Here is a 47,553-nt window from a genome sequence, read left to right on the forward strand (position 1 = left end):
GCCTGGCCCATGGTGTAGAGCACCACGGCGGTCTCGCCGATGGCGCGGCCGATGGCAAGTACGATGCCGGTGGCGATGCGGCCAAAAGCCGAAGGAAGCACGATCTTGGAGACGACCTGCCACTTGGTGGCACCCAGGCCATATGCGCCCCAACGGATATAGCGCGGAACGGCGCGGATTGCCTCCTCGGTGGTACGCATGACAATGGGCAGCATCAGAAGTGCGAGCGCCAGGGCGGCCGAAACCATCGAAAGACCCAGGCCCATGGCCTCGACAAACAAGGCGTAGCCAAAAAGGCCCATAACAATGGAGGGCACCGAGGCCAGGGCATCGGCAGCATAGCGAATGATGTCGACAACCTTGCCCTGCTTGGCATATTCAGCCAGATAGACCGCAGCCAAGACGGCAACCGGCGTGCAGATGAGCATGGCGAGCGCCGTCACGTAGACGGTCGAGACGATAGTGGGCCAAATGCCGCCCTCGGCGTTTACTCCCTGCGGCCAGCCAAAGATAAAGTCGAGCGAGATGTGCGGCAGACCGTTGATAACTACGTAGGCGATGATGGCGACCAGCACCAGCGTGGTGATATAGGCCGCGGCGCGAAACACGCCGAGCATAATCTTGTTGGACAGATCCTTGTTGATGCGGCCCTTCTTACCATGGGAAAGGGCACGCTTGATGCGTTCGCGCGACGAGGTCGTATCGACCGTCGTGTCAACGGAATCGGACATAGCCTACCCCCTCTTCTTCTTGGAAATCAGACGGACGATGCCCACCAATGCGGCGGAAATGATAAACAGGACCACGCCCATGCCAAACAGAGCCGAGCGGTGCAGGCCCGAGGAATAGCTCATGTCGAGCGCGATCTGGCTCGTGAGCGTCGAGATGGGGCTCGAGATGCTGTCCGGGATGACCGGAGCGTTGCCAACGACCATGAGCACGGCCATGGTCTCACCGATGGCACGACCCATGCCCAAGACAATCGCATCGACGATGCCCAACTTGGCTGCAGGCAGCACGACCTTGTAGATGGTCTGCCACTTGGTGGCACCCATGGCATAGGATGCCTCGCGAATGCCCATGGGAATGGAATTGAGGGCATCGATGGTGAGCGTGGTGATGGTGGGAACGATCATGATGGCGAGCACGAGCCACGCTGTCAGCGCACCAAAGCCAAGACCGCCGGTCAGCTGCGCGATAAACGGACGGATGATAACCATGCCAAAGAAACCGTAGATGATGGAGGGGATACCCGCCAGCAGGTCGACGGCGGGGCTGATGAGACTGCGCACGCGCTTGCCGGCGATCTCGACCAGATACACGGCCGTGCCCACACCCAGGGGCACACCCATGGCGAGCGCACCGACCGTCACCAGACCAGAGCCCGCCAGCAGCGACATGATGCCGTAGTGGCCCTCGGAGGGCGCCCACGTAAAGCTAAAGAAGTCCGCCAGACCGATGTCGGTAAAGACGGGCAACGCCGAGTACGTGGTAAAGACAAAAATCAGGATGACGGTAACGACCGCCAAGAACGCGCAAGCAAAGAAGATCCACTGCAGCGCCTTCTCTTTGAGATAGGTGCTGCGCGACACCAACGCCAACTCACGCTTTTTGGGCGCCTGAGCCTCTCGCTCAATCTGGGGGGTTTCCTGTGCTTCCATGCTACTCACTCCCCTTTCCGTCGTTGGTGACGGGAATAAAGCCCGCCTCGCGAATCTGCTTGTCCATCTTCTCCGACGTCACATAGTCAATGTAGTCCTGTGCACGCTGCGAAGGCGTACCCTTCACAAAGAAGTAAAGGTCGCGCGAGATGGGATAGCCGCCACTTGCGACCGTCTTCTCGGATGCCTCGACATGGTTGACCGAAACAGCCTTAACCGAAGTCTTAGCGTTGAGGCTCTCGACAAAACCCAGCGAGATGTAGCCAATGGCACCACGCGAACGGGATACGACATCGCGTACCTGGCCCGTGCCCGAAAGAACGGCAGAGCGACGATCGAACGGCGTGCCGTCCATCACGATGGTACGGAAGGCCTCGCGCGTACCGGACGCCTCATCGCGGTTAATAACCTGAATCTTCAGGTCCTCTCCGCCGACTTCCTTCCAGTTGGTAATCTTACCGGCGTATATGTCGCGAAGCTGCTCGGTCGAGAGGTTGTCGACCGGATTACCGTCGTTCACGATGACTGCGATGCCGTCGTGCGCGATTACAATCGGGGTCAGGCCCAGATCCTGCTCGTCGGCATTGAGGCCACGAGACGAGCTGGCGATGTCAGCCGTGCCGTTGCTGACGGCCTCGATACCGGCAGAAGAGCCAAGGCCAGAGACGAGCACGTCGGTGCCGGTCTCCTCCTTAAAGCCCTCGGCCGCAATCTCGGCAATGGGAAGGCAGGTGGTCGAGCCGGCCACGGTGATAGAAGACGTGGAAGATCCCGAGGAGCAGGCACACAGCGTAAGCGTGAGCACTGCCGCGCTTAGGACCGATGCGATCTTTCTCATAGCATCACGCCGATCGCAGCATGGCGCCCACAGGTGCCGCCCTCGTTGCGGTAGGAATAAAAGCGGTCGTTCTGACGAACGGTGGAGAGCTTGGTGTCCACAATGCCGTTCGCTTCGACGCCGGCGTCCATCAGCGCCTCGCGAATGGCGGCGGAAAGATCGAGCATACGAGAAGCGGCAGCATCGATGCACGCGAACTCGGAGGCAAAGCGGACCATAAGTTCTTGGGACACCTCGTACTCGTCACCCAGGATATGGGGCCCAATATAGGCAGAGATGTCGTCTGGCTTGCAGCCAGCCGCCTCGCAGAGCGCTTGGCACGCCTTGGCGGAAATGCGCGCAATCGTGCCCTTCCAGCCAGAATGCACCACGGCAAAGCCGCCGGGAGCCACCAGCACAACGGGAACACAATCGGCAAAGCAAAGCATCACGGGCACCTCATGCGCCGTGCAGACGAGGGCATCGCAGCCCTCGGCAATCTGCTCGCGAATGTTCTCGAGATCATCGGCGCCGTTCGAGGTCACCGTCACGACATTGTCACCGTGTACCTGATTGGGGACAAGCAGGTTGTGCTCGCACTCGACAATACCCATGGCCTCGAGTACGCGGCGACGATTTTCTTGAACGGCAAAGGGGTCATCGCCAACATGCGAGCCCAGATTGAGTGAGGAGTACGCATCTTCGGAAACACCGCCAGTGCGTTCGGTGAAGGCAAAGCGGACATCGTGCGTCGCGCCCTCTACCAACGTAACTCCATCATGGTCGACACGCGAAACGTTGTCCGCACGTGCTGCCATACTAAAGCCTCCTAATAACACGAGTATCGCGGCCAAGCCGCAGCAGTCCGTGCCATACGGCTGCCATACTTCTACAAAAGGATACCCGCAGCGGTAGGAACCAAACGTAAGGGGAACGTAAAGAGATTGGAGACTTTCGTTTACAAACGAGAAACAAAACGGGGTGCATCCAAATGGACACACCCCGTGCAGGTCGTTGAGAAAAACGAACTAGAAGCTACCACGCTTAAGGAAGTCGGGAAGCTCAAACTGGTCGTTACCAAAATTGGGAAGCTCCGTACCGCCGACATTGCGGGTCGGGGCAGACTGAGCCGAGCTTGCAGCGGGAGCGGTACGCTGAGGCTCGACAACGGAAGCCTTGCTCTGGGACTGCTGGGCAGCGAAGAGCTCGTCCTGACGGTTGACATTAGAGTCGGAGAAGCCCGTAGCGATAACGGTGATGCGCACCTGATCGCCCAGGGACTCGTCGACAACGGTACCAAAGATGATGTTGGCCTCGGGATCGACGGCGTTGGCGACAACGTCGGCAGCGTCGCTGATCTCTTGGATGCCCAGATCCTTGGAGCCGGCGATGGAGAGCAGGACGCGCGTAGCACCATCGATAGAGCTCTCGAGCAGCGGGCTGGAAATAGCCTGCTGGGCGGCGTCGACGGCACGGGTGTCCCCAGAAGAAGTACCGATACCCATCATGGCGGTGCCGGCCTGCTTCATGATGGTCTTAACATCAGCGAAGTCCAGGTTGATGATGCCCGGGACGGTGATGAGGTCGGTGATGCCCTGGGTACCCTGGGAAAGGACGCCATCGGCAATCGCGAAGGCCTCGAGCATGGTGGTCTTCTTCTCGGCGATGTCGAGCAGCTTGTCGTTAGGGATAACGATCATGGTGTCGACGCAATCGGAAAGGGTCTTAATGCCCTCTTCGGCGCTCTTCTTACGCTTGCGGCCCTCGAAGGTGAAGGGCTTGGTCACGACGGCGACGGTCAGCGCACCGACCTCGTTCATCGCGATATCGGCAACGATGGGAGCGGCGCCGGTGCCGGTGCCACCGCCCTCACCGCAGGTGATGAACACCATGTCGGCGCCAGCGAGCGCCTCGGCGATGTCATCGCGGGACTCATCGGCAGCCTTGCGACCAACCTCGGGGTTGGCGCCAGCGCCCAGGCCGCGGGTAAGGTCGGTGCCGATGTGGACCTTGATATCGGCATCAGAGATCGCGAGCGCCTGAGCATCGGTGTTGATGGCAACAAACTCGACGCCACGAATGCCCTCTTCGATCATTCGATTGACCGCGTTGGTACCGCCGCCGCCGACGCCGACCACCTTAATGACGGCAAGGTAGTTGTTGATCTCTGTCTCGTGCATGTCGGTCCTCCGAACAAAGGTTATAGCCATAGCATGGGTTGACCCCTGCGCACATTAACCTTCAGGTTGAAAGTAAATGCAAAGGTAAACCGTATTATGTTTGCACATTATGAACGTATCAGTCAAATAATTGACCGTGAAAACCAAACAAACCAGATAAACGGCGTGGTATGGCCCCTCAACAAAGCCACGCACCGACGCTAAGCGGTCGGTGCGTTTCTAAACGTATAGTTGCCGGGAGACCGAACGTTAATGTAGGTTACGCCCTCTACCTGCGACAGAAGCTTGGTCACGACGCGTTCCTTCTTGGCGATATCATCAGAATCGCCCAGCGAGACCTCAACGCCATTATCAAGATTCGCCGAGATGGCCTCGACCGAAGGTATAGAAATATCCTTGATCTGCGCCAAGAATTCGCCGGAAAAACCACGCACGTAATCCAGGCCCGCTTTAACGGCCTTGGAAGAAACAGCCCGCCCCGAGACCGGCTCGACATCAGCCGAGACATCGGTAAGCAGCACGGCCCCGTAGTGCTTGGCCAGCGCCAACGCAGCATCGATGCCGCTCAACGTGTTGGCGCCCTCACCCGAAGTGACGACATTTCCCTGGTCGTCCACCTCCACAGAGGTCGAAAGCGGTGCGATCCAGGTGTCATCGTCGCCGATGGCCCAGGCAAGATCGTCGGAACTTATATAAGCGATCGCGGTGACCTTGCGCTCCGTCGGCGTAATGACGAGCGTGTGGGGAAACTGCCGTTGAACGTCCACGCCCGAGACCCACGGGTTCTGCTTGAGATCTTCGGTAATCTGGTCGGGATTTACGTTGAAGAGCGATGTGTTCTCGGGCAGACTGATCAGCTGCATGGCATCGTGCTTGGTCACATGCTCGCTGCCCTCGATCTGAATATCGGTAGCGGCAAACAGGCCGGAATTGATAACGACGATGGCAACGACGGCAAGCACGGCCACAGCCGCCAAGATACCGCCCACGATTTTGCCCTTGCCCTTAACGGCAGAGGCGGCCTCGGACGTCTTACTCGCCATGGCGCCAAGCGACGACAGCGGATTGATACCCTTATTGGTCGCAGGTGCCTTAGTGGCGGGCACCGACGTCAACGAGCGCGGCTTGGCAGCGCCCAACGTACGGCCGGGATGCGTCGCTTTAGCCCCCAGCGAGGGCTTGGGCGTCACTATGGGGCGAGAGGGCTTGGCACCCATCGCCGACTTAGACGTCACCGAGGGGCGCGGAGCCGGGTGAACCGTCTTTTTTGCGGCAGTGCGTCCACCAAGTTGCGAGCCGACGACCGGACGTTTGGCGGACCGTACGGATCCAGCGGGCTTGGAGGACACAGGGGGCTTGCGTTGAGGCTGGACGGGTGCGCCGGAACGCCCTCCGGCGCGGCGGAAGGTAGGTTTCGATGCTCTAGAAGCCGAGGAATTTGACTTCCGGTCTGAGCTCGATGCCATACGCCTCCCTCACCTTTCCGTGCACATGCCTGATAACCGCGGCCACGTCATCGGCCGAGGCGGTACCGTTATTAACGATAAAATTAGCGTGTACGGGCGAAACTTCCGCACCGCCAACCGAAAAACCCTTTAATCCACAATCCTCAATCAGCTTGCCAACGCTCGCGTCGGGTGGATTGCGAAAGACCGACCCGCAAGAAGCGCGACCCATGGGCTGCGTGCGTTTGCGCCTCGTCAGGTACCGCTCCATACGCTCGCGAATGTCGGCCTTAGGCGCAGGCTTGAGCTTAAGCACACACTCGAGAATAATCTCGTTACGCGGCAGGCTGCACTCACGGTAGCCCCAGGCAATCTCGGACCCCGCATAATGCTTAATGCCGGATGCCGGGTCAAACGTGACCACATCCTCGACAAGCGAACCTATCCACTCGGTACGCGTACCGGCGTTCATAGATACGGCGCCGCCGACCGAGCCGGGGATGCCAACCGCAAACTCAAGGCCCGAAAGCCCGCGCGACAGGGCATCGTTGACCAAACGTGCGAACATAACGCCCGCGCCAACGGTCAGCGTGCAACCGTCCTCGGCAACAACGGTGCGCTGAAACTCACGCCCCAGCGAAATGACGGCGCCGCGATAGCCCGCATCGGCAACGAGCAGATTAGATCCCTTGCCGATAATGACCCACGGCACCTGCTCACGGTCGAGCACCGCCACGGCACGACGAAGGGCATGATAGCTATGGCACGTCACGAAGAGGTCGGCCTTGCCGCCGATACGATAACTCGTATGACGCGCAAGGCGTTCATCCTCGACTACATCCGTGTCGATCATGCCCGAAAGCGCCATGACGGCGTTAAACAGACCCATAGGGGCTAAGCGTCTTTCTTGGCAGTCAGATACTCGATGAACTCAGGGCCAACGGTCGTAACGTCGCCGGCGCCCATAGTAAGCAGCAGATCGCCCTCACCTACCATCTTCTCGAGCTCACGATTGAGCTCGAGACGGCTGGAGCAGTACACGACCTCCTTGCCAGGGTGCTTGGCGCGCACAGTATCAGCGAGCATCTTGGAGGTTACGCCCGGAATCGGCATCTCGCCGGCAGAGAACACATCGATGAGCAGCAGCTTATCGGCATTGGCGAAGGCATCGGCAAAGTCATCGCACAGCGCCTGCAAACGCGAATAGCGGTGCGGCTGGAACACGACGTCAACATGCTTGTAGCCTAGCGACGAGGCGGCGGCGAGCGTCGCCTTGATCTCGGTGGGGTGATGGCCGTAGTCATCGACCACGCTGATGCCATCAATATCGCCCACATGGGTAAAGCGGCGGCGGACGCCCTCAAAGCTCGAAAGCGCCTCAGCTGCGGCATCGACGTCGAGACCCAGGACATGGGCAACGGTTAGCACTGCCGTGGCGTTGAGCATGTTGTGGCGACCGGGGTTGCTCTTGATCTCGACAGCATGCTCGGTCCCATCCTCAAAGCGAACGGTAAAGTCGCTCTGAATGCCCTTGACATCCGGATGCACGCAGACGACGTCGTTGGTTTCGGCAAAGCCATAGGAAAGCACGTGGCGACCCGTCGACTTGGCGAGTTCGACCAGATGCGGGTCCTCACCGCAAACGATGACGGTACCGCTCTCTCCAACCAGGCCCATAAACTTGGCAAAGGTGGCCTCGATCTCCTCGATGCCCGAGTAGTGGTCGAGATGGTCGGCCTCGACGTTGGTCACGATGACCACGTTGGGGTTCAGGAACAGGAACGAGCTGTCGGACTCATCGGCCTCGGCGACAAAGTAGTCACCCGAGCCGTTCTTTCCGTTGGTATCGTAACCCTCGACGATACCGCCGATCAAAAAGCTGGGATCCAGACCCATGCGGTCGAGCATGGTGGCACACATCGAGGACGTCGTGGTCTTGCCGTGCGTGCCGGCAACAGCGATGGTGGTGTAGCCGTGGCCCAGAGCCGAGAGCATCTTGGCGCGGGGCCACACAGGAATACCGAGCTCGCGAGCACGCACAAGCTCGGGGTTGGACTCGGGAATAGCGGTAGAGACCACGACCACGTCGGGCTTGACCTCATCGATCGTGGCGGCCTCGTGGCCCACATGAACCTTCACGCCAGCACGGGTAAGCTGACGAATGTAGCGCGAGGTCTTAAGGTCGGAACCGGTAACGGCATAGCCACGCTCGTGCAAAACGAGAGCGATACCGCTCATGCCGGCGCCACCGATACCGATAAAGTGGGCGCTCTTGAACTCGGGCGCGGAGGTTGCAGTCTGGGAATCAGCCATGTGCTCGTGTACTCCTTGCGTAAACACTGCCTGTAACCCGTTAACTGTACCGCACCTACCGCATCCGCGCGAGCGCAAGCTCGATATCCCGTCTAACTAACGCAAACCCTCTACCGCATCGGCCAAAAGTGCGGCGGCGCGGTCCTGAGCCAACCCGCGCGCCGCCTGACGCATGGCATCGCGCGCTGCGGCGTCATCGACCAGATGCAGCAGCTCCTCGGCAAACGCCGGAGCATCGATATCGGCATCGGCACAAAGCACGCCGGCACCGGCATCGACCAGATAACGCGCATTGGTCGTCTGGTGGTCGGCCGTGGCATGCGGATACGGCACGAGCACCGAAGGCACGGCGAGGGCGGCAATCTCGGCCACGCTCGAGGCGCCGGAGCGCGAGAGCACCAGGTCAGCTGCAGCTAGCATGTCGCCCATGTTGTCAATGTAGGGCTGGACGCGATAGCGCTTCGTCTCATCGGACGTCAGCGCCAAAGCACGCTCGGTGTCCTCAAAGCCGTCGGCTCCCGTCGAATGCAAAATGTAGAGATTCTCGCGGGTCAGCAGCTCGCTCTTGAGCGAGGCTACGCGCTCGTTGAGATGCTGGGCACCGAGCGAACCACCAAAGACGAGCAGAAGCGTCGCATCCTCGGGCACGCCAAGTGCCTCGCGGCCGCGGGCGCGATCGCCCTCAATGACCGAGCGGCGCACCGGATTACCGGTCATGAGCACATGCTCGGGGTCGCCCTCGCGCTCAAAGACAGAGCGCGCAGCCGGCACCGAGATACACACGCGGGCGGCATGGGAACTCATCATCTTATTGGCCAGGCCCGGAACAGAGTTCTGCTCGTGCAGCAGATACGGAACGCCCGCATCCTTGCACCAGCCCAGCAGCGGGACCTCGACGTAGGCACCAAAACCGATAGCCGCATCGGGCTTGCCAACCTTTGAGAAATGGCTGGCGAGCGAGCGCTTGGCCTTATTGACGCGCCACAGCGAGCTCAGCGCGGTCCAAGGACGGGAGCGGTCGAAGCCCGTGACCGTGATAGGTACAAAATCGAACCCGGCCTCGGGAACCAAACGACCCTCGAGCTTGTGCGACTGGCCCACGAACACAACATGATGTCCGCGGTCGCGCAACTCCTCAGCCAAGGCAAGCGCAGGGTTGATATGTCCCGCCGTGCCGCCGGCTGCGATAGCAACGGTCATCTTATCGGTCATGAAAATCCCTTCGTACGCGCGGTCCCTGATCGTCGGTGCGCAGACGCGCCGACGGGTCCGAATTCAAATTGATTCGATTATATCCGCCGCCCGAGCTTCGGGGGTTCGGGCGTTGGGGACGCCCCTGCGGAGCCGTTCGCGGGCGCGGACGAGCCGCCGGCTCGGACGCAGAGCCATCCAAGACGGTAAAACCGTTGCGCGAAGGGCGATCGCCGCGCACATGGGGCACGCCGGCGGTGCTCTCGTCCATAACGGCAAAGCTCTCGCGGCGACGGTCGTACTCATCACGACGGGCGCTCTCGTGCGAGACGCGCAAGATCAGCCCCGCAAGCATAAGCGATACGATAATCGACGAACCGCCGTAGCTGATAAACGGCAGCGGCTTACCCGTCATGGGAAACACGTTGAGGATGCCCAGCGCATTGATCAAAAACTGTACCGCGAGAATGACTGCGGAACCCGATGCCATGAGCGCTCCGCGACGGTCCGCAGCCTGTTCGGCAATGCGAAACGCTGAGTAAATCAGCATCGCAAAGACCAGGAAGAGCAGCGCGGTCCCGACAAAACCGACCTCCTCGCCGATAATGGCCAGAATATAGTCGTTGTGTGCCTCGGGCAGATACGAATACTTCATGGTGGAGTTACCGATGCCGCGGCCGAACAAGCCGCCCGAAGCAAACGCCATGATGGCAAGCGTTGCCTGATAGCCATCGCCATACTCGTCGGCCCAAGGGTTCAGGGCAACCTGAACACGCACCATGCGGTACGGCTCTGCAACAAGCGCAAACACACTCATGACAATGACGAGAATGATCACGCCGATGATAAACTTGGGGTCTAGGCCCGCAAATAACGCCATACACATGAGGGTCAGCGAGATGATCAAGACGGTGCCATAATCGGGCTGGATAAAGATCAAAAAGAGCGAAATGCCCAAGTAGACGACCATCTTACGAAGGAACTCGTTGATGTTGCCACCGGGCGAAAAGAAACGGTCGAGTATGATGGCAGAATACGCGATGGCAAACGGCTTTAAAAACTCAGACGGCTGGAACTGAATACCGGCGATGTTGAGCCAGCGCGTGGCGCCACGGCTGCCACTGCCGACAAGAAATACCGCAAACAACAAGAGAATCATGCCGATAAGGAAGATCCTAAGTACATTTTCCCCAAACCAGCTGTCCGGCAAGACGCGAACGATCGCAACCATGGCAAGCACGCCAACTCCGGCAAAGGTAGCCTGTCGAACCAGGAAAAACGTCGCCGAGCCGTTCTCGTGCAATGCCTCGACCGATGACGCCGAGTACACCATCAGCAGCCCAAAGCACACTAAAGTAAACAGGCACGCCATGAATATCAAACGAGGGCGCATGATGCGGGCGGGGACGCCGGCAATATAGCGTTCGCTGAGCGTCTGCCCGCCGCGACCGGAACGCGGCGTACTGCGCTGCGAGGAAGCACGGTCCGAGTCGGGCCTCCTCATATCTTGTCGGGGGCTCTCCTCTCTCACCGGCGGCCCCTATTCCATTTGCGATTTCGCTGCGGCGGCAAGCTGGGCCACGTAGTCCTTAAACACGCGGCCGCGCTCCTCGTAGCCCGAGAACTCATCGAACGAAGAACAGGCGGGAGAAAGCAGGATCACGTCGCCTCGGCTCGACAGCGAACGGGCAACGTCGACGGCGTCGCGCAGGTCGTCAGCCTGAGCGATATCAACGTCACCATCGACATCGGCCTCGTCCATAGCGGCGGTAAAGCGCTCGCGCGCATCGCCAAAGCAGACGACCGATCGCACGTTGTCCATGACAACGCGGGCGAAGGACTCGAGTGGCGTGCCCTTATCGTGACCACCGAGCAGCAAGATCACGTCGTCGTCGGGAAACGCCGTCAGGGCCTTTTCGACCGCATCGGTGTTCGTTGCCTTGGAATCGTTGACGTAGCGCACGCCATCGATCTCGCCACAGGGCTCAACGCGGTGCTCCAGCGGCTGGAATGAGGCCAGGCCGCGACACACACCGTCGACATCGGCACCGACGGCCAGGGCAGCCGTGGCAGCGCACAGGGCATTGATGACATTGTGATGTCCGGAGATTTTGAGCTCGGACGTGGCGATGAGCGGGGTCTCGACGCCCTTCAGGCGAATGACCATCTTGCCATCGCGCACAAATGCGGCGTCCTCGCCCGCAGGTTCGTCAAAGGCGACCTTGCAGATGCGACGACCCGGCGTGTAGACATACTCATCGAATTCATGGATACCGGCATCCTCGACGTCGATAACCACAAGGTCATCATCGACCATATTCTCGAAGAGCTTAATCTTGGCGAGCGCATAGTTCTTATGGCTCTTGTGCCAGCCCAGATGGTCGGGGGTAATGTTGAGCAGCACCGCCACACGGGGGTGAAGCTCGGTCGTCGTTGCGATCTGATAGCTCGAAAGCTCAGCTACAAACCACTCGTTATGCGCGCGGTCGTCGATTTCGTTCACCGGAGGCTCACCGATATTACCGACAGCAACGCTCGCCTCGCCCGCTGCCTTAAGCAGGTAGTCGGTCAGCGACGTGGTGGTCGTCTTGCCATTGGTGCCCGTAATGGCGATCCAATTTTGGGGAGACAGGCGGTAGGCAAACTCGGGCTCACCCATGATCTGGGCAGCGTGATCGCGGCCAGCCTTAAAGAATGCCGAGAACTCCGAGATGCCCGGACACGTCACACATACATCAAACGCGCCCTCGACCTGCTCGGTTCCGTAGACAAACGATACCCCGCGCGCCTCGAGCGAGCGCGTGGCATCATTGGGCTCGGACGTGCCGCCACCGTACACGGTAACGGTACTCACGCGCTCGGGGTGCGCAAGCGCCCAGCGAGCGACATCTAGACCGGACTTACCCTGGCCCAAGACGAGCAGGCTAAAGGAATCTGCAAGAGGCATGAAAAACCACTATCCCAACTGGAAAAACAGGGCAAGGCCCAGAGCGCCAAAAGCGGCAGCGACAATCCAAAAACGGATGACGACCTTAGTCTCGGCCCATCCCTTCTTCTCGAAATGATGATGAATGGGCGCCATAAGGAAGACGCGCTTATGCGTAAAGTGGAAGTAGACGACCTGAATCATGACCGACAGGGTCTCGACGATAAACAGGCCGCCGATGATGAGCGAGACGACCTCGGTGTTGGTCATAATGGACGTGCAGGCAAAGGCTGCACCCAAGGCAAGAGAGCCGGTATCACCCATAAAGATGCTCGCCGGATAGCAGTTGAACCAAAGGAAGCCCAGGCAAGCACCAGCACATGCGGTACAGAAGATAGACAGGTTTACGTCACCGTGCAAAAACGCCATGGCAGCCATGGCAAGCATGGCAATCATGGAGGTGCCACCGGCAAGGCCGTCCAGGCCATCGGTCAGGTTCACGGCATTAGAAAGACCGGCGATCATCAGCCAGCAAAAGACGATATAGAGCCACGGAAAGGTAAGGCCACCAATGGTGGTCGAGAAGATACCGAGGTCAATCGTCAGACCGCCGGGAAAACGAATCTCGGGGGCAACGCCGCACCAGCTGACGGCAAGCACAGTAAACGTGACGCAGATGATGGTGAGACCGATCATCTTGGCGTGGGGCGTCAGGCCGAGCGAACGACCGTGCGTGACAGATGTCAAATCGTCGATAAGGCCCAGAACGCCGGTTGCAAGCGTGGCAAGCAGCACGAGCACAAGCTCGGTGGTGAGCTTGCCCATCAAAAGGCACGTCAGCGAAACGGCTACGAGAATGACAACGCCGCCCATGGTGGGCGTGCCCTGCTTAATCAGGTGGCGTTTGGGTCCATCGGCGCGGACCTGCTGGCCGATACCCTCGACCTTAAGAAGCTTGATCCACCACGGCATGAGCAGCAGCGCAATGGCGGCGGCGATGCCAAGTCCCAAAAAGGCCTGGTATGTAGGATACGCGGGGTTCCCGAACATGGGCTAGCACACACCTTCCACAAAGCGGTCGAGCTCGACAAAGCGAGAGCCCTTGACCAGCACAACATCATGTTTCTCAAGTGCGCCGGCCATACGGTCGAGCACCTGCTGATAATCGGAGAACACCTGGATGCGGTCCTCATCCATGCCCATCATGCGCGCGGCTTCGGCCATACGAGCGGCCAGCTCACCGCCCACGCACGCCAGCATATCGAGCTTCTTAGCCGCGGCATAGGCGCCCACCAGCTCATGCATGCGGGGGGCCTCGTCGCCCATTTCGCCCATCTCGCCCAGAATCGCCATTCGAGAGCCAGAACACGAAAGCGAGCACAGCAGGTCAAGGCCAGCAGCCATGGATTCGGCGCTGGCGTTATACGAGTCGTCGATAATGCGGGCACCGCTCTTGGCGTGTTTGATCTCCTGACGATGACCGGTAATCGCGATACCCCTAAAGGCAGCATCGATCTGCTCGGGGGTCACACCCAAACGATAGGCAACTGCGGCGGCCTTAACGGCATTGGGAACGGACTGGACGCCGGGAATGACGAGCATGGTGTCAACGGACTCACCCATGCCAAAGTCAAGCGTAAAGACCGGGCGGCCCTCGTCATCAATGTGAATGCCGCGGGCGCAAACCTCATCAACATCCGAAACACCCGCCAGCATCACGTCGATACCCGCGGGCTCGGCAAACGTCTCACGAATGAACGGGGTGAAGTCGTCTTCGCCGCCCAAAACCAGCAACGGGAGAAGGTCGTCGGCGGCACACATGCCCCCAACAATCTCGGACTTAGCGCGGGCGATATTCTCGCGACTTCCCAGGATTCCAATATGAGAGGTGCCGATCTTGGTCACGATGGCAAGGTTGGGATTGGCGGACCGAGAAAGGCGCTCGATCTCGTGAAAATGGTTCATACCCATCTCGAGAACCAGCACCTCGGTGTCGGCAGGAGCGGCCAAAACCGTGAGCGGCATACCGATCAGATTGTTGAAATTACCCTTGGTGGCCCAAACGCGATAGCGCTTGGCAAGCACTGCCGCAAGGACATCCTTGGTCGTCGTCTTACCGATAGAGCCGGTAATGCCAACCACGAGGCAGCCAAGCTGCGTGCGATAGGCATGTGCCAGGCGCAGCAAAAATTCCTCGGGATCATCGGTGTGTAGGATGGCGCAGCCCTTACGCTGAGCCAGCGATACAAGCTCGGCGTTGGGCTCGCGCGTCATCACAACAGCGCCGGCGCCCGATTCGATGGCGCGGGAAGCAAAATCGTTGCCGTCGACTTTTTCACCCGGAAAGGCAACAAAAATCGCGCCTTCCTCAACCTGGCGCGAGTCGATAACGCACCCACGGCATACCCGATCGGCTTCTCCCGTCACGGTTCGGGCCCCTGTTGCGGCCGCGAGGTTGTTGACGGCGATCTCTATCATTGCAGCTCCCCTGTAAACCTAATAATGCTATCGGCGTATTGTATCCCAGCGCCGCGCATGCGTGGTGCAGGGCATGTGAACACCCTCCAGATTAATCGACAGCCCTTTTCAGGATTGTAACCCCCTACTTGGTGCGTGGGATACCCAACACATCGAGCGCGTTAGCCATAATGACCTGGAACGGCACGGCGGCGGCATCCGAACCGCTCGGCGTTCCGTCGAGCGTGATATAGCACAAAACCTTGGGTGCTTGCGCCGGGGCAAACCCCATAAAGGACGACATATAGCTCGCTTTGAGGTAGCCGCCTTTTTCATCGGCGCGCTCGGCCGTACCGGTCTTACCCGCCACGTCGTAACCGTCGACGGCGCCCCCGACACCCGTGCCCTCGGAAACGACCGTCTGCATGCACGATATCACCTGGGCGGCGGCGTCCCCAGAAATCGCCTGCTCGCCCTCGCCCCAGTCCTTCTCCTCGCCTTTGCTGGATTTATAAAAGTGCGGCGTCATCATCACGCCGTCGTTGGCAATGCCACCCACGGCGCGCGCAATCTCGATCGGCGAGACAGACAGCGCTTGGCCAAAACTCATCGAGCCCAACGTGGCGCCGTCATACTGGTCACGCTCCTTGACAATGCCAAGGCTCTCGCCGGGAAAATCGATGCCCGAACTGTGTCCAACGCCCCATTTGTCCACGTACGCGGCAAAATCGTCCGCGCCGATCTTATGCCCGACCAATACAAAGCCAACATTGGATGAGCGGCGCATCATCTCGCGCACATCCATGGTCATGGCGTAGTCACGCTTATCGGCATCGGTGACGGTATCGTCGCCGACCTTAATGCTCGCCGGCACCTCAAACGACGTACTCGAGCGCACGACGCCCAAATCGAAACCCGCACCTGCAACGAGCGTCTTAAAGACCGAACCGGGTTCATACGCATCGGTGACCAAGCGCAAGTTCATATCCTCGGTCTTGGCGTTTTCCAGATTGGTCGGGTCGTAGGTCGGATACGAACAGGCGGCCAGAATCTCGCCGGTAGTAGGGTCTGTCACCAAAGCCGAACCGTTCTTGGCTTTGGTCTTCTCGACCGCCTCCGCCAGAGCGTCCTCTGCTGCACGCTGGATATTGACATCCAGCGTCGTCACGATGTCAACGCCATCGATGGCGGCAACCTTTTTATAGGCGCCACCCGCAATATAGCTATCGTCCCTCGCACGCTCTCGTACCAGCGTGCCGTTTGTTCCGGTCAGCAATTTGTCATATTGCTTTTCAAGGCCCGTTAGGCCCACGTTGTCAACGTTCACCACGCCTAGAACCTGCGAAGCCAGATTGCCGTATGGATACACCCGCTTCATCGCCTGCTCAAAGAGCACGCCGGGCAGATTTTTCTTCTTCAATGCCGCGGCATCGTCCTCGTCCACCTGGCGCTTGATATACACCCAAGTGCCATCGGACTGAACCAGCTTGCGGCAAGTCTTCTTATCGATTCCAGTCGCCTTAACCAAGGCCGATACCGTTTTATCGACATCCTCGATCAGCTGTGGATTCACGGCGACATTGCTGCACTCGACCGACGACGTCAGCACGTTGCCGTTTCGGTCGTAAATCGTGCCGCGTTTGGCGTAAAGCGTCTCCGCAAGCAGGCGTCGAGCATCGGCGCGCCCGCGTAACTCATCGGCATTTACGATCTGGTAGTCGGTAAGGCGGATGGCGCCCGCAGCCAGGCCCAAACCGATACAACCCATGACGACATTACGGCGAGGCAATGGCGTCCCCGTAAGCCATTCGGTCGAAGATCGTCTATTCGATCTGCTATTGCGTACTTGAGGGTCATCCGAGCCGCGAAGGCGCGACATTGGGTCGTTGCCACGATTCGACCCCAAGTTGTAAGATGACCGACCCGATCCTTGATAACCAGAACGTCCCTGCGAAGAGGGACGTCCCTGCCCGCGACTCCCGTCTGGACCGCGGCGATAATCATTTGTCATACTCAGCTACCGTCTTATTACTGGACAGCCGCAACCGAGCTAGCGCCCGCGGCTGCATCCTGCGAAAAATCAAGTGTAACGCTCTCGCTGGGCTCCACCATGCCATAAGCGCCCGCAAGATCGCGAATGCGCGTATCGGCACCATAAACAGAGTGCATGACCTCAAGGTCAGAGCTCTCATCGGTCGCCTTCTCGAGCGTGTTGGTAAGCTCGGCGTTGCTGTTGAGCACCTGGGCCGTAACGCTTGCAAGCGCCACGCGGGCGACGCCAATCGTCATGAAGATAGCCGCAATGATGCAAAACGTTTTAAGAACGCTCATGAAAACCGGGCTTACCGCCTGGTTTGCCTGACGGCCCGCGCCCGTGTAGACATCAAAGCGCGGTGTGCGCTGCTCACGAGGAGCAGCGGGCGCCTGCGGTGCCTCGCGGTAGGCGGGCATGGCGTTCATATCATAGGCGAGTGCTGCGTTTGAGGTGTTGTAGCCCATGATATGCCGCCTCCCATCCCGAGTACGTTGGTAGTGTGTTTAAGCTTCGTTTATGGTGCGAGCGGGAGGTCCAATATCGCGCGCGTAACGCTACAAGCGCTCCGCCACACGGATTTTGGCTGATCTCGCCCGAGGGTTGCGCGCAACCTCATCGGGTTGGGCAACCAAGGGTTTGCGGGTGATGACCTTGAGTATCGGCACGTTGCCGCACACGCACACCGGAATCTCCGGCGGACACGTGCACCCCTGGCTCATCTCCTTAAAGTGGTTCTTTACGATACGGTCCTCGAGCGAGTGATACGAGATGACGCAGATGCGTCCGCCCGGGTTGAGCCACCTGGTGGCGGCGTCAAGTCCTCTCTCGAGCACATCGAGTTCATGATTGACCTCGATGCGAATGGCCTGGAAACTTTTCTTGGCCGGGTGTCCGCCATGCCGACGAGCGGCAGCCGGAATGCCAGCCTTGATGATCTCGACAAACTGACCGGTGGTTTCAATCGGTTCGGACTCGCGTCGACGCACGATCTCGCGTGCGATCTGCGAGGCGAACTTCTCTTCACCATAGACGCGTAGAATCCGGGCGAGGTCGTGTTCGTTATAGGTGTTGATGACCTCAGCTGCGTTTAAGGTGTTGTTACCCGGATCCATCCGCATGTCCAATGGGGCATCTTCGTTATACGAAAAGCCCCTGCCAGGGATATCGAGTTGCGGTGACGAAACGCCCAAATCGAACAGGAAGCCATCGACCCCGGGCACCTCGGCCGAGCAAAGCAGCTCGTCCAAGTCGCCAAAGTTGCCCTTCAGCAGCTGATGCGGGACGCCGGGGACCTCGCGGTCCAGACGGGCACCAGCGGCCTCGAGGGCCATGTCGTCCTGATCGACGCCAAGCAAAAGACCCGTCTCCCCCACCTGCGCGGCCATCTTTACCGAATGACCGGCACCGCCAAGGGTGCAATCGCAGACGACAGATCCGCTCTTTAGCTGCAGCGACTCAAGCACTTCGCCGAGCATGACAGGTTCATGCCGATATTCTTGTGTCAAGATCCCACGCTCCATCCGTTACTCATGCCTTGCCCTTACGAGAAGAAGAGGTCCAGCAGAGCCTCATCGTCATCGTCCTCATCGGCCGTAGCACGGTCCCAAACCTCGAGGTGGTCGTAGTTGCCCACAACCGTGACCTCGCGGTCGAGGTTCGCCTGCTTGCGGAGAGACTCAGAAAGACCGATACGACCGGCGCTGTCCACATCCATCGAGGTGGTGCGCTTGTTGATCGCCCTCATGAGTTTCTGGTCGTTGATGTCACGAGGGTTAAAACCCTCGTGGCCCTCACGACCCGCGAAGAGTCCTTCGACCCACTTATCGAAGGCCTCGGCAGAGAACACGTACAGAGCATCGACATCCAGGGCTTTGAACACGCGAACATGCTCTCCAAGCTCCTCGCGAAGGGGTGCAGGCAGGGACAGACGACCTTTTGCATCGAGATTGCGCTCGTATGCACCCGTCATTCCCATGTGCGCCCTCCCCTCGGTTACTCAGATGGCACGTACGCGGGGAACCACCCCGCCTGTCGACGTCATTAATAATATGGGGAACTGCCCCATTTTTCAACATCTTTCCCCACACCTTCCCCCACAACACCCCACCACTCCACCCTTTATGTGCTGTAAAACACCCTCGTTCATATGTTCGAAAACACAACATGTTGTGTTTACAGCAAAGCCGGGATGCCATCTGTAGCAGCCCGGCTTTCAACCTCAACCTTCAAGTTGACCTTGAGGCGAATTTTGTGTCCCTTTACGCGCCGTTCACATCGCCCCCCCAAACTTCCCCACCAACGTCACGCGCGACCCACCGGCGCATCGGCGCAAGACAAAAGATGGGGCGGGCCCCAGATTGCCGATACGCGCACAAAACCGCGTCACGACAACCTGGGGTCCGTCCCCCATTAGTTGTAAATATGCAGGTCAAAGAGTCGCTAGCGATGCGCCAACGGATGAGCCGCCAGGTAGACCTCGGTCAGCTGCGTGCGGTCGACATGCGTGTAGACCTGTGTGGTCGAAATGTCGGCATGTCCCAAAATCTCCTGTAGCACGCGCAGGTCGGCACCGCCCGCAAGCATATGGGTCGCAAAGGAGTGACGCAAGGTATGAGGATGAAGCCCCACCAGTCCCACCTGACGCCCGTATCGCTCGCATATGACGTGAACACTCTGACGCGACAGGCGACCACCGTTCTTATTTAAAAAGACTGCCGGCGTCTTTGACCCGCGGGCATGAGCGGCCAGGCGCCGACGCCCATCAGCAATATATTGAGCCATAGCCCGTGCGGCACTTCCCGCGAGTGGGGCAAGCCGCTCCTTCGAGCCCTTGCCGCGCACCAGCACAAAGCCGTCGTCAAAATGGACGTCGCCCACATCGAGCCCCACCAACTCGCTCACGCGCAGGCCACATCCATAGAGCACTTCCAAAATGGCATGGTCCCGCAAACCCATCTCCCCTTCCGGGAAATCTTGGTCGAGGAGCGCCGAGACATCCCCTACCGAGAGACACTCCGGAAGGCGCTCCGCCTTTTTGGGCAGGCGCAGTGCAGCCGTCGGGTTTTGGGCGACGATTCCATCGCGAACCAAAAAGGCATGCAAACCTTTCACGGCCGCAACTGCACGCTCCACCGAGGCATCGGAGTAGCCCCCGTCGCGCCGATCACCGACAAAACCCTCTATTATCTGACGGTTCACGCCTTCAAAGGACTCAACACCGGCCCGCTCCAGGTAGGAACAGTAAGTCGTCAAGTCACGACGATATGCCGCGATCGTATTGCGCGCCAAGCCTCGCTCGACCGCAAGGTAATCAAGATACTCCCCCGTCACCGTATCGAGCAACGAGGGAGTATCTTCGGTATGTCTTTCGTTCGCTGACACCCTTAGTCCGTCGCGAGGTTCATGGGCGTCACCTGCAGGCGATCGATGCCCTCGTGCTGGCCAATCGAGGCGCGCACGAACTCGCGGAACAGAGGCTGCGGCTTGGTCGGACGGCTCTTAAACTCGGGGTGGGCCTGGGTGGCCACATACCACGGATGCACGTCACGCGGCAGCTCGACCATCTCGACCAGACGCTCGTCAGGCGAAAGACCCGAGATAACCAAACCCGCGTCCTCGAGCTGGTCGCGGAAGGCATTGTTGAACTCAAAGCGATGACGGTGGCGCTCATAGACAAGCTCCTCGCCATAGGCCTCGCGCGCAAGGGTATCGGCAGCGAGCTTGCACGGATAGGCGCCCAGGCGCATGGTGCCGCCCTTCTCGGTCACGTCCTCCTGCGAGCTCATCAGGTCAATTACGCTAAACGGACCGTCCGGATCGAACTCGGAGGAGCTAGCGCCGGCAAGGCCGACCACGTTGCGGGCAAACTCGCACACGGCGACCTGCATGCCCAGACAAATGCCCAGATACGGAATCTTATGCTCGCGAGCAAACTCGGCAGCAAGAATCTTGCCCTCCAGGGCACGCTTGCCAAAGCCGCCGGGCACCAAAATGCCCGATGCGTCGCCCAGCACCTCGGAGACGTTCTGCTCGTCGAGGCTCTCGCCGTCGACCAGCTGCACGTCCACATGACGATCATAGAAAACGCCTGCATGATGCAGGGCCTCGATAACCGACAGGTAGGCATCGGGGAGCTGGGTGTACTTGCCCACAACGGCGATCTTGACCTTGTCGGTATGGTGGTTGGCATGATTCTGTTTGCGCAGGAACTCGTTCCACTCGCTCATGTCGCGCTCGCGAGGATCCAAGCCCAGGCGCTCGCAAATGCGCAGGTCAAAGTCCTGTTCGGCGAGCAGCTGCGGCACGTCGTAAATACTCGCGCAATCTTCGTTGGTAAAGACGCAGTCGGTATCGACGTCGCAGAAGCTTGCGATCTTGCCACGGATGGCATCGTCGATATGGTGATCAGAACGCAGCACAATGATGTCGGGCTGAATGCCAAAGCTGCGAAGCTCCTTGACCGAATGCTGCGTGGGCTTGGTCTTGACCTCGTGCGCGGCGGCGATATAGGGGACGAGCGACACGTGGATGTAGCAGACGTTCTCGGGACCGGCCTCTTTACGATACTGGCGGATGGCCTCCACGAACGGCTGCGACTCGATATCGCCAATCGTGCCGCCCAGCTCGGTGATGACCACGTCGGAACCGGTCTGCTCCTCGATGCGGCGGAACTTATCCTTAATGGCGTTGGTGACATGCGGAATCACCTGAACGGTGCCGCCTAAAAAGTCACCGCGACGCTCGCGGGCAATCAGGCTCTTGTAGATAGCGCCGGTCGTAAAGTTGGAATCACGGGTAAGATTCTCGTCAATAAAGCGCTCATAATGGCCCAGGTCCAGGTCGGACTCGTAGCCATCCTCGGTCACGAAGACCTCACCATGCTGAAACGGGCTCATGGTGCCGGGGTCGACGTTCAGATACGGGTCGGCCTTCTGCATCGTCACCTTGTAGCCGCGTGACTTGAGCAGACGGCCCAACGAGGCCGCGGTGATGCCCTTACCCAAAGACGAAACTACGCCGCCGGTTACAAACACATGCTTGGTCATATTGAATTACCTGCGCTTCCCGTAGAAGTTTTCCATTCACATCTTACGGGTCTTCATTGTAATACTCGAAAAGCAAGCCGCTCGCTATTTTTCACCCGCATGCCCGCATTTCTCCATCTCGAAACAAAACACCGCCCAAGTAGCTTTGGGCGGTGCAGGCTCGTCGAAACTGCCGTGTTGTTACCGATCGGCAGTCTCATCCTTCAACATATCTTGAACAAGCATGCCGGCACGAACACCCTTAAGGTACCACTCGCCTCGCCCGGTCAGGCATATACCGTTTGCAAGCTGGCCGCCATCATCGTTATAACGAGAAACGACCTCGATAAGGCCATCAGAATCCAAACGGTCGATTGCAGCGCGGGCACGATACGGCGAAACCCCTACGCACTCGGAGAGTGTCTTGCGCGAGAAACCGTACGGCACACCGTTTCCCTTAGATTGCCGAGCGATCTCCATCAGCACCAGCACCTCGACACGCTTCATATCGTTGACACTCGCACGACCCTTGCCCGCCATGGCAGCCTCCTCAAACCGAGCACGAGCATCAAAAGCACCGCGCATGACCGGCGCATCCCTCGATGGCCGGTAACATCCATCATGGGTAGCCCCGCAAAGGATGTATCCACTGAGGTAATTGTATACCGCGCAAATCGCTTTTGGGCAGGTAAACGGCCTAAATTTCGGCAAATTAAGCCCTAAAAACCCCTAAGCGCCGCATCGGGTGCGCACTCCGATGCGGCGTCTCGTCTCAATCTTAGCGATGGAAGAAGCCACGGCGCTCAAACTTGGGCTCACAGCACACGTTAATGCCCAGCTTGCGCAGCACCGTCTCGTCCGTAGGCGAGATAATCACGCTAAAGAAGGCGTCGCAGCCGCGCAGCTGCTCAAGACCCGAAAGAACACGAGTAGCCGTCTCGCTCGTGGCCGAGGTGATAGAGAGCGCCATGAGCGTCTCGTCGGTGTGGAGACGCGGGTTTTTGCTGCCAAGGAAATGCGTCTTGAGCTTGCTGATAGGCTCAATCGCCTCATCGCTGATGACCTCGAGCTCAAGATCGACGCCCGAAACATGCTTAAGCGCGTTCATGATGAGCGAGCTCGCGGCACCCAGACGCGTTGAGGTCTTTCCGGTCACTACCGAACCGTCCGGCATCACCATGGCACCCACGGGACCGCCCGTCAGTTGCTCCCTGGTGAGAGCAGCCGAGCGTGCCGGCGAATAGTTCTTGTCGATGCCGGCTTTTTTCATAATGAGTTTGAGACGGTCGACCTGCTCATCGCCCACGCCAGTACGGCGCACGCTTTCAACCGCGGCAAAATAGCGGCGCACGATCTCCATCTTGGAGGCATCTCGGCATGCATCGTCATCGGTAATGGCAAAACCGACCATATTGACGCCCATGTCCGTGGGGCTCTGATAGGGGCTCTCGCCCAAGATCTTTTCCATGAGGGCGCGAACAACCGGGAACGCCTCAACGTCTCGGTTGTAGTTGACCGTGGTCTTGTTATATGCCTCAAGGTGGAACGAGTCGATGATGTTGGCGTCATCGAGGTCTGCCGTGGCAGCCTCATAGGCAATGTTCACCGGATGCGTGAGGGGGAGATTCCAGACCGGGAAGGTCTCAAACTTGGCATAGCCGGCAGCGGTGCCATGCTTGTGCTCGTGATACAGCTGCGACAGGCAGGTGGCGAGCTTACCCGAGCCAGGGCCGGGCGCCGTCACGACAACGAGCGGACGCGTGGTCTCGACAAACTCGTTCTTGCCGTAGCCTTCATCAGAAACGATCAGGTCGACATCGTGCGGATAGCCCTCGATGGGATAGTGCAGCTTGGCGGGAATGCCGAGCGCGTTTAGACGATTGCGGAAGACGTCGGCAGCGGGCTGACCGGCATACTGCGTGATAACCACAGCGGCAACGGCAAATCCGTTCCCGCGGAACAGATCGACCAGACGCAGGACGTCCTCGTCATAGGTAATGCCCAAGTCGCCACGGGCTTTGTTCTTCTCGATATGGTTCGCATTGATTGCGATGATGACCTCGACGTCGTCGGCAATGCTCTTGAGCATGCGGAACTTGCTGTCCGGTTCAAAACCCGGCAGCACGCGGCTCGCATGATAGTCATCGAACAGCTTGCCGCCAAACTCCAAATACAGCTTGCCGCCAAACTGCGAGATGCGCTCCTTAATGTGAGCAGCCTGCAGCTCGATATACTTCGCGTTGTCGAAACCCTGGCGCATGTATGGCTCCCGTCCCGTTTCCATTTAATGTCCTAGGCGATTATAGCGGAGCAGACCCTCCCCCACCGACGAGGCCGGGGGGGCCTAATATAGTGGGGGGGGGGTTTTTTTTTGGGTGGTATGAAGGGGGGCTATATATATGGCCCCCGTCCCAAATTTGGTGCCCCAAACGCACTTCCCCTGCACCAGCAATGGCAACATCGCAGGTTGAGCATAAGTCAGCGAGCGCCGTCCAGAACGTACAAGTTGGCATGAAAAAGGCAAGGCATAGACCTTTTGGTCATGCCTTGCCTTTTGAATGACAAATTGTCGTTCTGGGCGGCGCGCAACATAAGAGCGCCCCCTCCCGCGCACGGAACGGGAGGGGGCTAAAGGTAGGAGTCTACCGGTGGGTTGACCCCACCGGACAGACGATGACCAAGTGATCCTCTACAGGATCGTCAAGGTTTCCGTGGGGCACCCGTTGGGTACTTAGATCAACACGCAGGCGACGGTCAGGATGATGGCGCAGACGACGGAGAGAACGACGATGAGCTTAAGGGCAAACTTGAGCCAGGTCGTCCACTCGATCTTGGCCAGGGCGAGACCGCCCATGATGGCACCGGAGGTCGGGGTGAACAGGTTCACGACACCGATGGCGGCGGAGAAGATCATGACCATGACCTCGGGCGAGAAGCCGAGCTTAACAGCCAGCGGTCCCATGATGGGCATGGAGACGGTAGCCATACCAGAGGTCGACGGGATCAGGAAGGACAGGCCGAAGTAGACCAGGAAGCTCATGGGAGCGAAGATCACGCCGGACAGACCAGCCAGGGCACTGGCGGCAGCGTCGAGGACGTAGACGTCGAGACCGGTGTTGGCCATGAGGACGGAGATGCCACGGGCGAGGGCGATGACGAGAACAACGGACATCATGTCGGCAGCGCCGGTGATGAAGGTGTTAACGATCTGCTTCTCGGACAGGCCACCGATGATACCGATCAGGATAGCCATGAGGAAGAACCAGGTGGAAGCCTCGTCGAAGTACCACTGGCCAATGGGCAGGCCGGTGATCAGGGCAGACCAGCCCTGGACGACGGTGTTACCGTCGGCATCGTAGACAGCGCCAGCGTCAAAGAAGTTGGCAACGCCCTCGTTGAGGTCGGCCAGCGGAATGAAGCCGACGATCATGACGACGAAGGTGAAGGCAAAGGCGATCAGAACACCCTTCTGACGACCGGTGAGCTTGACCTCCTTGCTAACCTCGGAAGCAGCCTTGCCGTGAGCCTCTTCGGCGTCCTTGAGCTCCTGCATCGACAGGATGGTGGAACCCTTGTCAGCCTTGACCTTCTTGGCATAGCCCATGACGAAGAAGATGGAAATGGCCGTGGTAACAATCCACAGGACGGCACCGAGGCCGATGATGATGGACTGGTTGACCTCAATGCCAACGCCGGTCAGAGCGTCGACGGCAGCGCCGACGGCAAACGGGTTAACCGTGGAGCCCAGGCAGCCGCAGCCAGCGCCGAGCAGGACGGTAGCGGCGCCGACCATGGGGTCGAAGCCGGCAGCCATCATGGTAGCGGCGAGCAGGGCGTAGAAGGGAACGGTCTCCTCGCACATACCATAGGTGGTACCACCGAGGGAGAAGATGAGCATAAGGACAGGAACGAGCATGATCTCGTTGCCCTTAAGCTTCTGCACCAGAACGGCGATGCCGTTGTCCAGAGCGCCGGTCTCGGTCATCATACCGAGGAAGCCGCCCAGGATCATAACGAAGAGGCAGACGGGCAGAGCGTCAGCGAAGCCCAGGATCGGGGCGGTGCAGAAATCGCTCAGACGGGCTGCAGTAACAGCGCCGCCGGACGTGCCGGAGACGATAACGGTAATCACTGCAACAATTGCCAGCAGAGCTAGAAGAATGGTGAACGATGAAGGCATACCGCGCTTTTTCTTAGCGGTCTCAGTCATAGTTCTCATCCCCCCTTCATAAATCATTTAACTTTCTCGCGCGAAGCGGATCTTCCGTGCCGTGCCCACCGCCCGACGCAAGATATTTACCAGACAAACCGCTCGGGGTGTGCAGCAATACACCCCGAGCGAAATGCTTAAAGGCTCTTACTTGAGCGTTGCGTACATGACAGCCTTGATGGTGTGCATGCGGTTCTCGGCCTCGTCGAAAACCTTGGAAGCGGGGCTCTCGAAGACCTCGTCGGTGACCTCCTGCTCGGTAATGCCGAACTGCTCGCACTTCTCGGCGCCAATCGTGGTGTTGGTGTCGTGGAAGCTGGGCAGGCAGTGCAGGAAGATGGCACCCGGGTTGGCCATAGCCATGACCTCGGAGGTGACACGATACGGGGTGAGCTGAGCGATGCGCTCGGCCCAGACCTCGTCAGGCTCGCCCATGGAGACCCACACGTCGGTGTAGATAACGTCGGCACCGGTGACGCCGTCCTTGACGTCGGTGGTCAGCTTGATGGTGCAGTCGTTAGCCTCGGCGATGGGCTTGCAGGCCTCGATGACGTCGTCAGCGGGCATGCACTCCTCGGGGCCACAGGCCACGAAATTCATGCCGAGCTTGGAGCAGACAACCATGAGGGAGCGAGCAACGTTGTTCTTGCAGTCGCCCATGAAGACGAGGGTCTTGCCCTTGATGTCGTAGTTGAAGTTCTCCTGGACGGTCAGGATGTCGGCGAGCATCTGGGTGGGATGCCACTCAGTGGTCAGGCCGTTCCACACGGGCACGCCGGACTTAGCGGCGAGCTCCTCGACGTCGTCCTGGGCAAAACCACGGAACTCGATGCCGTCATACATGCGGCCGAGAACGCGGGCGGTGTCCTCGATGGACTCCTTCTTGCCCATCTGCGACGAACCCGGATCGAGGTAGGTGACGCCCATGCCCAGATCCATGCCGCCGACCTCGAAGGCGCAGCGGGTACGAGTGGAGGTCTTCTGGAAGAGCAGAACGATGTTCTTGCCCTCGAGATAGCGATGCGGAACGCCAGCGCGCTTCATGTCCTTGAAGTTCTTGGAGAGCTTGAGCAGGTACTCGATCTCCTCGGTGGTGAGGTCGAGGAGCTTGAGGAAGCTACGGCCGGAGAGGTTAACACCCATGGTTCGTTTCCTTTCGAAAAAATACATTACGCAAGTATTAGTGTTGCCCGTTTGACGGGCGAAACCGGTGCGGTTGTAGGGGGACCGCACCGGAAACGGAAAGACTTAGAGGTCCTCGCGCCAGAAGGGCATGCTCATGCAGCGCGGGCCGCCACGGCCGCGGGAGAGCTCGGCGGAGGGCACGACGAGAAGGTCCAGGCCCTCCTTGTACAGCACGTCGTTGGTGACGGTGTTGCGGGCGTAGACGCAGATCTTGCCGGGCTCGACGCACAGGGTGTTGGAGCCGTCGTTCCACTGCTCGCGGGAGGCCGCGATCGGGTCGCCGCCGCCGCAGGGGATCAGCTTGACCTGGTCGACGCCGGTGGCGTCCTCCAGGACGTGCTCGAGGGTGTCCTCGATCAGGCGGATGTTCACGTCGCCCGGGTTCTTGCCGGCGGTCAGCTCGTAGACGCGCAGGGTGCCCATGATGGCGGGGTGGATCGTGAACTTATCGACGTCGATCTGGGTGAAGACCGTGTCGAGGTGCATGAAGGCGCGCGAGACCGGGATGTCGAAGGCCAGGATGCGCTCGACCTTGGAGTCGGAGTTCCAGAAGATGTTCTGGGCCATGACGTCGATAGCGGCGGCCTGGGTGCGCTGGGAGATGCCGACGGCGAGGGTCTTCTCGTTGATGTTCAGCACGTCGCCGCCCTCGGTGTGGAACTGGCAGTCGCGGCGGAAGTACAGGGAGACGTCCTTGTAGTCGGGGTGGTACTTGAAGACGTACTTGCCGTACAGGGTCTCGCGGTTGCGGGTGACCGAGTACATGCGGTTGAGGTTGACGCCCTCGCCGACGACCGCGAACGGGTCGCGGGTGAAGTAGAGGTTGGGCATCGGGTCGATGATCAGGTCGGACTCGGACTCGGAGTTGACCAGGGAGTCGAGGGTCGTGGAGGCCGTGAGGGGCATCTCGATCTCGGCCTTGGTCATGCCGGCCATGGTCTTCTTGACGAACTCGAGGTTGTCCTCGATGGAGTCCAGCTTCTCGCGGACGATCTGCGGCATGTGCTTCCCGCGGATGCCGGCCTCGGCGATGTACTGGTCGGTGAACTCGTCGCGGGCGCCGGGGACCTGGTCGAACACCTCGGCGACGAGGTTCTCGAGGTAGAGCACCTCGACGCCCTGGTCCCTCAGGATCTGGGCGAAGGTGTCGTGCTCCTGCTGCGCGACCTCCAGGAACGGGACGTCGTCGAACAGGAGCCGCTCGAGCTCGTCGGGCGGCAGGTTGAGGAGCTCGTCGCCGGGACGGTGCAGGCAGACCTTCCTGAGCTTGCCGATCTCGGAAGGCACGTGCAGACCTTTCGTCATGGCCTCCTACCTTTCTTTCGGGCCCTTGTCAGGGCCGATTCGTTAGCGCCCCTCCGTGTGAGGCGTTATTGCTGACGACATATTTATATCCAAAATCAACCCATACTTCCACCTTGCCCCCGAACGGTTTTTTATAGGGGGTGAACGGCATACACATATACTTCACGCATGGCACACTTCATCTTAATAAAGTGTATTTACGTGCTTAAACGCGTTTTCAACCCAAAAATCAAATGGAACTAAACTTTGTTAAACCACCCTCAGATTGCATATTTTGTGCAACGATATGAATAGAATTCGCAATTCTTGCTGTCTCTCAACCATTTTGATTTTTATTCATAAAAAAGTTTGTCCTATTCATTTTTAGCAAACAGATTACCGTTTACCAGACGTTGGATACCGTTCACCGGAAGCTTAGTATAAGGCCCGTCGAATACCCGATCGATCTTGCGTCTCCATTTGTAACAACTTGACTTTTCCGGCGGCAAAGACATACAGACCCGCTCCCCAAAAGGGAGCGGGTCTGCATTCGGTACACCTAGGGCCAAGTAAGGTTTAGGCCTTCGAGAGCCTCAAGGGATTAGCGATCGAACTCGGCCAGTGCCTCGCCCAGAAGCCTCAAGCCCTCGCGAAGAACATTTTCGCTCGCGCAGTAGCCCAGGCGTGCGCCGCAGGGAAGCTCAAAACGGCTGCCGGGCACCAGCAGCACTCCCCTCTCGGACAACAGGCGCTTGCAGAACTCCTCGTCGTCCTCGGGAATATCAAGCTGGATAAACGAGGTAGACACGCCCTGCGGGGCCGTCCAGGAAACGCGATGTTGCGTATCGATCCAAGCCTGCGCGATATCGCGATTGCCAGACACGATCTTGCGGTTGCGCTCGAGAATCTTGTCCTTGTGCTCAAGCACATAGGTCGCCAGGGCATCGTTGAACACGCCGCCGCAGATCATGGTGTAATCGCGATAGGTACGGATGCGATTGGACACCTCTTCGTCGGTCACGACCCAACCCACGCGGGCTGCAGGCGTCGAATAGGTCTTAGACACCGAGTTGGTGACAATGGCCTTCTCATACACGTCGGCCATCGACATAAAGGACTCGGTGTTCTCGAGCGGCAGATATACCTCGTCACACAGAACGTAGGCGCCCACCGAACGGGCAATCTCGGCAATCTGACCGAGCGTATCGGCATCAAGCACCGTACCGATGGGGTTCGAGGCGTTATTGATGCAGATGAGTTTCGTGTTGGGACGCACCAGGCGCTTGAGCTCCTCGATATCGGGTTTCCAGCCAAGCTCCTCGCGAAGCTCCCAATACTCGACCTCGGCGCCGAGCGAACGCGGAATCTCATAGAGCGGCGCATAGGTAGGCCACTCGGCGATGACATGATCGCCGGGCTCGACCACGGCCATGATGGCGTTGAGGTTGGCACCCGTGCAGCCATTGGTCTGAAGAATGTGATCGGGATTGACCTCGCGACGATAGAGCTTGGCGACCTCAGCCTTAAAGTCGGGCGAGCCCTCGATCCAGCCGTAGTTCATCTTCTCGCGGTCCAGGCGCTCGTAGAATGTGGCGCCGTCCTGCTCGTCGAGCGCGCGCAACTCGCCCATGGTAAGCGAGGAGATCGTCGACTGGGCGATATCCCACGTGGCGCTCTTCTCCCAAACGTTGAGCCACTCCTCAACGCCGATTGTCTTGATATCCATGGTTAGGCTCCAATCGCTAGAACACGGGGGTGATGCCGGCAAAGGTCATGGGAATCGAGATGATGCCCAAAAGGCAAAGAAGCCGACACCGTTGGGGGGTATCAACGTGACTGCCCCTGGTCATATGGGCCGCCTTATCTGATGTTAATTAAGCTTCATTAAACAAGAATGGGGCGGTGCGAAAGATCCGCACCGCCCCAATGGGAGACATCTAATGTCAGCTAGATGTTTGTTTTAAGACCTGTACGGGTCTTTGAAAACCTTAGAGGTCCTCGCGCCAGAAGGGCATGCTCATGCAGCGCGGGCCGCCACGGCCGCGGGAGAGCTCGGCGGAGGGCACGACGAGAAGGTCCAGGCCCTCCTTGTACAGCACGTCGTTGGTGACGGTGTTGCGGGCGTAGACGCAGATCTTGCCGGGCTCGACGCACAGGGTGTTGGAGCCGTCGTTCCACTGCTCGCGGGAGGCCGCGATCGGGTCGCCGCCGCCGCAGGGGATCAGCTTGACCTGGTCGACGCCGGTGGCGTCCTCCAGGACGTGCTCGAGGGTGTCCTCGATCAGGCGGATGTTCACGTCGCCCGGGTTCTTGCCGGCGGTCAGCTCGTAGACGCGCAGGGTGCCCATGATGGCGGGGTGGATCGTGAACTTATCGACGTCGATCTGGGTGAAGACCGTGTCGAGGTGCATGAAGGCGCGCGAGACCGGGATGTCGAAGGCCAGGATGCGCTCGACCTTGGAGTCGGAGTTCCAGAAGATGTTCTGGGCCATGACGTCGATAGCGGCGGCCTGGGTGCGCTGGGAGATGCCGACGGCGAGGGTCTTCTCGTTGATGTTCAGCACGTCGCCGCCCTCGGTGTGGAACTGGCAGTCGCGGCGGAAGTACAGGGAGACGTCCTTGTAGTCGGGGTGGTACTTGAAGACGTACTTGCCGTACAGGGTCTCGCGGTTGCGGGTGACCGAGTACATGCGGTTGAGGTTGACGCCCTCGCCGACGACCGCGAACGGGTCGCGGGTGAAGTAGAGGTTGGGCATCGGGTCGATGATCAGGTCGGACTCGGACTCGGAGTTGACCAGGGAGTCGAGGGTCGTGGAGGCCGTGAGGGGCATCTCGATCTCGGCCTTGGTCATGCCGGCCATGGTCTTCTTGACGAACTCGAGGTTGTCCTCGATGGAGTCCAGCTTCTCGCGGACGATCTGCGGCATGTGCTTCCCGCGGATGCCGGCCTCGGCGATGTACTGGTCGGTGAACTCGTCGCGGGCGCCGGGGACCTGGTCGAACACCTCGGCGACGAGGTTCTCGAGGTAGAGCACCTCGACGCCCTGGTCCCTCAGGATCTGGGCGAAGGTGTCGTGCTCCTGCTGCGCGACCTCCAGGAACGGGACGTCGTCGAACAGGAGCCGCTCGAGCTCGTCGGGCGGCAGGTTGAGGAGCTCGTCGCCGGGACGGTGCAGGCAGACCTTCCTGAGCTTGCCGATCTCGGAAGGCACGTGCAGACCTTTCGTCATGGCCTCCTACCTTTCTTTCGGGCCTTACTGGCCAAATGTATCAGCGCCCCTCCGTATGGAGCGCTGCTTGCTGACAGCTCTAGTTATATCCAAATTTCAACCGCAATTCCACCTCGCCCCCGAACGGTCAACAAAGTTCGATGAACGGTATATCGCATATGATTTCCCATGATGCACTTCAGTTTCGTAAAGCAGATTTTCCTAGGTAAACGTTATTTTTCTAGGAAATCAAGATTGAACACTCAAAGTTATCCATGATTCAAAATTGCATAGCGAAAACGGTTTTCTGCATATAAATGACGCTTGTCCTCGATTCGACCTAAATTCGATTATATTCAGCTTGCTATCATTCTTATTCATACATTCTCACCAGTTGAGTGAGGATGTAGATCGCTTGTTCAAAGCACCGGACGTTAGTGCTTCGGATCGTCAGCGTAATAAGTAGGTAAAGATACCGTTCGCGCGATACGTCCGCGCCATAGGTCGACTAAATTGAGACAATAGCAAACAGTGTTAGGCTACCGTCCCTTTGGGGACTGAACGGACAGATGCATATGCCGAGCAAAATCGAAAAGAAGCAGAACGCCGCCAAGCTGCGCAAGAAACCGCGCGATTTCTCGTATACGCAAAATCGAGAGCTTAGCTGGCTGCGCTTTGATAACCGCGTACTCGACGAAGCCTTCGATGAGTCTGTGCCACTGTTCGAGCGCCTTAAGTTCGTCTCGATCTTCGAGTCAAACCTCGACGAGTTTCTCATGGTGCGCGTGGGCGGCTTGTCCGATCTGGCAGAGCTCAAAAAACAGCCCGTCGACAACAAGAGCAATATGACTGCCTCCGAACAGGTCGATGCTGTCATGGCAGAGCTGCCCGGGCTCCTTACCCGCTGGGAGTCGATCTTTAAGAGCATCGAGGACAAGCTCGACACTCTGGGCGTTCACCGCGCCCGCATCGATTCGCTTACGCCCGAGGAACATACCTTTGTAACCCGCTACTTCCAGGCCTACGTATCACCGGTCATCTCGCCGCTGGTCATCGACCCGCGCCATCCCTTCCCCAACCTGCGCAACGGCGCGCTCTATCTGGCTTGTGGCCTGGACGGCATCACCGACGAGGAGAGCCTGCTGGGCCTTATCGAGATTCCCGCCTCGATGAACCGCGTGGTCGAAATCCCCTCGCCCACCGGCACCTACTCCTACATTCTGCTCGAGGACGTCATCCTCGCCTGCCTGGACAGCTGCTTCGGCTCCTATAAGCCGCTCGACCGCGCGCTCATCCGCGTCACCCGCAACGCCGACATCGATCCGGACGGCGAGGGCGTCGAGGAGGAAGAGGATTACCGCCAGCACATGAAGCGCATCCTCAAGAAGCGCCTGCGCCTGCAGCCGGTGGTGCTCGCCGTATCGGGCTCGCTCGAAAAGCCAACGCTCAAGACCATCCGCAAAGCGCTCGAGCTTTCGCGCCGCTCGGTTTTTACCTGCGATATCCCGCTCAACCTGGGCTATGTCTTTGGCATTGAGGGCAAAATACCCGAGCATCTACGCAACGAGTTGCTCTTTACGCCGTTTAGGCCACAGCCCAACCCCACCATCGATATGGCCCGCTCCATCCGCGATCAGGTGCTGCAGCACGACAAGCTGCTCTTTTACCCTTACGAGACCATGAATCCGTTCTTGGACCTGGTGCACGAAGCAGCCTACGACCCCGAGTGCATCTCGCTTCGCATCACGCTCTACCGCGTGGCCAAACAAAGCCGCCTGTGCGAGTCGCTCATCGATGCTGCCGAAAACGGCAAAGAGGTTACAGTGCTCATGGAGCTCCGCGCCCGCTTTGACGAGCAAAACAACATCGAATGGGCCGAGCGGCTGGAAGAGGCCGGCTGCACCGTTATCTACGGCTCCGAGGGCTTTAAATGCCATTCCAAGATCTGCCAGCTCACCTATCGCGAGGGCATGGCGCTTACCCGTCTGACGCTTTTGGGTACCGGCAACTTTAACGAGAAGACGGCCAAGCTCTACAGCGACTTTATGCTCATGACCGCGCATCCCGGCATCGGCGAGGACGCTAACCTGTTCTTCCGCAACCTGTCGCTGGGCAACCTGCGCGGCGACTACCGCTTCCTGGGCGTGGCGCCCGTGGGCCTCAAGCCGCTCATCATGCGCGGCCTGGACCGCGAGATTCAGCGTGCCCTTGTCGGCGAGCCCGCCCGCGTGTTCTTTAAGCTCAACTCGCTTACCGACCGCGAGGTCATCGACAAGATCGCCGAGGCATCGTGTGCCGGTGTGCGCGTGGACATGATCATCCGCGGTATCTCGTGCCTCAAGCCCGGTGTTCCGGGCAAGACCGAGAACGTGCACGTGCGCTCCATCGTCGGACGCTTTTTGGAGCATGCGCGCGTCTATGCCTTTGGCGTGGACTCGGATATGATCTACCTGAGCTCGGCAGACATGATGACGCGCAACACCGAGCACCGCGTGGAGATCGCCTTCCCCGTGCTCGACCCCACCTGCCGCGCCCAGGTGCACGAGTACATGGGCATGCAGCTGCGCGACAACGTGAAGGCACGCAGTCTGACGAGTGACGGCACCTGGATTCCCGTGGAGCGCAAAGCAGGCGAGAAGCCCTTCAACTCGCAGGAAGCTCTGCTGGAGCGTGCCTATCGCAACGCCGAGGCCGTCGCCAAGGCAGAACCTACGCTCGCATCCAAGCCTGAGCTCGAACCGCAGCCGGCCGCACCCGAGGTCCAGAAGGTTCAGGCAACCGTCATAGAGCCTGAGTCCGAGCCTGCTCCTCGGCCCCAACCGCAGACGGCCAACCCCGCGTCCGAGAAGGGCGCCCGCCGCGAGAAGCCCGCTGGCAAGACCAAGACCATCGAGCGCCATCGCCCCGGTCGCGTGCGCATGGGACTGGGCCTGATCGGCCTAGGCCTTAAGACGCTCATTACCGGCAAGACGAAATAGACGTTTGTAGAAGCGCCCCGTATTTGAGGAATACCCCAGATACGAGGCGCTTTTCCCTGCTACCATGGTTGCGAACAATACCGCGAATGACAGGCAGGAACATGAAGCTCACCATAGAATCGATGACCTACGGCGCCGACGGACTGGCGCACGCCGACAACGGCAAGGCCGTCTTTGTGCAGGGCGCCGTGGCAGGCGACACCGTCGAGGCCGAGATCGTGCAGGACGGCAAGTCGTTTATGCGCGCCCGCACGACCGAGATTCTGGAGCCGGGCCCCGATCGCATTCAGCCCCCCTGCCCCTTCGTGGGCGTCTGCGGCGGTTGTTCGTGGGGCAATCTCTCGCGCACCGCGCAGCTTGCCGCCAAAGAGCAAAACCTGCGCTCCACGCTCGAGCGCATTGGCAAGTTCGCCCCCGAGCAGGTCAACGATCTTGTCCAGCCCATCCGCCACACCAAGGACGACTGGGGCTACCGCAACAAGATTGAGCTGGAGCCCACCCTCGTTAACGGCCGCGTTCGCCTTGGCATGCACGGCGTCGATCCCAGCAAGATCGTCACCGTAGATTCGTGCCCGCTGTTCGATAAGCGTTTTCCCAAGGCGCTCAAATCGGTCGTCGGCGCGCTCAACTATCTGAGCGGCAGTCACGATCTGGGTCTGGAGCGCGTGGGCATTCGCGCTTCGCGTCGCACCAAGGCGCTCGAGGTCGCACTTTGGACGCCCACGGGCTCCTTCCCGCGCTCGCAGGTCTCGCGCGTGTTGGCAGACGCCGCTCGCCCCACGAGCGTAGTGCGCGTCATGAGCAAGGGCGAGAAGAAGGCCCGCCGCGTCTCCAAGGTGGAGATGCTCGCCGGCGAGGGCTCCTGGACCGAGAACATCGCCGACGGCCAGATGCGCCTTTCGGCCCCATCGTTTTTCCAGGTCAACACCAAGGGCGCCGAGATTTTGATCGAGCTTGTCATGGAGGCGCTCGACCCGCAAGAAGACGAGCTTGCCATGGACCTGTACTGCGGCGCCGGCACCTTTACCCTGCCGCTCGCCCGCCGCTGTGATTTTGTTGCCGCCGTCGAGGCCTACGGCCCGGCCGTGCGCGACCTGCGCCGCAACCTCGAGATCAACAAGCTCGATAACGTCGATGTCATCGGCGGCGATGCCGTGCGCGAGTTCCCCGACCAGGATGCCGATGTCCTGGTGGTCGACCCGCCGCGTGCAGGTCTGGCACCCGAGGCAATCGACCTCATCGCCAGCACGAGCGCCCGCGACGTGGCCTACGTGAGCTGTGATCCGGCGACTTTGGCACGCGATCTTAAGCGCTTTGTCGAGGAAGGCACCTTCTCCCCCGTCAAGATCACGCCGGTCGACCTGTTCCCGCAAACCTTCCACTGCGAAACCGTCGCCCATCTCAAGCGCAACTAGACTGTTTGCCCAAGACCACACCCGATGATTTTTCTGGGACGGGGATAAAAATAAATTTGTTCCGAATGATTATTTAATCCCCGTCCCGAAATTAAACCGCCCCCATTTCTTGGACATTGAACTGCCGCCCGAGAAAGCTAAACGCCTTCTGGCAGGTTGTCCCGGGCCGAGGGCGGCCGCCTCGACCGCCCTCGGCCCTCACCCACCTCAACTGCCCTCAACTACATAGAGCTGGTCGAGAAGGGCCCAAGCTAGCAGGCGCCTTCCTCGTCGTCGTTGGGCCGGTAGGTGATGAACTCGATGACGAAGGCCAGGACGGCAGAGACGAGCGAGGCGATGATCGCGAAGATCATGTGGGAGATTCCGGCGCCACCAGGGGTCCCGTCGATGAAGTTGAGCAGGTTGAAGACACCGAGGCCACCCGAGATGTACATGAGGGCGCCCGTCATTCCCACGATGGCGCCGCCCACGGCGGAGCTCAGGCATGCCACGACGAACGCGCGCTTGTTGGGGAGGGCGATGCCGTAGATGCCCGGCTCGGTGACGCCGAAGAAGAAGGCGGAGATCATCGCGGGAAGGGCGATGCCGCGGAAGCGCTCGTCCTTGTTTCTGAGATACATGGCAAAGATGACCGCTCCGAGCGCGAACCCGTGGCCGATGGTGGCGGCGAGCACGCTGTCGTGGCCGAGGGTGTTCAGGTTCATGATGGAGATGGGGATGAGGCTCCAGTGGAAGCCAAAGATGACGAGGCACATCCACAGTCCGCCGACCAGGGCGCTGCCCAAGACGGAACCAACCACGGGAAGCTGGAAGATAAACGAGAACGCCGCGCTCAGCAGGTTGGTGATGAGGGTGGCCACCGGGCCGATGACGAGGTAGCCCAAGACGATGGAGACCGTCATCGTGGCGAGCGGGACGAGGAACATCTTGAGCGCAGCCGGCATCCAGCTCTTGAGCCAGCGCTCAATGATAGAGCCGAACCACACCATGAGAAGGACGGGAATCACCGAGCTCACGTAGCCGGACACGGGCATGATGATGGGGACCCCGAGGGCGGTGGCGTACCACGAGAACGTGCCGGCCACGCCGAGGTCGATGCTGCCGAGCGCCTCGCCCGAGGTCAGGGCGACCATCGTCGGGTAGAGGAGCGCCACGCCGATTGCCACGCCGGTGAACTCGTTCATGCGGAACTTGCGCGCGGCACTGAACGCCAGGGCGACGGGAAGGAAGTAGAAGAAGCCGTCAGCCACGGTGTAGAGCAGCGTGTAGAGGCCGTCGTTTGCAAAGGCTGGGACGAAGTAGGTGATGAGGGCAAGCAGTCCCTTCATGATGCCTGCGGCGGCAAGCGGTCCCAGGATGGGCTGGAAGATGCCAGAGATGAGGTCGATGATGACGGAGGCAACGGTCTTATCGCCCTGGGGCTCGTCATCGGCGCTTGCGCCGCCCGAGAAGTTACCGGCCTCCAGGACCGCGTCGTAGACGTCCTCGACGATGTTACCCACGACCACCTGGTACTGGCCGTTGGCCTGGATGACCTGGATGACGCCCTTGAGGGCCTCGATCTTGGCCGTGTTGGCGCGGGACTCGTCCTTGAGCTTGAAGCGCACGCGCGTGATGCAGTGCGCGACGCTGGCGACGTTCTCGGCGCCGCCTACGTTCTCGAGTATGGATCTGGCCAGATCGTCGTATTTTTCAGCCATTATTTTCTCCTTAGTGATATTGCCCGGGCGGCTAGCCCAGGTCGCCTCCGTTGGTGGCGATGGCCTGTTGGTACCAGTAGAAGCTCTTCTTACGCCTGCGCTCGAGCGTGCCGTTGCCCAGGTTGTCGCGGTCCACGTAGATGAAGCCGTAGCGCTTCTCCATCTCGCCGGAGCCCGCGCTCACGAGGTCGATTGGCCCCCAGGTGGTGTAGCCGAGCATCTCGACGCCGTCCTGCTCGATGGCGTCGCGCATGGCCTCGATGTGCTCGCGCAGGTAGGCGATACGGTAGTCGTCCTCGATCGTGCCGTCGGGAAGCACCTCGTCATAGGCGCCGAGGCCGTTCTCCACCACAAAGAGCGGCTTTTGGTAGCGGTCCCAGAGGTCGTTGATCGTGATGCGGAATCCCAGCGGGTCGATGACCCAGCCCCAGTCGCTCGTGCGCACGTAGGGGTTCTCCACGCCGGCGAAGGCGTTGCCCTCGGCGACGCCGCCCACGGAATCGGGGTCGCCCGCGGTGCAGCGCGAGGAGTAGTAGCTAAACGAGATGAAGTCGACGGTGTTCTCCGCAAGGATGCGCTCGTCCTCGGCGGTCATGCCCACGTCGATGCCCTCGCGCTCGAGCATCTTGAGCGCGTAGCCGGGGTAGTGCCCGCGCGCCTGCACGTCCACGAAGAAGAGGTCCTCCTGGTTCTTGACCTGCGCCGCGCGGACGTCCTCGGGGCGGCAGGAGTAGGGGTAGTAGCTTCCCGCGGCGAGCATGCAGCCCACCTTGTTCTCCGGGTCGACCTCGTGGGCGATCTTGGTGGCCCAGGCGCTGGCCACGAGCTCGTTGTGCGCGGCGCGGTACTCGGCCTCGCGGGCATTCTCCCCGGGCTCGAGGACGATGCCGGCACCCATGAAGGGACGGTGCAAGATCATGTTCATCTCGTTGAACGTGATCCACCAGCGCACGAGGCCGCGGTAGCGGTTGAAGAGCACCGTCACGAGCCGCTTGTAGAGCTCAATAAGGGTGCGGTTTCGCCAGGCGCCGTACTTCTTGACGAGGTGGATGGGGCAGTCGAAGTGCGTGATGGTCACGAGGGGCTCGATCCCGTGCTCGCGGCAGCAGCGGAACACGTCCTCGTAGAAGGCGAGCCCGGCCTCGTTGGGCTCCTCCTCGTCGCCGTTGGGAAAGATGCGGCTCCAGGCGATGGAGAGGCGAAAGACCTTGAAGCCCATCTCCGCGAAGAGGGCTATGTCCTCGCGGTAGCGATGGTAGAAGTCGATGCCCGTCTGGGCCGGGTAGTAGTACCCGGGCTCGAAGTCGAGCATGCGCCTCAGGCCGCGACTCACGTCGTTGCGCTCCGGCCCGTGTGGGATGACGTCGACATTGGCAAGGCCGCGGCCGCCCTCGTCATAACCTCCCTCGCATTGGTTGGCGGCGGTGGCTCCTCCCCAAAGGAACCCTTTTGGAAATGGCATGGTGCCTCCTTCTCTCTGGCGTCCCCACCTCTGCGGGGGACGCTTTAATAACGTCCTTGCGACCTCACGCGCCGGGCCCGTGGCCCTTTCCCTGATGCGCGCGGGCCGCCTGTGAAGGGATGACTAGCTGACGGCTTGTCCTGCGGCGGCGCGACGTGTCTCCCGGCCTCCGACCAGGGAGGGGACCTGCGCCAGGCACACGCCGGCGAGGATGATGACGACGCCCAGCCACTCGACGACGCCGAGCGGCTCGCCGAGGACGATCATGGCGATGAGCAGGCCGGCGGGGAGTTCCGCGGCGGCCATGACAGTGGAGAGGCCCGCGGGCAGGTGCGGAGAGCCCATGCCGAAGAGCAGGACCGGGCAGAGCATGCCAAAGAAGCCGGCGATGACGGCAAAGGGCAGGATGCCCTGGACGAGGACGCCCGAGACGACGTAGTCCGGGCACACCGTGAGCGACATGACCACGGAGCCCGCGCATACAATGACGCCACGCTGCTCGGACGAGCAGGGGGCCTCGACCTTGCCGGAGAGGGTGACAAAGAGGGAGCAGGACACGGCCGCCCCCAGCGCGCAGAGCAGGGCCACGGGGTCGTACCCGGCGATGCCGGTCATGTAAACGCCGCTGGCGAACACCGTTCCGAAGACGATGACCAGGGCGGAGACCACTTGGAGGGCCCTCGGCGGTCGGCGCGTCATGACGGTCTGCCACAGGAGCCCCAGCCACGTGAACTGGAAGAGGAGCGTGAGCGCCACCGGGGCGGGCAGCACGCTCATGGCGTAGCAGTAGAGGATTGAGGTGAGGCAGGTGAGGGCTCCCAGGCCCATGAGCTTAAGGGCGAGCTTCCAGCCCACGCGCTGCCATCGGTGCCCGAGTGCGTGGCCCGCGAGTGTGGCGAGGGCGAAGAAGAGGCAGCCGAACCACGCCTGGCTCGCCACCACCTGCGCCGAGGTGAAGCCCGCGGCGTAGGCGAGCTTGTAGGTCGTGGCCATCGCGCCGTAGCAGGCGCCGCCCGCAAAGACCTGGAGCGCCGCCTTGGTCTGTCCCGCGCCCGTGGCTCCTGCCCCGGCGGACTGTTGCTTGATTGTGTTTGTTCCTGCCATTAGGCTCCCTTCCGTCTGCTGTCTTGCAGATGCACGTCTCGTGCGTCTGTTCCCTGCAGTCGGAAGGTGGGCTCGTGCGGTCTTCTGGCGGTGCATGTGGCACCTGCTGCCAAGACGAAAAAAGCCACGCAACCGACTGCTCGGTTGCGTGGCAAAAAGGTGGCTAGCGCCCAGAAAAGTCCACGCGTTTTTAGACTGAGACAAAGTACTACAACAGGTGAGATTCCGTCAAGAAAAACCGAGAAAAAAGTGAGTCTCTGCCCGCCGTACCTGTGGCGGTCGTTCCCCGAACGGGGCGGTGCGCTGGGGACTGTCTCGATCTGTAACAGTAAGACCCGGTTTTGGTCCGTAGATGTTACAGATTTAGACGTTTTGTCGGGGCGGTTTCCGTTTGTCTTGATCTGTAACAGTTAGGGGTCAAAAGTGGGCCTAGATGTTACAGATTGAGATTGTTGAGGATGGGTGAGGGTAGCTAAAACCCCGTCCCTTTTTAAACATTGGGAAATCGAGCGTGGCAAGCGGAGGTCTTCGGGGTATAAGACGGCTAATTGTATGCCGCCTTACGAAAGGAACCCTTATGCCCAGCGTTGCCGTTCTCGCCGCCGATGGCTTTGAAACTATTGAATGCCTGACCATGGTCGATGTCATGCGTCGCGGCGGCGTGCGCGCCACGCTCGTCTCGATCATGCCCACACGCGAGGTCGTGAGCTCGCTGCAGATTCCCGTGACCTGCGATGCGCTCTTTGATGAGATCAACTTTGAGGAGTACGACTGCATCGTGCTGCCCGGCGGCCTGCCCGGAGCCACCAACTTGCGCGCCGACCAGCGTGTCTGCGATGTAGTCTGCGAGTTCGCCGCAACCAAGCACGTTGCCGCCATCTGCGCCGCCCCGTTTATCCTGGGCGAGCTTGGTCTGCTCGAGGGACGCCGAGCCACGTGCTTCCCCGGCTTTGAGAAGAGCTTCCCCGAGGGTGCTTATACCGGCGAGAAGGTCACGCAAGACGGCAACATCATCACTGCCAGCGGCATGGCACAGTCACTTCCCTTTGCCTTGGAGCTGCTGCGCACGCTCGCCGGCGACAAGGCCGTCGAGAAGGTTGCCGAGGGCATCCAGCTATGATTTTGGCTTCGCAATCGCCGCGCCGCATAGAGCTGATGCGCGAGGCGGGCTATGACGTTCGCGTAATTCCCGCAGATATCGACGAAACACCTTTTGATGGCGAAGCTCCGCTTACGCTTGTCGAACGCTTGGCACGCGCCAAAGCCGCTGCCGTTGCCTCCGAGCACGCCGAACCCAACGAACTGACTGTCGCAGCCGATACCATTGTCACCTTTGACGGGCAAATTTTGGGCAAGCCGGCAGACGAAGACGAGGCACGCACCATGCTCCGCGAGCTTTCGGGCCGCACGCACCAGGTGGCAACCGGCGTCTGCATCGTTAAAGCCGGCGACGCTGCAGCTCCGCATGCCGCCGAAAGTCTGTCGTTTGTCGATGTGACCGACGTGACGTTCTATGAGCTTACCGAGGAGCAGATCGGGTACTATGTTGCCTCCGGCGAACCCATGGACAAGGCCGGAGCCTACGGTATCCAGGGCACAGGCGGCCGCATGCTCGTGCATGACATTTCGGGCGACTTCTACAACGTGGTGGGCTTACCCATCGCTCGCGTCGCACGCGCGATTCAAAAACTCTCGTAATTGCATCTGGCGCTGGGTATCCCCCGGCGCCTACAATTTTGCCGTACCGTACGGATCCCGACCGAGCATAAGGCCCGGCGGAAAACCGATAGGAGAAAACATGGACACACTGCTCGAAGCCATTGACGTTTGCGATGTCGATGGCTTTTGCTTTGGCAACTATACAGACGATGAGGCCGGTACCGGCTGCACCGTAATCGTGGCGCCCGAGGGTGCCACCGGCGGCGTTGACGTACGTGGTGGCGCTCCCGCTTCGCGCGAGACCGATCTGCTGCGTCCCGAGAACACCGTCGATAAGGTCCATGCCGTCTGCCTTTCGGGTGGTTCGGCCTTTGGTCTCGAAGCGGCAAGCGGCGTGGCCCGCGAACTCGAGAGCCGCGGCATCGGCCTGCCCGTCGGCCCCACGCAGGTGCCCATCGTGTGCTCCAGCTGCATCTTCGACCTCGCCTTTGGCGATCCCACCGTGCGTCCCGACATTGAGGCCGGTATCGCCGCTGTGCGCGAGGCGCTCGACCATACCCCCACCACACTCGAGCAGGGCAATGTAGGTGCCGGCACCGGCGCCACCGTAGGCAAGCTCATGGGGCCCGCCACCTGCATGAAGGCTGGCCTTGGAGCTGCTGCCGTGGCACTCGGCACCGTCAAGGTGGGCGCCGTGGTCTCGGTCAACGCCTGTGGCAACGTGGTCGACCCGACCACCGGCGAGTGGGTGGCCGGCATGCGCGCCGCAGCCGATAGCGACCAGATCGTCGACATGGAGCTCGCCGCCCTTGCCGCCGCCGGCTCTATGAAAATGCCACTCGACCGCACCAACACCACCATCAGCTGCATCGTCACCAACGTGGAGCTCACTAAGGCCCAGGCCACCAAGGTTTCCCAGATGGCCGCAGACGCCTATGCACACGCCATCCGCCCCACACACACCACCAACGACGGTGACACCATCTACACCCTTGCCAGCGGCAAGCTGGGCAGCCAGGCAAGCGCCGCCGTTCCCCTAGACCTGCTGGGCATGCTCGCCGTAAGGGCCCTGGAAACCGCCATCGTAAACGGAGCCAAAACCGCCAAAACATCCCACGGCATCCCCGGCGTCGCGAAGTAATCCACTCGACCGTCGGTCGGAGGCGGGCGGGCGTTACGTTTGCTGCTCTACAGTCCTATGCAAGACGAAGGCCACATTAAGTGGCCTTCTTTGCATGCGGAACTCGCGACAAACGTAACGCCCGCCCGTCTCCGACCGACTACCAACTAAAAACTTTTCAGCCCAGGCCCCTGTGTACCGCGCGTCCAAGATCTTCAAATTCAGGCAGCCTGACAATCGATTCTTATAGCAAAGGCCCCTTGGCCTTTAGTTTGATACAAGTTCCGCACGAGCCGGAAAGCACTTAATGTGCTTTCCGTGCGAGCAGGACTGTTCGCAGTAGCAAACTAAAGGCCAAGGGGCCCAGTCAACCTATCAGCAGCGATTACTCAACAGCTAGTTGAATTTGAAGATCTTTGAGGCAAGACGGTATAGGCCGAGTGTGGTTTTGTCTCCAGCCCGCCCGTGCAGGTTGGTAAAGAAGCCGACCACACCGTAGCGTGCACGACGATACATACGCTCGTCGTAGGCCTTCAAATCACTCCACAATGTCGTCAGGCGCTCGTCAGCGCAATCCTCATCGGAAAGCTTGGTAAGCACCGAACAAATTGCCATCATCATGGTGAAATAGCCCATCATGTACGCGCGCAGACGCGACGACTCGACATCGCTGTACAGATGGAACGACTCCATCATAATGCGCGTCACGCGAAACTGCTGGTCCAGACGTTTGACCATCGTGGCCTCGTTGACGCTCTGGCCCTCGCGACCGATAAAGTAACGATAGAGGTCGATGTCGGCGTAGTACATGGTCTTGCAGCGCGGCAGCGGCACATAGGCGTAGATATTGTCGACATAGAACGTGTGCGGCGGCATAGGCAGATTGGACGCGCGCAGCACATCCGTGCGATAACACAGGCTGTGCATGAGCAAATTCTGGTCCGGACGGAAATGGCCAATCTGGTCCCAGGTAAAGATCTTTTTGCGCGGCAGGGCAAACTTGTAACCAATGGCGGTATGCGTACCCTCGTAAACCTTCTCGTACACATAGTTCGAGATAAACAGATCGACGCGCTGGTCGCGCTCCTCAAAGCCACGCAGAATCGAAAGCATGGTCGAAAGCGCCGCACCGTCGAGCCAGTCATCCGAGTCGACGACCTTGTAGTAGGTGCCCTGCGCCTCGCGCAGGCCCGAGAGGACGGCCATGCCGTGACCGCCGTTCTCCTGATGCACCGCGCGGATGATACCGGGGTAACGCGCCTCCCACTCATCGGCCTTAGCTGCCGTCTCGTCCTTGGAACCGTCATCGACGATGATGATCTCGATATCGGTGGCGTAATTGCTCCCCTCCAGAATGGAGGTGATGCAATGGTCCATGTCCTTGGCGGCGTTATACGAGGGAATACCGAATGATATGACTTTATGCATGGCAGGCGATAATCTCATCCGAAAGATCGAGGGCAGAGTTGGTCACGGCATCCATATCGTAGTAACGATACTCGGCCAGGCGACCCACCGGGTGGAAGTTCGTCAGGTTCTGGACGCGCTCAAGATAGCGCTCATAGAGCTCGCGGTTCTCGGGCTCCAGAATGGCGTAATAGGGCGTCTCGCCCGAGCCGGGCGTATAGGCCTTGGAATACTCCTTCATGATGGTGGTCTTGCCGGGCAGGACCTGACCAGTCATGTTCTTGAACTCGGTGATGCGCGTGTAATCCTCGCTCGTGGTGTAGTTGACGGTGCCCACGGGCTGGAACTGGTCCATATCGAGCGTCTCGAACTTCATGTCGAGCGTACGGTACGGCAGAGCGCCCAAGTCGAGGTTGAACAGCTCGTCGAGCGGACCGGTGTAGACGATCTCGCCGCCATAGACCTTGCCGTCGATCTTGACGGTGGTCTCGTCAATCTCAAAGAGGTCGCGGGCGTCCACGTCGCAGAACACATCAATCAGATCGTGGTCGAGCATATGCTCGAACAACGCGGTATAGCCGTCCTGCGGCATGCCCTGGAAGGGGGCCTGCGGGAAATAGCGGTCATCGTCGCCCACAAAGACGGGAACGCGGCCGGTGATCGAGGGATCGATCTGGTCGGGCGTCTGGCCCCACTGCTTCATGGTGTAATGCAAAAAGACGTTCTCGTAGACGTAATCGGCGACCTCGGCAAGATCCGGGTCGTTCTTCTTGCGCAGCTCCATGATGGGCACCTTGACGTCTTTGCCAAAGGTCTCCACGAGCTTCTGATACAGCTCCTCGCCGCGCTCATCGCCAAAGGCGAGCTTGAGGCTCGCGTGGTTAAAGGGCACGGGCATAAGGGTGCCGTTGATGTTGGCGAGCACCTTGTGCTGGTAGTCCGTCCACTTGGTAAAGCGCGACAGAAAATTGTGGACGCGCTCGTTAAAGGTATGGTAAATGTGCGGACCATACTCGTGGACCAGGATCCCGGCCTCATCAAAGCAGTCGTAAGCATTGCCCGCAATGTGGCCACGGCGCTCCAAAACGGCAACGCGATAGCCGATGGTCTCGGCAAGACGGCGGGCACAAACGGCACCGGCATACCCGGCACCGACGACAATCATGTCGTATGCGCCGGCGTTAAAGCCTTCAGGCAGGCCTGAGGTAATCTGCATCGATACTCCTTGTCAAAAGCCACGGGCTCGTTAGCTGGGCTTTTCTCGAACATTCTTCGAGACATATTTATCAGAGCGATTATAGCGCTAATGCGTCCTATAATGAGCTTGCCACACAAGGAAAGCTCAAGCACCCCGGCGTACATATTTGAAAGGTAAACCCGCTAGCAGCGGGTTTATTCGTGGACAGCCGGGCGCCTGGAGCTTAGCGAAACGCTTGTAAGGAGTAACATGAGCGATTTCCTAAACCGTATGAAGTCTGCCGCCAAGGCCGACCTTAAGACGATCGTCCTGCCCGAGGGCGAAGATCCGCGCACCATCATCGCAGCTACCAAGATCATCGAGGAGGGCTTGGCAAAGATCGTCATCTTGGGCAACCCCGACGAGATCAACGTTCCCGGCGCTACCGTCATCGACCCGCGCAATGCCGAGAAGCACGAGGAGTACGCGCAGAAGTTTGCCGAGCTCCGCGCCAAGAAGGGCGTCACCATCGAGCAGGCTCGCGCCCAGGTGATGGACGCCACCTACTTTGGCACCATGATGGTCAAGATGGGCGATGCCGATGGCCTGGTCTCCGGCGCCTGCCACTCCACCGCCGACACTCTGCGCCCCGCGCTGCAGATCCTCAAGACCGCCCCGGGCACCAAGCTGGTCTCGGCCTTCTTTGTGATGTGCACCGACACCCCGCAGTTCGGCACCGACGGCACGCTGATCTTCGCCGACTGCGGCCTCAACATCAACCCATCCTCCGATGAGCTCTCCGAGATCGCCATCGCCTCCGCTCATTCCTGGTCCACCTTCATGGGCAACGTTGAGCCGCACGTGGCCATGCTCTCCTACTCCACCATGGGTTCCGCCGGCGGCGAGGTCGCCAAGAAGGTCCAGGAGGCCGTGAAGTTCTGCAAGGAGAAGGCCCCCGAGCTCGCCATCGATGGCGACCTGCAGCTCGACGCCGCCATCGTCCCCAACGTGGCCCAGCTCAAGGCTCCCGGCTCCTCCGTTGCCGGCAAGGCCAACGTGCTCGTGTTTCCCGACCTCGAGGCCGGCAACATCGGCTACAAGCTGGTCCAGCGCTTCGCCGGCGCCGACGCCTACGGCCCCATCCTGCAGGGCATCGCCAAGCCGGTTAACGACCTTTCGCGCGGCTGCTCTGCCGACGACATCGTGGGTGTCGTGGCCATCACCGCCGTCCAGGCTCAGATGGCTGAGTAGCGAACGTATCCCCTCGGGACCCTACAGGGTAAAGCTCTGAAAACGTCCTCGGACATGCATGAAACCCCCGCTGCGCACTTCGTGCGGCGGGGGTTTCATGCGTCCTGCGGAATGTTTTCAGGGCTTTACCCTGTAGGGTCCCTGCCGCCACGTGGTGCTCAGGGGATCTGGGGTGGACGGCGGCTTGGCTACGAGCTGGGGCTGAGAATCTGAATGGATGGGTGCCGTTGCTGGGGGGTGTTCCTATAGTTTTGTCAACTGGGAAATGCTCTCCGTGCGACCGAATCGCGGCATGCTGACGCCAGGCCATTCGGCCGGTGGGCTTCAGTCTGTTCGGTGCGTT

37 protein-coding genes (1 of these 37 cut by a window edge) are annotated in these 47,553 nt (G+C 59.9%); 6 read left to right on the forward strand and 31 right to left on the reverse strand.

Translation table 11 applies throughout. From position 1 onward, the window contains the following. From pstA to arcA (ACTNBY_RS02260), 26 genes are all read right to left on the reverse strand, one after another. Positions 1-731, reverse strand: partial view of a phosphate ABC transporter permease PstA gene (pstA, locus tag ACTNBY_RS02135; protein WP_427727613.1) — the 5' portion only. It extends 175 nt beyond the left edge of the window; the window shows 731 of its 906 coding nt (coding positions 1-731); it begins with the start codon at positions 729-731; its stop codon lies off the left edge, out of view. 3 nt (positions 732-734) lie between these two features. After that, on the reverse strand, positions 735-1,661 hold the full coding sequence (gene pstC, locus ACTNBY_RS02140) for a phosphate ABC transporter permease subunit PstC (RefSeq protein ID WP_441033191.1): 927 nt from the start codon (positions 1,659-1,661) through the stop codon (positions 735-737). Position 1,662: 1 nt separating this feature from the next. After that, complete coding sequence (locus ACTNBY_RS02145) at positions 1,663-2,499, reverse strand: phosphate ABC transporter substrate-binding protein (protein ID WP_427795805.1); 837 nt, start codon at positions 2,497-2,499, stop codon at positions 1,663-1,665. Next, on the reverse strand, positions 2,496-3,296 hold the full coding sequence (locus ACTNBY_RS02150; RefSeq protein ID WP_441063191.1) for a polyphenol oxidase family protein: 801 nt from the start codon (positions 3,294-3,296) through the stop codon (positions 2,496-2,498). Before ACTNBY_RS02150 ends, ACTNBY_RS02145 begins: the two co-directional genes overlap by 4 nt. Before the next feature lie 210 nt (positions 3,297-3,506). Further along, positions 3,507-4,658, reverse strand: coding sequence for a cell division protein FtsZ (gene ftsZ, locus ACTNBY_RS02155; RefSeq protein ID WP_427719199.1), 1,152 nt, complete (start codon positions 4,656-4,658; stop codon positions 3,507-3,509). Between the two features lie 200 nt (positions 4,659-4,858). Further along, entirely contained in the window at positions 4,859-5,875 is a 1,017-nt protein-coding gene (locus ACTNBY_RS02160) for a cell division protein FtsQ/DivIB (RefSeq protein ID WP_427719196.1), read from the reverse strand. Positions 5,876-6,080: 205 nt separating this feature from the next. Further along, the gene (murB, locus tag ACTNBY_RS02165; protein WP_154515248.1) at positions 6,081-6,992 is read right to left on the reverse strand and encodes a UDP-N-acetylmuramate dehydrogenase; all 912 of its coding nucleotides are present in this window, start codon (positions 6,990-6,992) and stop codon (positions 6,081-6,083) included. A 5-nt stretch (positions 6,993-6,997) separates the two neighbouring features. Further along, positions 6,998-8,416, reverse strand: a complete 1,419-nt coding sequence (murC, locus tag ACTNBY_RS02170; RefSeq protein WP_441063192.1) for a UDP-N-acetylmuramate--L-alanine ligase — start codon at positions 8,414-8,416, stop codon at positions 6,998-7,000. Between the two features lie 96 nt (positions 8,417-8,512). Further along, positions 8,513-9,628, reverse strand: coding sequence for an undecaprenyldiphospho-muramoylpentapeptide beta-N-acetylglucosaminyltransferase (gene murG, locus ACTNBY_RS02175; protein ID WP_427719191.1), 1,116 nt, complete (start codon positions 9,626-9,628; stop codon positions 8,513-8,515). Continuing rightward, positions 9,618-11,138, reverse strand: coding sequence for a putative lipid II flippase FtsW (gene ftsW / locus ACTNBY_RS02180; RefSeq protein ID WP_441063194.1), 1,521 nt, complete (start codon positions 11,136-11,138; stop codon positions 9,618-9,620). The genes murG and ftsW overlap by 11 nt, the downstream gene beginning before the upstream one ends. A gap of 9 nt (positions 11,139-11,147) precedes the next feature. Further along, complete coding sequence (murD, locus tag ACTNBY_RS02185; RefSeq protein WP_441053968.1) at positions 11,148-12,554, reverse strand: UDP-N-acetylmuramoyl-L-alanine--D-glutamate ligase; 1,407 nt, start codon at positions 12,552-12,554, stop codon at positions 11,148-11,150. Positions 12,555-12,563: 9 nt separating this feature from the next. Beyond that, entirely contained in the window at positions 12,564-13,583 is a 1,020-nt protein-coding gene (gene mraY / locus ACTNBY_RS02190; protein WP_154515238.1) for a phospho-N-acetylmuramoyl-pentapeptide-transferase, read from the reverse strand. Positions 13,584-13,586: 3 nt separating this feature from the next. Continuing rightward, on the reverse strand, positions 13,587-15,011 hold the full coding sequence (locus tag ACTNBY_RS02195) for a UDP-N-acetylmuramoyl-tripeptide--D-alanyl-D-alanine ligase (protein WP_441063195.1): 1,425 nt from the start codon (positions 15,009-15,011) through the stop codon (positions 13,587-13,589). A 124-nt stretch (positions 15,012-15,135) separates the two neighbouring features. Beyond that, the gene (locus ACTNBY_RS02200) at positions 15,136-16,779 is read right to left on the reverse strand and encodes a peptidoglycan D,D-transpeptidase FtsI family protein (RefSeq protein ID WP_441063196.1); all 1,644 of its coding nucleotides are present in this window, start codon (positions 16,777-16,779) and stop codon (positions 15,136-15,138) included. 239 nt (positions 16,780-17,018) lie between these two features. Next, positions 17,019-17,489, reverse strand: coding sequence for a hypothetical protein (locus ACTNBY_RS02205; RefSeq protein ID WP_427747787.1), 471 nt, complete (start codon positions 17,487-17,489; stop codon positions 17,019-17,021). A 90-nt stretch (positions 17,490-17,579) separates the two neighbouring features. After that, positions 17,580-18,545, reverse strand: a complete 966-nt coding sequence (gene rsmH, locus ACTNBY_RS02210) for a 16S rRNA (cytosine(1402)-N(4))-methyltransferase RsmH (RefSeq protein WP_154515233.1) — start codon at positions 18,543-18,545, stop codon at positions 17,580-17,582. A 20-nt stretch (positions 18,546-18,565) separates the two neighbouring features. Continuing rightward, the gene (locus ACTNBY_RS02215; RefSeq protein ID WP_035137949.1) at positions 18,566-19,000 is read right to left on the reverse strand and encodes a division/cell wall cluster transcriptional repressor MraZ; all 435 of its coding nucleotides are present in this window, start codon (positions 18,998-19,000) and stop codon (positions 18,566-18,568) included. 464 nt (positions 19,001-19,464) lie between these two features. Further along, the gene (gene xerD, locus ACTNBY_RS02220) at positions 19,465-20,406 is read right to left on the reverse strand and encodes a site-specific tyrosine recombinase XerD (RefSeq protein ID WP_441041716.1); all 942 of its coding nucleotides are present in this window, start codon (positions 20,404-20,406) and stop codon (positions 19,465-19,467) included. 2 nt (positions 20,407-20,408) lie between these two features. Beyond that, a complete protein-coding gene (locus ACTNBY_RS02225) occupies positions 20,409-22,070 on the reverse strand; it encodes a CTP synthase (RefSeq protein WP_441041718.1) in 1,662 nt (553 codons plus the stop codon). A gap of 180 nt (positions 22,071-22,250) precedes the next feature. After that, positions 22,251-22,634, reverse strand: a complete 384-nt coding sequence (locus ACTNBY_RS02230) for a hypothetical protein (protein ID WP_154515229.1) — start codon at positions 22,632-22,634, stop codon at positions 22,251-22,253. A gap of 193 nt (positions 22,635-22,827) precedes the next feature. Continuing rightward, positions 22,828-24,309, reverse strand: a complete 1,482-nt coding sequence (locus ACTNBY_RS02235) for a DUF1846 domain-containing protein (RefSeq protein WP_154515227.1) — start codon at positions 24,307-24,309, stop codon at positions 22,828-22,830. A 471-nt stretch (positions 24,310-24,780) separates the two neighbouring features. Continuing rightward, a complete protein-coding gene (locus tag ACTNBY_RS02240) occupies positions 24,781-26,268 on the reverse strand; it encodes a YfcC family protein (RefSeq protein WP_427795812.1) in 1,488 nt (495 codons plus the stop codon). A 138-nt stretch (positions 26,269-26,406) separates the two neighbouring features. Next, entirely contained in the window at positions 26,407-27,402 is a 996-nt protein-coding gene (gene argF, locus ACTNBY_RS02245) for an ornithine carbamoyltransferase (RefSeq protein WP_154515223.1), read from the reverse strand. Positions 27,403-27,507: 105 nt separating this feature from the next. Beyond that, entirely contained in the window at positions 27,508-28,749 is a 1,242-nt protein-coding gene (arcA, locus tag ACTNBY_RS02250; protein ID WP_427719164.1) for an arginine deiminase, read from the reverse strand. 580 nt (positions 28,750-29,329) lie between these two features. Next, positions 29,330-30,454 (reverse strand): aminotransferase, encoded by a 1,125-nt coding sequence (locus ACTNBY_RS02255; RefSeq protein WP_441063198.1) that lies wholly within the window; start codon positions 30,452-30,454, stop codon positions 29,330-29,332. 262 nt (positions 30,455-30,716) lie between these two features. Further along, a complete protein-coding gene (gene arcA / locus ACTNBY_RS02260; protein WP_427719164.1) occupies positions 30,717-31,958 on the reverse strand; it encodes an arginine deiminase in 1,242 nt (413 codons plus the stop codon). A gap of 548 nt (positions 31,959-32,506) precedes the next feature. Between arcA (ACTNBY_RS02260) and ppk1 the strand changes: the two genes are divergently transcribed. Then, positions 32,507-34,915 carry a polyphosphate kinase 1 gene (gene ppk1 / locus ACTNBY_RS02265; RefSeq protein ID WP_441063199.1) on the forward strand — a complete coding sequence of 803 codons (2,409 nt, stop codon included), beginning with the start codon at positions 32,507-32,509 and terminating at the stop codon, positions 34,913-34,915. Between the two features lie 86 nt (positions 34,916-35,001). Then, complete coding sequence (gene rlmD, locus ACTNBY_RS02270) at positions 35,002-36,330, forward strand: 23S rRNA (uracil(1939)-C(5))-methyltransferase RlmD (RefSeq protein ID WP_427748199.1); 1,329 nt, start codon at positions 35,002-35,004, stop codon at positions 36,328-36,330. A gap of 251 nt (positions 36,331-36,581) precedes the next feature. On the opposite strand, the gene ACTNBY_RS02275 is transcribed toward rlmD, so the two are convergent. From ACTNBY_RS02275 to ACTNBY_RS02285, 3 genes are all read right to left on the reverse strand, one after another. Continuing rightward, positions 36,582-38,030, reverse strand: coding sequence for a PTS transporter subunit EIIC (locus ACTNBY_RS02275; protein ID WP_441063201.1), 1,449 nt, complete (start codon positions 38,028-38,030; stop codon positions 36,582-36,584). Positions 38,031-38,061: 31 nt separating this feature from the next. Next, on the reverse strand, positions 38,062-39,492 hold the full coding sequence (locus tag ACTNBY_RS02280) for a 6-phospho-beta-glucosidase (RefSeq protein ID WP_441040939.1): 1,431 nt from the start codon (positions 39,490-39,492) through the stop codon (positions 38,062-38,064). A gap of 123 nt (positions 39,493-39,615) precedes the next feature. Then, on the reverse strand, positions 39,616-40,596 hold the full coding sequence (locus ACTNBY_RS02285; RefSeq protein WP_441063202.1) for an EamA family transporter: 981 nt from the start codon (positions 40,594-40,596) through the stop codon (positions 39,616-39,618). A 577-nt stretch (positions 40,597-41,173) separates the two neighbouring features. Here ACTNBY_RS02285 and ACTNBY_RS02290 point away from each other — a divergent pair. The 3 genes from ACTNBY_RS02290 (at position 41,174) to ACTNBY_RS02300 (ending at position 43,396) form a co-directional block, all read left to right on the forward strand. Next, a complete protein-coding gene (locus ACTNBY_RS02290) occupies positions 41,174-41,716 on the forward strand; it encodes a DJ-1 family glyoxalase III (protein WP_427718432.1) in 543 nt (180 codons plus the stop codon). Continuing rightward, a complete protein-coding gene (locus tag ACTNBY_RS02295) occupies positions 41,713-42,294 on the forward strand; it encodes a Maf family protein (protein ID WP_441063204.1) in 582 nt (193 codons plus the stop codon). Before ACTNBY_RS02290 ends, ACTNBY_RS02295 begins: the two co-directional genes overlap by 4 nt. Positions 42,295-42,394: 100 nt before the next feature. Next, entirely contained in the window at positions 42,395-43,396 is a 1,002-nt protein-coding gene (locus ACTNBY_RS02300) for a P1 family peptidase (protein ID WP_441063206.1), read from the forward strand. Positions 43,397-43,771: 375 nt separating this feature from the next. On the opposite strand, the gene ACTNBY_RS02305 is transcribed toward ACTNBY_RS02300, so the two are convergent. Next, complete coding sequence (locus tag ACTNBY_RS02305) at positions 43,772-44,803, reverse strand: glycosyltransferase family 2 protein (protein WP_441063207.1); 1,032 nt, start codon at positions 44,801-44,803, stop codon at positions 43,772-43,774. After that, entirely contained in the window at positions 44,796-45,998 is a 1,203-nt protein-coding gene (glf, locus tag ACTNBY_RS02310; RefSeq protein WP_427729079.1) for a UDP-galactopyranose mutase, read from the reverse strand. The genes ACTNBY_RS02305 and glf overlap by 8 nt, the downstream gene beginning before the upstream one ends. Before the next feature lie 231 nt (positions 45,999-46,229). On the opposite strand from glf, the gene pta reads away from it, so the two are divergent. Continuing rightward, positions 46,230-47,210: a phosphate acetyltransferase gene (gene pta, locus ACTNBY_RS02315; protein WP_427718446.1), complete on the forward strand. Its 981-nt coding sequence runs from the start codon at positions 46,230-46,232 to the stop codon at positions 47,208-47,210. The last annotated feature ends 343 nt before the right edge of the window (positions 47,211-47,553 follow it).

Origin of the sequence: Collinsella sp. HCP28S3_E12, assembly GCF_052065595.1 — a bacterium.
Taxonomy (GTDB): domain Bacteria; phylum Actinomycetota; class Coriobacteriia; order Coriobacteriales; family Coriobacteriaceae; genus Collinsella.

Excerpts from the sequence above, each read along its gene's own strand:
- ACTNBY_RS02195 (WP_441063195.1), bottom strand. The coding sequence starts at position 15,011 with ATGATAGAGATCGCCGTCAACAACCTCGCGGCCGCAACAGGGGCCCGA.
- murB (WP_154515248.1), bottom strand. The coding sequence starts at position 6,992 with ATGGGTCTGTTTAACGCCGTCATGGCGCTTTCGGGCATGATCGACACG.
- ACTNBY_RS02160 (WP_427719196.1), bottom strand. The coding sequence starts at position 5,875 with ATGGGTGCCAAGCCCTCTCGCCCCATAGTGACGCCCAAGCCCTCGCTG.
- ppk1 (WP_441063199.1), top strand. The coding sequence starts at position 32,507 with ATGCATATGCCGAGCAAAATCGAAAAGAAGCAGAACGCCGCCAAGCTG.
- ACTNBY_RS02290 (WP_427718432.1), top strand. The coding sequence starts at position 41,174 with ATGCCCAGCGTTGCCGTTCTCGCCGCCGATGGCTTTGAAACTATTGAA.
- ACTNBY_RS02215 (WP_035137949.1), bottom strand. The coding sequence starts at position 19,000 with ATGGGAATGACGGGTGCATACGAGCGCAATCTCGATGCAAAAGGTCGT.
- rlmD (WP_427748199.1), top strand. The coding sequence starts at position 35,002 with ATGACAGGCAGGAACATGAAGCTCACCATAGAATCGATGACCTACGGC.
- argF (WP_154515223.1), bottom strand. The coding sequence starts at position 27,402 with ATGGGTGTTAACCTCTCCGGCCGTAGCTTCCTCAAGCTCCTCGACCTC.
- ACTNBY_RS02225 (WP_441041718.1), bottom strand. The coding sequence starts at position 22,070 with ATGACCAAGCATGTGTTTGTAACCGGCGGCGTAGTTTCGTCTTTGGGT.
- ACTNBY_RS02285 (WP_441063202.1), bottom strand. The coding sequence starts at position 40,596 with ATGGCAGGAACAAACACAATCAAGCAACAGTCCGCCGGGGCAGGAGCC.
- ACTNBY_RS02305 (WP_441063207.1), bottom strand. The coding sequence starts at position 44,803 with ATGCATAAAGTCATATCATTCGGTATTCCCTCGTATAACGCCGCCAAG.
- ACTNBY_RS02230 (WP_154515229.1), bottom strand. The coding sequence starts at position 22,634 with ATGCGCGGTGCTTTTGATGCTCGTGCTCGGTTTGAGGAGGCTGCCATG.
- mraY (WP_154515238.1), bottom strand. The coding sequence starts at position 13,583 with ATGTTCGGGAACCCCGCGTATCCTACATACCAGGCCTTTTTGGGACTT.
- murG (WP_427719191.1), bottom strand. The coding sequence starts at position 9,628 with ATGACCGATAAGATGACCGTTGCTATCGCAGCCGGCGGCACGGCGGGA.
- ACTNBY_RS02300 (WP_441063206.1), top strand. The coding sequence starts at position 42,395 with ATGGACACACTGCTCGAAGCCATTGACGTTTGCGATGTCGATGGCTTT.
- ACTNBY_RS02235 (WP_154515227.1), bottom strand. The coding sequence starts at position 24,309 with ATGCGCCAGGGTTTCGACAACGCGAAGTATATCGAGCTGCAGGCTGCT.
- ACTNBY_RS02150 (WP_441063191.1), bottom strand. The coding sequence starts at position 3,296 with ATGGCAGCACGTGCGGACAACGTTTCGCGTGTCGACCATGATGGAGTT.
- pta (WP_427718446.1), top strand. The coding sequence starts at position 46,230 with ATGAGCGATTTCCTAAACCGTATGAAGTCTGCCGCCAAGGCCGACCTT.
- ACTNBY_RS02240 (WP_427795812.1), bottom strand. The coding sequence starts at position 26,268 with ATGAGAACTATGACTGAGACCGCTAAGAAAAAGCGCGGTATGCCTTCA.
- ACTNBY_RS02295 (WP_441063204.1), top strand. The coding sequence starts at position 41,713 with ATGATTTTGGCTTCGCAATCGCCGCGCCGCATAGAGCTGATGCGCGAG.
- ACTNBY_RS02145 (WP_427795805.1), bottom strand. The coding sequence starts at position 2,499 with ATGAGAAAGATCGCATCGGTCCTAAGCGCGGCAGTGCTCACGCTTACG.
- pstC (WP_441033191.1), bottom strand. The coding sequence starts at position 1,661 with ATGGAAGCACAGGAAACCCCCCAGATTGAGCGAGAGGCTCAGGCGCCC.
- ACTNBY_RS02255 (WP_441063198.1), bottom strand. The coding sequence starts at position 30,454 with ATGGATATCAAGACAATCGGCGTTGAGGAGTGGCTCAACGTTTGGGAG.
- murC (WP_441063192.1), bottom strand. The coding sequence starts at position 8,416 with ATGGCTGATTCCCAGACTGCAACCTCCGCGCCCGAGTTCAAGAGCGCC.
- ACTNBY_RS02275 (WP_441063201.1), bottom strand. The coding sequence starts at position 38,030 with ATGGCTGAAAAATACGACGATCTGGCCAGATCCATACTCGAGAACGTA.
- murD (WP_441053968.1), bottom strand. The coding sequence starts at position 12,554 with ATGCCTCTTGCAGATTCCTTTAGCCTGCTCGTCTTGGGCCAGGGTAAG.
- ftsZ (WP_427719199.1), bottom strand. The coding sequence starts at position 4,658 with ATGCACGAGACAGAGATCAACAACTACCTTGCCGTCATTAAGGTGGTC.
- rsmH (WP_154515233.1), bottom strand. The coding sequence starts at position 18,545 with ATGGAGCGTGGGATCTTGACACAAGAATATCGGCATGAACCTGTCATG.
- arcA (WP_427719164.1), bottom strand. The coding sequence starts at position 31,958 with ATGACGAAAGGTCTGCACGTGCCTTCCGAGATCGGCAAGCTCAGGAAG.
- arcA (WP_427719164.1), bottom strand. The coding sequence starts at position 28,749 with ATGACGAAAGGTCTGCACGTGCCTTCCGAGATCGGCAAGCTCAGGAAG.
- ACTNBY_RS02205 (WP_427747787.1), bottom strand. The coding sequence starts at position 17,489 with ATGGGCTACAACACCTCAAACGCAGCACTCGCCTATGATATGAACGCC.
- glf (WP_427729079.1), bottom strand. The coding sequence starts at position 45,998 with ATGCAGATTACCTCAGGCCTGCCTGAAGGCTTTAACGCCGGCGCATAC.
- ACTNBY_RS02280 (WP_441040939.1), bottom strand. The coding sequence starts at position 39,492 with ATGCCATTTCCAAAAGGGTTCCTTTGGGGAGGAGCCACCGCCGCCAAC.